50 protein-coding genes (2 of these 50 running past the window's edge) are annotated in these 57,671 nt (G+C 39.9%); 45 read left to right on the top strand and 5 right to left on the bottom strand.

Annotation, left to right across the window (positions count from 1 at the left end; all coding sequences use genetic code 11):
* Nucleotides 1-1,495 carry the 3' portion of an NAD(+) synthase gene (locus G586_RS0102025; protein ID WP_026526350.1) on the top strand. Its footprint begins 602 nt before the window's first position, so the window shows 1,495 of its 2,097 coding nt (coding positions 603-2,097); the start codon falls outside the window, past its left edge; the stop codon is at nt 1,493-1,495.
* Between the two features lie 97 nt (nt 1,496-1,592).
* Here G586_RS0102025 and dapF read toward each other — a convergent pair whose 3' ends face one another.
* Entirely contained in the window at nt 1,593-2,456 is an 864-nt protein-coding gene (gene dapF / locus G586_RS0102030; protein WP_026526351.1) for a diaminopimelate epimerase, read from the bottom strand.
* A gap of 196 nt (nt 2,457-2,652) precedes the next feature.
* On the opposite strand from dapF, the gene G586_RS0102035 reads away from it, so the two are divergent.
* The 3 genes from G586_RS0102035 to G586_RS0102045 all read left to right on the top strand — a co-directional run bounded on the left by G586_RS0102035 (nt 2,653) and on the right by G586_RS0102045 (nt 5,962).
* Nucleotides 2,653-3,105 carry an ACT domain-containing protein gene (locus G586_RS0102035; RefSeq protein ID WP_026526352.1) on the top strand — a complete coding sequence of 151 codons (453 nt, stop codon included), beginning with the start codon at nt 2,653-2,655 and terminating at the stop codon, nt 3,103-3,105.
* Between the two features lie 119 nt (nt 3,106-3,224).
* Nucleotides 3,225-4,430, top strand: coding sequence for a homoserine dehydrogenase (locus G586_RS0102040; protein ID WP_026526353.1), 1,206 nt, complete (start codon nt 3,225-3,227; stop codon nt 4,428-4,430).
* A gap of 212 nt (nt 4,431-4,642) precedes the next feature.
* On the top strand, nt 4,643-5,962 hold the full coding sequence (locus G586_RS0102045; protein ID WP_026526354.1) for an aspartate kinase: 1,320 nt from the start codon (nt 4,643-4,645) through the stop codon (nt 5,960-5,962).
* A gap of 36 nt (nt 5,963-5,998) precedes the next feature.
* Here the strand turns inward: G586_RS0102045 and G586_RS0102050 are convergent, their stop codons facing one another.
* Complete coding sequence (locus G586_RS0102050; RefSeq protein WP_026526355.1) at nt 5,999-6,733, bottom strand: hypothetical protein; 735 nt, start codon at nt 6,731-6,733, stop codon at nt 5,999-6,001.
* 124 nt (nt 6,734-6,857) lie between these two features.
* Here G586_RS0102050 and G586_RS0102055 point away from each other — a divergent pair, with 124 nt between their 5' ends.
* The 5 genes from G586_RS0102055 (at nt 6,858) to G586_RS0102075 (ending at nt 14,456) form a co-directional block, all read left to right on the top strand.
* The gene (locus G586_RS0102055) at nt 6,858-7,361 is read left to right on the top strand and encodes a DUF6106 family protein (protein WP_026526356.1); all 504 of its coding nucleotides are present in this window, start codon (nt 6,858-6,860) and stop codon (nt 7,359-7,361) included.
* 12 nt (nt 7,362-7,373) lie between these two features.
* Nucleotides 7,374-8,828: an IMP dehydrogenase gene (guaB, locus tag G586_RS0102060; RefSeq protein ID WP_026526357.1), complete on the top strand. Its 1,455-nt coding sequence runs from the start codon at nt 7,374-7,376 to the stop codon at nt 8,826-8,828.
* A gap of 248 nt (nt 8,829-9,076) precedes the next feature.
* Nucleotides 9,077-11,773: a putative bifunctional diguanylate cyclase/phosphodiesterase gene (locus tag G586_RS21440; RefSeq protein ID WP_051204408.1), complete on the top strand. Its 2,697-nt coding sequence runs from the start codon at nt 9,077-9,079 to the stop codon at nt 11,771-11,773.
* 117 nt (nt 11,774-11,890) lie between these two features.
* Complete coding sequence (locus G586_RS0102070) at nt 11,891-13,552, top strand: glutamine--tRNA ligase/YqeY domain fusion protein (RefSeq protein ID WP_026526358.1); 1,662 nt, start codon at nt 11,891-11,893, stop codon at nt 13,550-13,552.
* Between the two features lie 52 nt (nt 13,553-13,604).
* Nucleotides 13,605-14,456, top strand: coding sequence for a DUF2225 domain-containing protein (locus tag G586_RS0102075; protein WP_035772190.1), 852 nt, complete (start codon nt 13,605-13,607; stop codon nt 14,454-14,456).
* A 145-nt stretch (nt 14,457-14,601) separates the two neighbouring features.
* On the opposite strand, the gene G586_RS24510 is transcribed toward G586_RS0102075, so the two are convergent.
* Nucleotides 14,602-14,934 carry a hypothetical protein gene (locus G586_RS24510; protein ID WP_051204411.1) on the bottom strand — a complete coding sequence of 111 codons (333 nt, stop codon included), beginning with the start codon at nt 14,932-14,934 and terminating at the stop codon, nt 14,602-14,604.
* 156 nt (nt 14,935-15,090) lie between these two features.
* Between G586_RS24510 and G586_RS24515 the strand changes: the two genes are divergently transcribed.
* The 20 genes from G586_RS24515 to G586_RS0102180 all read left to right on the top strand — a co-directional run bounded on the left by G586_RS24515 (nt 15,091) and on the right by G586_RS0102180 (nt 39,134).
* Nucleotides 15,091-15,693 (top strand): TetR/AcrR family transcriptional regulator, encoded by a 603-nt coding sequence (locus G586_RS24515; protein ID WP_051204413.1) that lies wholly within the window; start codon nt 15,091-15,093, stop codon nt 15,691-15,693.
* A 19-nt stretch (nt 15,694-15,712) separates the two neighbouring features.
* Complete coding sequence (locus G586_RS0102090) at nt 15,713-16,639, top strand: carbohydrate kinase family protein (protein ID WP_026526360.1); 927 nt, start codon at nt 15,713-15,715, stop codon at nt 16,637-16,639.
* A 105-nt stretch (nt 16,640-16,744) separates the two neighbouring features.
* Nucleotides 16,745-18,277, top strand: coding sequence for a 4-alpha-glucanotransferase (malQ, locus tag G586_RS0102095; protein ID WP_026526361.1), 1,533 nt, complete (start codon nt 16,745-16,747; stop codon nt 18,275-18,277).
* A gap of 12 nt (nt 18,278-18,289) precedes the next feature.
* Nucleotides 18,290-19,870: an extracellular solute-binding protein gene (locus G586_RS0102100; protein WP_081674114.1), complete on the top strand. Its 1,581-nt coding sequence runs from the start codon at nt 18,290-18,292 to the stop codon at nt 19,868-19,870.
* A 57-nt stretch (nt 19,871-19,927) separates the two neighbouring features.
* Complete coding sequence (locus G586_RS0102105; protein ID WP_026526363.1) at nt 19,928-20,479, top strand: DJ-1 family glyoxalase III; 552 nt, start codon at nt 19,928-19,930, stop codon at nt 20,477-20,479.
* A 355-nt stretch (nt 20,480-20,834) separates the two neighbouring features.
* Nucleotides 20,835-21,434, top strand: a complete 600-nt coding sequence (locus G586_RS0102110) for a hypothetical protein (RefSeq protein WP_035772192.1) — start codon at nt 20,835-20,837, stop codon at nt 21,432-21,434.
* 279 nt (nt 21,435-21,713) lie between these two features.
* Nucleotides 21,714-23,162: a trigger factor gene (gene tig, locus G586_RS21455; protein WP_035772194.1), complete on the top strand. Its 1,449-nt coding sequence runs from the start codon at nt 21,714-21,716 to the stop codon at nt 23,160-23,162.
* 406 nt (nt 23,163-23,568) lie between these two features.
* Entirely contained in the window at nt 23,569-24,180 is a 612-nt protein-coding gene (clpP, locus tag G586_RS0102120; RefSeq protein ID WP_081674116.1) for an ATP-dependent Clp endopeptidase proteolytic subunit ClpP, read from the top strand.
* Between the two features lie 51 nt (nt 24,181-24,231).
* Nucleotides 24,232-25,506, top strand: coding sequence for an ATP-dependent Clp protease ATP-binding subunit ClpX (clpX, locus tag G586_RS0102125; RefSeq protein ID WP_026526366.1), 1,275 nt, complete (start codon nt 24,232-24,234; stop codon nt 25,504-25,506).
* A 124-nt stretch (nt 25,507-25,630) separates the two neighbouring features.
* Nucleotides 25,631-26,242, top strand: coding sequence for a ribosome biogenesis GTP-binding protein YihA/YsxC (yihA, locus tag G586_RS0102130; protein WP_026526367.1), 612 nt, complete (start codon nt 25,631-25,633; stop codon nt 26,240-26,242).
* A 160-nt stretch (nt 26,243-26,402) separates the two neighbouring features.
* Nucleotides 26,403-28,991, top strand: coding sequence for an ATP-dependent chaperone ClpB (gene clpB, locus G586_RS0102135; RefSeq protein ID WP_026526368.1), 2,589 nt, complete (start codon nt 26,403-26,405; stop codon nt 28,989-28,991).
* Complete coding sequence (locus tag G586_RS0102140; RefSeq protein WP_026526369.1) at nt 28,988-29,170, top strand: DUF4250 domain-containing protein; 183 nt, start codon at nt 28,988-28,990, stop codon at nt 29,168-29,170. The genes clpB and G586_RS0102140 overlap by 4 nt, the downstream gene beginning before the upstream one ends.
* A 241-nt stretch (nt 29,171-29,411) precedes the next feature.
* Entirely contained in the window at nt 29,412-33,290 is a 3,879-nt protein-coding gene (locus G586_RS0102145; protein ID WP_026526370.1) for an endo-1,4-beta-xylanase, read from the top strand.
* A gap of 172 nt (nt 33,291-33,462) precedes the next feature.
* Nucleotides 33,463-34,188 (top strand): CpsB/CapC family capsule biosynthesis tyrosine phosphatase, encoded by a 726-nt coding sequence (locus tag G586_RS0102150; protein ID WP_026526371.1) that lies wholly within the window; start codon nt 33,463-33,465, stop codon nt 34,186-34,188.
* Nucleotides 34,189-34,201: 13 nt separating this feature from the next.
* Nucleotides 34,202-34,924: a YveK family protein gene (locus G586_RS0102155; RefSeq protein ID WP_026526372.1), complete on the top strand. Its 723-nt coding sequence runs from the start codon at nt 34,202-34,204 to the stop codon at nt 34,922-34,924.
* Between the two features lie 29 nt (nt 34,925-34,953).
* Nucleotides 34,954-35,814 carry a polysaccharide biosynthesis tyrosine autokinase gene (locus tag G586_RS0102160; protein WP_026526373.1) on the top strand — a complete coding sequence of 287 codons (861 nt, stop codon included), beginning with the start codon at nt 34,954-34,956 and terminating at the stop codon, nt 35,812-35,814.
* A gap of 11 nt (nt 35,815-35,825) precedes the next feature.
* On the top strand, nt 35,826-36,386 hold the full coding sequence (locus G586_RS21460) for a hypothetical protein (RefSeq protein ID WP_035772196.1): 561 nt from the start codon (nt 35,826-35,828) through the stop codon (nt 36,384-36,386).
* A 62-nt stretch (nt 36,387-36,448) separates the two neighbouring features.
* Nucleotides 36,449-37,465 (top strand): LCP family protein, encoded by a 1,017-nt coding sequence (locus tag G586_RS0102170; RefSeq protein WP_242831952.1) that lies wholly within the window; start codon nt 36,449-36,451, stop codon nt 37,463-37,465.
* A gap of 13 nt (nt 37,466-37,478) precedes the next feature.
* Nucleotides 37,479-38,261: a class B sortase gene (locus G586_RS24520; protein WP_051204417.1), complete on the top strand. Its 783-nt coding sequence runs from the start codon at nt 37,479-37,481 to the stop codon at nt 38,259-38,261.
* Nucleotides 38,262-38,402: 141 nt separating this feature from the next.
* Nucleotides 38,403-39,134, top strand: coding sequence for a hypothetical protein (locus G586_RS0102180; RefSeq protein WP_026526375.1), 732 nt, complete (start codon nt 38,403-38,405; stop codon nt 39,132-39,134).
* An 84-nt stretch (nt 39,135-39,218) separates the two neighbouring features.
* Here G586_RS0102180 and G586_RS0102185 read toward each other — a convergent pair whose 3' ends face one another.
* Entirely contained in the window at nt 39,219-39,956 is a 738-nt protein-coding gene (locus G586_RS0102185) for a cache domain-containing protein (RefSeq protein WP_026526376.1), read from the bottom strand.
* A complete protein-coding gene (locus G586_RS0102190; protein ID WP_026526377.1) occupies nt 39,956-40,801 on the bottom strand; it encodes an Rpn family recombination-promoting nuclease/putative transposase in 846 nt (281 codons plus the stop codon). The genes G586_RS0102185 and G586_RS0102190 overlap by 1 nt, the downstream gene beginning before the upstream one ends.
* Nucleotides 40,802-41,163: 362 nt before the next feature.
* On the opposite strand from G586_RS0102190, the gene G586_RS0102195 reads away from it, so the two are divergent.
* The 16 genes from G586_RS0102195 to G586_RS0102275 form a co-directional block, all read left to right on the top strand.
* Nucleotides 41,164-42,192, top strand: coding sequence for a hypothetical protein (locus G586_RS0102195; protein WP_026526378.1), 1,029 nt, complete (start codon nt 41,164-41,166; stop codon nt 42,190-42,192).
* 47 nt (nt 42,193-42,239) lie between these two features.
* Nucleotides 42,240-43,229, top strand: coding sequence for an Rpn family recombination-promoting nuclease/putative transposase (locus G586_RS0102200; RefSeq protein ID WP_242831953.1), 990 nt, complete (start codon nt 42,240-42,242; stop codon nt 43,227-43,229).
* A 253-nt stretch (nt 43,230-43,482) separates the two neighbouring features.
* Complete coding sequence (locus G586_RS21470) at nt 43,483-44,856, top strand: sugar transferase (RefSeq protein WP_051204419.1); 1,374 nt, start codon at nt 43,483-43,485, stop codon at nt 44,854-44,856.
* A gap of 287 nt (nt 44,857-45,143) precedes the next feature.
* Complete coding sequence (locus G586_RS0102210; RefSeq protein ID WP_026526380.1) at nt 45,144-45,389, top strand: hypothetical protein; 246 nt, start codon at nt 45,144-45,146, stop codon at nt 45,387-45,389.
* A gap of 62 nt (nt 45,390-45,451) precedes the next feature.
* On the top strand, nt 45,452-45,685 hold the full coding sequence (locus G586_RS21475; RefSeq protein ID WP_051204420.1) for a hypothetical protein: 234 nt from the start codon (nt 45,452-45,454) through the stop codon (nt 45,683-45,685).
* 276 nt (nt 45,686-45,961) lie between these two features.
* A complete protein-coding gene (locus tag G586_RS0102220; protein ID WP_026526381.1) occupies nt 45,962-46,708 on the top strand; it encodes a glycosyltransferase family 2 protein in 747 nt (248 codons plus the stop codon).
* A gap of 234 nt (nt 46,709-46,942) precedes the next feature.
* Nucleotides 46,943-47,647, top strand: coding sequence for a glycosyltransferase (locus G586_RS0102225; RefSeq protein ID WP_035772199.1), 705 nt, complete (start codon nt 46,943-46,945; stop codon nt 47,645-47,647).
* A complete protein-coding gene (locus G586_RS21480) occupies nt 47,644-48,573 on the top strand; it encodes a glycosyltransferase (protein ID WP_051204421.1) in 930 nt (309 codons plus the stop codon). The genes G586_RS0102225 and G586_RS21480 overlap by 4 nt, the downstream gene beginning before the upstream one ends.
* Before the next feature lie 51 nt (nt 48,574-48,624).
* Nucleotides 48,625-49,860: a hypothetical protein gene (locus G586_RS0102235; protein WP_026526383.1), complete on the top strand. Its 1,236-nt coding sequence runs from the start codon at nt 48,625-48,627 to the stop codon at nt 49,858-49,860.
* Between the two features lie 9 nt (nt 49,861-49,869).
* Nucleotides 49,870-50,934 carry a polysaccharide pyruvyl transferase family protein gene (locus G586_RS0102240; protein WP_026526384.1) on the top strand — a complete coding sequence of 355 codons (1,065 nt, stop codon included), beginning with the start codon at nt 49,870-49,872 and terminating at the stop codon, nt 50,932-50,934.
* Between the two features lie 15 nt (nt 50,935-50,949).
* Nucleotides 50,950-52,263, top strand: a complete 1,314-nt coding sequence (locus G586_RS0102245) for a glycosyltransferase family 1 protein (protein WP_026526385.1) — start codon at nt 50,950-50,952, stop codon at nt 52,261-52,263.
* Nucleotides 52,260-53,078 carry a hypothetical protein gene (locus G586_RS0102250; RefSeq protein ID WP_026526386.1) on the top strand — a complete coding sequence of 273 codons (819 nt, stop codon included), beginning with the start codon at nt 52,260-52,262 and terminating at the stop codon, nt 53,076-53,078. Before G586_RS0102245 ends, G586_RS0102250 begins: the two co-directional genes overlap by 4 nt.
* On the top strand, nt 53,063-54,493 hold the full coding sequence (locus G586_RS0102255; RefSeq protein WP_081674120.1) for a lipopolysaccharide biosynthesis protein: 1,431 nt from the start codon (nt 53,063-53,065) through the stop codon (nt 54,491-54,493). Before G586_RS0102250 ends, G586_RS0102255 begins: the two co-directional genes overlap by 16 nt.
* Complete coding sequence (locus G586_RS0102260) at nt 54,490-55,347, top strand: FAD-binding protein (RefSeq protein ID WP_155834006.1); 858 nt, start codon at nt 54,490-54,492, stop codon at nt 55,345-55,347. Before G586_RS0102255 ends, G586_RS0102260 begins: the two co-directional genes overlap by 4 nt.
* Nucleotides 55,348-55,524: 177 nt before the next feature.
* Nucleotides 55,525-56,313 (top strand): Fic family protein, encoded by a 789-nt coding sequence (locus G586_RS0102265; RefSeq protein ID WP_196811531.1) that lies wholly within the window; start codon nt 55,525-55,527, stop codon nt 56,311-56,313.
* Between the two features lie 240 nt (nt 56,314-56,553).
* Nucleotides 56,554-57,671, top strand: the 5' portion of a protein-coding gene (locus G586_RS0102275; RefSeq protein WP_026526390.1) for a DUF7309 domain-containing protein. Its footprint extends 1,024 nt past the window's final position; only the first 1,118 of its 2,142 coding nucleotides appear in the window; the start codon lies at nt 56,554-56,556; the stop codon falls past the right edge of the window.

The following is a 57,671-nucleotide window of genomic DNA, read 5'->3' on the forward strand; positions in this document are numbered from 1 at the left end:
TCCAAGCACATCATATGCGTTGCAGGGAGCCACAATAATTGTAAATCTTTCAGCATCCAACGATCTTATTGGTAAGGAAAGTTATAGACGGAATCTGGTTCAGGCTACAAGCGGAAGACTTATAGCAGGATATATTTATGCCTCTGCAGGAGACGGTGAGTCCACACAGGACCTGGTCTTCGGAGGACACAATATTATAGCTGAAAACGGAACAATACTGGCGGAGCAGACGCTGTTTGAAAATGGTATTACTTATGCAGACATTGATGTAAACAGAATTCTTCATGAGAGACAAAAGACTACAACCTTTGTCACAAAGCATGGGGAGGATGATGTTTCTACAGTTGAATGTGAGATTAAAGTAACGGAAACAAAGCTTGAGAGAACATTCCCCAGAAAGCCCTTTGTGCCTTCATCTGAATTTGAGAGAGAAAGGCGCTGCGAGCAGATCCTTTCGATTCAGGCTATGGGACTTAAGAAGCGACTTGAGCATACGGGCTGCAAAACCGCAGTAATAGGAGTTTCAGGCGGACTTGATTCAACCCTGGCACTGCTTGTAACGGCAAGAGCATTCGATGCGCTTTCTCTTAAAAGAAGCGGTATCATAGCTGTGACAATGCCGTGCTTTGGAACAACAGACAGAACATATAACAACGCCTGCAGCCTCGCAGAGGCACTTGGCGCGACACTTAAGGAAGTGAATATCAAGAAGGCGGTAACACAGCATTTCAAGGATATTGGACAGAATCCTGACAAGCATGATGTCACCTATGAAAATAGTCAGGCCAGAGAGCGCACACAGGTGCTTATGGATATTGCGAATATGACAGGAGGTATGGTCATAGGAACAGGCGATCTTTCTGAGCTTGCACTTGGATGGGCAACCTACAACGGCGACCATATGTCTATGTATGGCGTTAATGCAGGTGTACCCAAAACCCTCGTAAGACATCTTGTCAAGTATTATGCTGACACATTTGCCGAAGCAGATGGTGAGGATGAAAAGAAAAAGCCCTCTAAAAAGACATCCTCAAAAAGTAAGAAGTCTGCGTCAGCTAAAGGGATGAATGTAAGGGACGTTCTTTTGGATGTCCTTGATACCCCTGTGAGTCCCGAGCTTCTTCCTCCTACAGACGGAAAGATTTCTCAGGAGACGGAGTCGATAGTAGGACCCTATGAGCTTCATGACTTTTTCCTGTACTACATGCTCAGATGGGGTTATTCAAAAGAGAAGATAAGACGAATCGCGTACCTTGCTTTTTCTGAGGATAAGAAGGCTGCTAAAAAGGGAAAGATATACGATCTCGAAAGTGATGAGGAAGTATATGATCATAAGACAATTGATAAGTGGCTTGATATTTTCTGCAAGCGTTTCTTCACGCAGCAGTTTAAGAGAAGCTGCCTGCCGGATGGACCAAAGGTAGGTTCTGTTGCGGTATCCCCGAGAGGCGATCTGAGAATGCCATCTGACGCAAGCTTTGCACTATGGATGTGAGAAAAATAGTCGTGGCCTAAGATTGGATTTGGAATATTTTAGTAATAAAAAAGACAGCTCTGCATAAGTAATACAGAGCTGTCTTTTGCTTTAATTGTTATACGTCGCCTTCAAAAACCGTAGTTGCAGGGCCTGTCATGTAGACTACGTTTTCTTCCCTGTCCCATCTGCAGTTTATGTCGCCGCCTCTTACATGCACAGTGATGTTGTCTGAGGTGTGGTCGTTCAGGACACATGCAACAACTGTTGCACAGCAGCCTGTACCGCAGGCGAGAGTTTCACCTGTTCCGCGTTCCCATACGCGCATATGGACGTTTTCCCTGTCGTCGATGGTAACAAATTCAGTATTGATTCCATTGGGGAAAAATGAGTGATGCTCAAATCTCGGTCCGATCTTTTCGAGGTCAAGTGAATCCAGATCTGTTCCCCTGTTTAAGAATACAACTGCATGAGGGTTACCCATTGAAACGCAGGTGACATTGTAATCGCGGTCAAGAACTCTGATGGGGTAGTTGATAACCTGCTTGCCTGCCATGACTTTTTCATCGGGAAAAGATACAGGAATCTCTGTGGGGGTTAAAATAGGAGCACCCATGTTGACCCTGACCTTGGTAACCATGCCGTCTTCAACCTTGAGGTCGAGATATTTTACCTTGCCGCCGCTCACAATACGGAGCTTTCTCTTGTCTGTAAGGCCTTTGTCATATACGAATTTTGCAACACATCTTATTCCGTTTCCACACATTTCGGAGTAAGAACCATCAGCGTTGTACATTTCCATTTCGAAGTCGGCGATGTCGCCTCCATCATTTATGAAAATGACACCGTCTCCGCCGATTCCAAAGTGTCTGTCACTTAGGAGCCTTATAAGTTCAGGCTTCTCTTCATCTGAAATATGTTCCTTGCTGCCATCGATATAAATATAATCGTTGCCGCAGCCGTGCATTTTAGTAAAGTGCATATACAAGTTCTCCAGTCAGTGTAATAATATAACTGATTATACGCGCATTTTTTTTTACATGTCAAAATGTGTTTACAAAAACTTTTTCGATTTAATCTGCGAAAGTGCTTGCTAATAAAAATCTTCTGTGATAATATCGTTCAAGGGCGCACAAATGTCCGCGCCACAAAAACACCATGAAGTAAGGAATTTTTTAATGAAAGAAGAAACAGGATACTACGTGCTTAAAAAGCAGGCTGTACCTGAGGTTCTGCTTAAGGTCTTAGAGGCTAAAAAGCTTATAGACACAGGTAAATGCAAGACTGTGAATGAGGCTGCAGAACGACTGGGAATCAGCCGTAGTTCTTTTTATAAATACAAAGATGATATCTATGAATTTCACGATAGTCTACAGGGTACCACTCTTACACTGAACCTGCAGGTGGATGATGAGCTCGGAGTTCTTTCCGATGTGCTTAAGATTATTTCTAAGTGCGGTGCGAACATCCTGACAATACATCAGGCGATACCTTATAACGGAGTCGCTGCATTGTCTGTAGGTATCCAGGTTTTACCAACCACAAGTGATATAGCGGCTATGCTTGCGAAGCTGGACCAGGCACCAAGAGTGCATAAGGTTCAGATTATCGGTAGAAGTACCGAAGTATAAAATATGATAACTTGGCGAGATAGTTTTGCATATAGTGTACTACTTTGTTCTGACGAAGGCTTAGGTCTTAGGAAGGACATCAACATGAGGATGAGAAAATTTATCGGGAGGAAGTCGAAATGGCAAAGATTGCAGTATTAGGTTATGGCACAGTTGGAAGTGGTGTCGCAGAGGTTTTGGATGTTAATACAGAATATGTAGAGGATAGTGCCGGCGAGAAAATTGAGATCAAATACATACTGGATCTTAGGGATTTTCCGGGAGATAAACACGAGAGCCAGGTTGTACATGATTTTGATGTAATACTCTCTGATCCCGAAATTGAGGTGATCTGTGAGACAATGGGAGGCATTGAGCCTGCTTTTACTTTTGAGAAGAAAGCACTTGAGAGTGGAAAGAGCGTCTGCACATCCAATAAGGAACTGGTTGCTGCACACGGACCTGAGCTTGTTGAACTTGCAAAAAAGAACAATGTGAGCTATCTCTTCGAGGCAAGCGTAGGTGGTGGAATTCCTGTTTTAAGATCCATGAATGACTCTATCAGACATGAGAGACTTGATTCGATTACAGGTATTCTTAATGGAACAACCAACTACATCCTGACCAAGATGGATCAGGAGGGTGCCGATTTTGATTCAGTACTCAAGGTTGCTCAGGACAAGGGTTATGCTGAGAGAAATCCCGTGGCAGATATCGAGGGACACGATGCCTGCAGAAAAACAGCTATCCTTGCGTCCATCATGAGCGGACAGTTCGTAAAATATGAAGATATCTATACCGAAGGAATCACAAAGATTACAGGTGAGGATTTTGAGTATGCAAGAGAGCTTGGCATGGCTATCAAGCTTCTTGGAAGCTGCAAGAGAGAGGATGGAAAGTTCTTCGCAATGGTTGCTCCGTTCCTTATTCCTTTTGATAATTCACTTTCAAGTGTTAACGGTGTATTCAATGCCATTGATGTTCACGGCAATATGCTTGGTGATGTTATGTACTATGGTAAGGGAGCAGGAAAAAAGGCTACTGCATCAGCAGTTGTGGCAGATGTGATAGATATCGTACGTCACAAGGGTAAGCACATTGACTGGAATCTTAGAAATGTTCCCGCAGAGGTTGCACCTATAAATGATGACATCAGAAACTTCTTCGTAAGATGCGATGAGGGCGGTGAGAGCAGTGCTAAGGAAATCTTCGGCGATGTTAAGGTAGTTAAGAGCAGCAAGGTAAGCGGAGAGTTCGCGTTTGTTACACCTGAGATTTCTGAGGGCGATTTTGCTGAAGGATTTAAGAAGCTTGAGGGTGCAAAGAGCTATTTGAGACTTTTATGATTTGTCCCCTCATCCGCCCTTCGGGCACCTTCCCCCCAAGGGGAAGGCAATAAAATAAGGCCTTCCCCCAAAAAAAGAGGAAGGCAATAAAATAAAGACTTCCCCCAAAAAAGAGGAAGGCCATAAAATAAAGCCTTCCCCCATTGGGGGAAGGTGTCAGCGAAGCTGACGGATGAGGGTCTTTTAATACAAGATGAGGAGATTTTGAAAAAATGAGCAAGGTTGTAAAATTCGGTGGCACTTCCTGTGCTGATGCAAAGCAGTTTCAGAAGGTTGCTGAGATAGTCAAAGCTGACAAGGAGCGCAGATATGTAGTTGTATCTGCACCCGGAAAAAGAACTAATCTTGATACAAAGGTTACTGATATGCTTTATCAGACCTATGAGCTTGCAGAAAAAGGTAAGGACTTTTCAAAAGAGCTTGAAGCTATCGAGGCCAGATTCAATGAGATCATCAAGGGTCTTAAGCTGAAGATGTCTTTGAAGGAAGAGTTTGCAGAGATTGAAAAGCAGTTCAAGAAGAAGGCTGGAAGCGATTATGCGGCTTCCAGAGGTGAGTTCTTAAATGGTAAGATCATGGCTCAGTACCTTGGGTTTGAGTATGTTGATCCTGCAGAGGTTGTTCTTTTTGATGAAGACGGTACCTTCGATGCGGAGATGACAAACAGACGCATGGCTAAGCGTCTTAAGGACGTTGAATATGCTGTTATCTCAGGTTTTTACGGAGCTTATGAGGATGGTAAGATCAAGACCTTCTCAAGAGGCGGATCAGATATTACAGGTTCAATCATAGCTAGAGCTATTCACGCTGATGTCTATGAAAACTGGACAGACGTTTCAGGATTCCTTGTAGCAGATCCCAGAATCATCGACAGACCTGCTCAGATTGAGACAATCACATACACAGAGCTTCGAGAGCTTGCATATATGGGTGCTTCGGTTCTTCATGAGGATGCAATTTTCCCTGTAAGAAAAGAAGGAATACCGATCAACATCAGAAATACAAACAGACCTGAGGATGCCGGAACATGGATCGTTGAATCTACAGCTAAGAAGTCAAGATTCACGATTACAGGTATTGCCGGAAAGAAAGGCTTCTGCTGCGTGAATATTTCAAAGGATATGATGAATGCAGAGGTTGGATTTGTAAGAAGAGTTCTTCAGGCATTCGAGGATCAGAATATTTCAATTGAGCATGTTCCTTCAGGAATTGATACCATGACAGTATTTGTTGCTCAGGATGAATTTGTTGATAAGGAGCAGGCAGTTGTATCTGAGATACACAGACTTGCTAAGCCTGATCTTCTTGAGATTGAATCAGATCTTGCTCTTATCGCGGTCGTTGGTCGAGGAATGAAGAGAACCCGTGGTACCGCTGCAAGAATCTTCTCTGCACTTGCTCACGTAAGTGTCAATGTTCGAATGATCGATCAGGGCTCATCCGAGCTTAACATCATCATCGGTGTTGAGAACAGAGATTTTGAAAAGGCTATCAAAGCAATCTACGATATATTTGTTGTAACACAGTTATAAAAAATAAGGCCACCGGTAAAACGCCGGTGGCTATAATTATTTTAGAAGGTAACGGATGAAATCAGCGCCTGTTTCGCTTCTTTCACTTGCAACGGCAAGGCCGATCACAGGTGTTGAGTACTGATAATATTCAAGAGCTTTAAGGTGCGGGTTATCACTTAAGATGATACCTACAGGAATCAGTTCGTGAGCTACATTTTCATCATCTTTATTGGTGTCGGAGGAATCCTGACCTTCAAGGTAGTCATCCCCGTTTCTGTAGTCAGCAGTATCAATATAGAAGATCCTGTCACCAAATGCATTCATTTCTTCGTCAGAGAAGTAATCTCTTAAATCCAAGAACATTTCATTTTTAGCATAGTTTTCAAAAACTTCCGTGTCTGCCATCATAACATCAAGGTCATGAGCGGCGATCATGCTGTAGATTCTTTCTGAATTGGCAATTGTGTAGCTGTCGGGATTCTGCAGATTGATCGATGATGTTGAGTCAATAGCTACGTTGTATTTTGTGGTGTCGATGCTTTCATATTCAGCAAATCCCGCCTCTAACGGAGAGGCATCGCTGATGCCGGCTGCATTTATTATGGTGATGTTGATTGCATCGGGCTTCTGCGTGAGTATATCCTTGGCCAGTGAAAAAATTCCAACAATAACAAGTATACCTACGATTACATGAACTTTATAGTAGTCCCAGAAATAATCCCAATGGGCTTTAAAGCCCATACCCTTTAAAGCCTGCCACTGGTTTCTTTTTTCTTCATTGATATTCATTTTTATTACTCCTATTAACATATACTCTCAAAATTTTTCAAATAAGTTTAATACAATTCTTGACGAGAGTTTACAGTTAATATATCATAACGTTTAAAAAATATGGAAGGAAAAGTGCAATAAAATGATGAACGACAACAGTTATGTAGAATGTTTGGTTGCCGGAAAAGCCAGACCATTAGTGGTTTTTCTTAAATATCTTATGATTCTTATGGCAGTTTTTTCTTTTATCCTGGGATTTCTTAGCGGAAATATCTTCTTCATGATTTTATTTGTTGCATGTGGCGTGGGCGTTTACTTCGCATCACTCAATGCTTCAATAGAGTATGAATATCAGTATTGCGAAAGAGAAGTTACAGTCGACAAAATTCTTAACAAGAGCAGAAGAAAAAAAGTAGCAACATTCGAAACAGGTAAGATCGAAGTATTTGCTCCGTCAAAGTCCTATCATCTGGACGAGTATCGTAATAAAGACAATTACAGAACCCTGGATTTTTCATCAGGTAATGAGGAGAATCCTACTTACACTATGTACTATGATGGCAGAGAAAAAGTTATTTTCGAGGCAAGCAAAGAGCTTGTTGATGCTATTAAAAATGTAGCACCCCGCAAAGTATTCATGGATTAAAAGGAGAGAAAAATGGGACAGATTATTGGTGAAGGCATTACATTTGATGACGTACTTTTGGTACCTGCTTATTCGCAGGTAGTACCTAACATGATTGATGTTAGTACAAACCTTACAAAGAAGCTCAGACTCAACATTCCTATGATGAGTGCAGGAATGGATACAGTAACAGAGCACCGCATGGCTATCGCGATGGCTCGTCAGGGTGGTATTGGTATCATCCACAAGAACATGTCAATCGAAGATCAGGCTGATGAGGTTGACAAGGTTAAGAGATCAGAGAACGGTGTCATCACAGATCCTTTTTCTCTTTCACCCGATCATACACTTGCTGATGCAGACGCACTTATGGCTAAGTTCCGCATTTCAGGTGTTCCGATCACAGAGGGCAGAAAGCTCGTTGGTATTATCACAAACCGTGACCTCAAGTTCGAGCAGAATTTCGATCAGAAGATTAGAGAGGTTATGACAAGTGAGAATCTTGTTACAGCTAAAGCAGGTATAACTCTTGAGGAGGCTAAGCAGATCCTTGCTAAATCCAAGAAGGAAAAGCTTCCTATCGTAGACGATGATTACAATCTCGTTGGACTTATCACTATTAAAGATATTGAAAAGACAATCAAATATCCTCTTGCTGCTAAGGATGATCAGGGCAGACTTCTTTGCGGAGCAGGTGTTGGTATCAGCGCTAATGTTCTTGACAGAGTAGGTGCACTTGTAGATGCGAAGGTTGACTGTGTAGTTCTTGATTCAGCACACGGACACTCTGAGAACGTTCTTAAGTGCCTTAGAATGATCAAGGAGAAATTTCCGGATCTTCAGGTTATTGCAGGTAACGTTGCAACAGCAGCAGCTACCAAGGCTCTTATCGAGTCAGGTGCAGATGCGGTTAAGGTTGGTATTGGACCCGGCTCTATCTGTACAACTCGTGTCGTAGCAGGTATCGGTGTACCTCAGGTATCAGCAATCATGGATTGCTATTCAGTTGCTAAGGATTATGGCATCCCGATCATTGCTGACGGTGGTATCAAGTACTCAGGAGATATCACAAAGGCAATCGCAGCAGGTGGTAGCATTGTAATGATGGGTTCAATGTTTGCAGGCTGTGATGAGGCTCCCGGTGAGTTCGAGCTTTTCCAGGGAAGAAAGTACAAGGTATACCGTGGCATGGGTTCAATCTCAGCTATGGAGAATGGTTCAAAGGATCGTTACTTCCAGGAAGGTGCTAAGAAGCTCGTTCCTGAAGGAGTTGAAGGTCGTGTAGCTTACAAGGGAACAGTTGAAGATACAGTATTCCAGCTTATCGGCGGTCTCAGAGCAGGTATGGGTTATTGCGGATGCGAGACCATTAAGGAGCTCAACGAGAACGGTAAATTCATCAAGATGACAAGCGCTGCACTTAAGGAGAGTCATCCTCATGATATTCATATCACTAAGGAAGCTCCTAACTACAGCGTAGATGAGTGAGCATTAAATTAGGAAAATCATTCTTATATATTCAAAGGACTTTTAAGTATAAAAGTATGTATTGCTCGATAAGCAGACTAATTTTATAAGCCTTCTCCCTTTGGGAGAAGGTGGCACGAAGTGCCGGATGAGGGCCCCTCATCTGTCAGCTTCGCTGACATCTTCCCCCGCAGGGGGAAGACTTTTTTTATTTTTGGAAATAGTGATATAATTACTTATCAGGGTAAGACAATTTAGAAGTCTTAGCTATGAATAATATTATTCTCAGGAGACAGCTTTTGGATAGCCAAAATCACAGAAATCCCGCTAATTTCATAAAGCTGAAGGAAAAGGAAATCCGCAAATGGCAGGATAGTTTTGCTGCTATGGCGGGTGTGTATTTGTGTTGCCTTGATCCTTCAGGGGAGAAAATTACCGAGTTTTCCGGTAGTCTCTTAGAGATTCCTACTATAAGAAAAGCTGTTGACGATATTCATATCCGGAATATTTTTCAGAGAGTCACAGAGGGTGACCTGGAGGATCAGGCTGTTGAGCGTACTTCCATACCAAATCTAAGGGTGGCAGCTGTCGCAGCAAAGCTTGATGGTAAGACACAGGCAGTATGGATTGTATGTGGCATACTCGAGGATGCTGAGTACGAGCCTGAGCTTTACACAGAGGAACCCATCACCGATTTTTCATATATAACAAATGAAAAGAAATTTTATAATTCCCTGGATTTTCTAAGGGTTACTTCGCTTGCGCTGGTGCGGGCACTTAAGTCTGAGAACCAGGCAGCGGCATCAACAGCGGAGAATTTTAAACGCTCAGAAGATTTCAAAGTCTCATTTCACAGAGCTGAACTCATGACTGAGATAGTATCACTTCTTGATAGTGATGATGAGATAGAGGATATCATGCTTCAGATTTTGCAGAAAATCTGTGAGTATCTTGATATCAGTAATTCACTTATCTGCCGCATGCATAACGATGACGATCTGATGGATGTGGTTGTCCAGTGGACCGGGCGTGATGTATTGAAATTATTTGAAGAGGAAAAAGATCTGGAGAGATGTTGGTTTATCGGACGTCCTCAGCTTATTGCGGTTTCTTCCAGCACTACCATGAATTCCGGCGAGAAGGAACAGCTGCAGGATCTTGGAATCAAAGCAGTGGTTTCAGTTCCGATAACGCTTATGGATCAGATTCCTTTTTACGTAATTTTTGCAGAGACCAGAGAGGATAATCGTGACAAGGACTGGCTTGTTGATGATATAAAGTTTATCAATGATTCGATTAAAATCTTACAAAATATCATCACTAAGAGAATACAAAGAAACTCTATCGCAAGCTCTTTTCAGTCTCTTGAAGCAGTGCTGGACAATGTGGGAAGTTCTATCTATGTCCGTTGTATGCAGACAGATGAACTGCTATTTGCCAACAGAAGTCTACGCAAGCACTTTGCAAGGGAGCTTCAGAAGAATGAGCTGAAGAACTTATTTGAGGGTAATATCCCTCCGCGCTCACACAGCGGAAATTACGAGATTTATTACGACGCAAAGGACAGATGGTATGACCTGTACTACACCAGGATCAAGTGGGTTGATGGCAGGCTTGTATCTCTTTGCGCAATTTATGAGATAACCGAGAAAAAGATATACCAAAAGAGAATCGAACAGCAGGCGTATACTGATTTCCTGACGGGACTCTACAACAGGCTTTGCTGTGAGAGAGACCTTGTCAAATATATTGAAGAAGCCAAAAAAGATAATTCAAAGGGTATGCTTATGTACCTTGATCTTGATGACTTCAAGAAGATCAATGATGGTCTTGGACATCAGTATGGTGATGTGCTTTTGCAGGATATTTCAACGGCGATAAAGAGCATCGAAGGTGTTCAGAATTCATGTTACCGAATGGGCGGAGATGAGTTTGTCATTATTGTTCCGCCTGAGAATTATAATAAACTGGAAGTTATTCTTGAGGAAATAAGAAGGGCATTTGCTACACCCTGGTATCTGAAGGACGGAGATTATTACTGCACCATGAGTATGGGTACCGTAGAGTTCCCCACGGAGGGAGATACGGTTGAAGAGCTCATAAGAAAATCCGATATCGCCATGTATGAGGCAAAGAAATCCGGTAAAAACAGGATTTCACAGTATTCGGAGAGTATAGATGCTTCAAGTATCAGACGTCTTGATATGGAAAAGGCTATGTACAAGGCTGTTGAGAATGGATGCAAAGAGTTTTCAATCCACTATCAGCCTATCATGGATATTCTGGAGGATGAGCCAAAGATTGTTGCGGCTGAAGCCTTTGTCAGATGGAACAGCACAATTCTGGGCCCTGTAAGTCCTGCTGAATTCATTTCGCTTGCAGAGTACCTTGGACTTATAAATCCTATCGGAGAATATGTATTCAGAGAGGCAGCTAAGTGCTGTGGTAAGTGGAGTAAGAAGCTCGGAAGAGATATAAACATTCATGTAAATATGTCAGTGGTACAGCTGATGCAGCCGGATATAGCCACTAAGCTAAAATCCGCCGTGAAGGCAGCGAAGATAAAGCCAAAGCAGCTTGTCCTTGATGTTACGGAAGCGCTGACTATGAATAATACAGAGCGTACAAAAGGCGCTATGGAAGCGATAAGTAAGATGGGAGTTCGCCTTTCACTGGATGATTTCGGAACGGGCTATAGCTCCATAAGCGGTCTTAGGGCTCATCCTTTTGCGTCGATTAAGGTAGACAGAACAATATCTGCGCAGCTTGAAAAGGCAGAATATGCAAGATCTCTTATTAAATCCGTTATGGATCTGTCAGGTGCGATCGGTGCGAGCGTCTGTGTAGAGGGAGTTGAGAAAAAAGCCCAGATCAAGATTTTAAAAGAAAGTGGCGTTCCACTTGCGCAGGGTGAGTATTTCGGAAGACCCATGGCCTCAGACGAGTTTGAGAAAAAATATATTTGATGGTAGAATATTGTTGCATGAGTCGCTTTAAGCTAAGTAACTCGTGCTATCAGTAAGGAGAAAACTTAGGGTTTTCTCTTAGTTACATACATAAATAGAAAGTTGGAAGAATTAAAAATGTCAGAAGAATCAAGGAATTTTATTGAGCAGGAGATCGACAAGGACCTGAAGGAGGGGGTATACGATCACGTAGTTACCAGATTTCCTCCGGAGCCAAACGGCTTTTTACATATAGGACACGCAAAGAGTATTCTCTTAAACTACGGACTTGCCAAGGAGTACAACGGTAAGTTCAATATGAGATTTGATGATACAAACCCCACCAAAGAGAAGTCAGAGTTCATGGACGCTATTATTGAGGATGTGAACTGGCTTGGTGCTGATTACGAGGACAGACTTTTTCATGCATCCGATTACTTTGATAAGATGTATGAGAATGCAGTAAAGCTTATTAAAAAGGGTAAGGCATATGTTTCTGAGCTCACTGCCGAGGAGATGCGTGAGTACAGAGGTACACTTACTGAACCCGGTAAAAATGATCCTAACAGGGACAGAAGTGTTGAAGAGAATTTAAGACTTTTTGAAGAGATGAAGAGCGGAAGCGTAGCTGATGGTGCGATGACTCTGAGAGCCAAGATTGATATGGCATCACCTAATATAAACATGCGTGATCCGATCATTTACAGAGTTGCACATATGACTCATGCCCGTACAGGTGATAAGTGGTGCATTTACCCGATGTATGACTTTGCTCATCCTATTGAGGATGCAGAGGAGGGAATTACACATTCTATCTGTACTCTTGAGTTCGAGGATCACAGACCGCTTTATGACTGGGTTAAAATCGAATGCGAATACGAGAATCCGCCGAGACAGATTGAGTTTGCAAAGCTCTATCTGCAGAATGTGGTAACCGGTAAGAGATATATCAAAAAGCTTGTTGAAGATGGCATAGTTGATGGATGGGATGATCCCAGACTTGTTTCAATAGCAGCACTTAGACGTCGTGGCTTTACACCTGAGTCTATTCAGAAATTTGTAGAGCTCTGCGGTATCAGTAAGGCTAATTCAACAGCTGATTATGCAATGCTTGAGTATTGCATCCGTGAAGATCTTAAGCCCAAGGCTAAGAGAATGATGGCGATACTTGATCCGGTTAAGCTTGTAATTGACAATTATCCGGAGGGTCAGGTTGAGATGCTTCCTATCGAGAATAACAAGGAGGCACCTGAGCTCGGAAACAGAGAGATTCCTTTTGGCAGAGAGCTTTGGATTGAGAGAGAGGACTTTATGGAGGAGCCTCCGAAGAAATACTTCAGACTTTTCCCCGGAAATGAAGTTCGTCTCATGAACGCATATTTCGTAACCTGCACAGGCTGTGTTAAGGATGAAAACGGTGTGGTTACTGAAATCCATTGTACATACGATCCTGAGACAAAGGGCGGAGACAGCCCGGATGGTAGAAAGGTCAAGGGAACGATCCATTGGGTATCCGCTGATAAGTGCGGAGAGGCAGAGGTTCGTCTCTATGAAAACATCATTGATGAGGAAAAGGGTGTATACAACGAGGACGGTTCACTGAACCTCAATCCCAATTCTATCACCGTGATTAAGAATGCGAAGTTTGAGCCTGAGCTCATGGAGTCTAAGGCTTATGATAAATTCCAATTTGTGAGAAATGGATTCTTCTGTGTTGACAGCAAGGACTCCAAGTATGGAGCACCTGTATTTAACAGAATAGTTTCTCTGAAGAGTTCTTTTGTACTGCCGAAAGCATAACACTGTAACTGTTGTTAGCAACATGATTTTATGACATATGAGGGGTATTATCATGGGATTTCTGGATGGTTTAAAGAAATTTGGACTTGGCGCATTAGAAGATGAAGAGCTTTATGAGGATCCTAAAAAGAAGGAAGTCAAGAAACAAGAAGAAAAAAAGCCTCCTGTAGTATTTAATGAGGAGACACTTCTTTTTGACAAGAAATATACCTGTCCTATCTGTGAGGCTGAGTTTAATGTGAAAACATTAAGATCAGGTAAGGTCAGAATGAAGAGTCAGGATGTTGATCTTAGACCGGTATATGCTGAGATGGATCCCAGTAAATATGAGGTTGTTACCTGCCCTGAATGTGGTTATTCAGTACTTGCTAAGTACTTCGGAAATCTTACCAAATTCCAGATTGATGAGGTTAAGAACAAGATAAGTGCTAACTACAAAAAGCAGGAATTTGGGGATAAGACCTATAGCTATGCGGAAGCCCGGATGCGCTATGAGCTTGCTATAGCTACCGCTATGGTCAAGAAATCCAAGAACTCAGAGAAGGCTTACATCTGTCTTAAGATGGCATGGCTTATAAGGGGAGAGACTGAGCATCTTGATCCGTCTGCTCCGGATTATGCCGAGAAGAAAAAGGCCAATGAGGCTGAGGAGAAGGAACTTTTACAGAAGGCTCTCGATGGATTTGTTATTGCCAGACAGAGTGAAACCCAGATTGCAGGAATGGATCAGACAACAACAGATTACCTCATGGCTGCTATCGGAATGGAAGTTGGAGACTACGATTTGGCTAATAGGATGATTTCTAATATCATCGGTTCCAGAGTTGCCAATTCCAGGATCAAGGATAAAGCAAAGGAATTGAAGGATATGGTTGCGGAAGCCAAGAAGAAGGCAGAAGCCTGAAGCACTTAGCGAGGTTTTAACGAGCTTAGTGCTTCAGAGTGTTCCGGCGAGCATAGCGAGAGCGGAACGTCCTTTAAAGTTAATAAAATAAAAAAGTGCCGAAGAAAAATCCGGCACTTTTGTTATTTTAGAAAACTTTAATAAATTAAAGAGCTCCATCAATTTTCTTGAGGTCGCCAATATCATCATCTTCGTCATCGTCAAAGAATTCCTCGGTTTTATCGGGAACGCTCTCATTTTCTTCTGTAGAAGCGGTGGTTTCAGACTCCTCTTCTGATCCGCTAAGGTTCACATAGCGGCGTTTAAAAGGACTTCCTGTGTCATCGTCCTCGAAATCGTCAAGTTCATCAAAATCGTCATAATCATCAAAATCATCAGCAAGAGCTGTGTCCTTCTGAGTAAGATAATAATAGACTCCGGCTGCAGCAGCACCGACAGCAGCTGCAAACAAAATAATTCTTCCAAAATGTTTAGACATTTTACCCTCCTCGCAAGAGAATTTCATATTGCAAAATTTATTTTAATACAAATCGTCTGATAAGAAAAGCATTTGACTGTAAAATGTTGTAAAAATAAGCCCAAAATGCTATATTTAAGTGGACTAGTCTGGTCAATTTTAGGAGACGCGTTTTTAATGAACGAGAAATTTTTTGACCTTAAGAAAGAAAAACAGGATCGTATTATCAACGCTGCGCTGAGAAGCTTTGCTCTCGGCGGTTATATCCATGCCAGTACGGATGATATTGTCAAATTGGCGGGTATAAGCAAGGGACTGATTTTTCATTACTTTGAAACTAAACTGGGGCTCTATCAGTTTGTCTATGACTACAGTATTCGTGTTATCAATTTGGAAATACGTGCTGCCATATCCGGTGACATCACCGATTTTTTCACCATAAGAGAGGAAATTGAAAAGGTATTATCAATCTGCATGCAGCAGTATCCCTACATTAAGCTGTTTTTATATAAGGCTCAGGCTGAGGATACGCCGGAAGCCGCTTCTGCTATTCTGCAGACCCGCGAAGGTTATGAAGCTATGATGCACAGCATTCTGGAAAGGGGAGATATCACCAGGTTTAAACCTGAAGCCAACTACCAGATTGTGGGTGACATGATAGAAATGATAAGCAAAGAAATATTGGAAAAAATGTTCCGGGAAGGGATTTTTCAACCGGAGGACTACTTTGAAGAGGTAATGAAGCATATGAATATGCTCCGCGCTGTGACTTATGATTGATTAAAATAAGGAGGCACACATGGGAAAATTCGTAGTAGCAGGTATCACACAGGTTGAGACAATTGTAAGAGTCAACAAGGTTCCGATTGAGTATGCACCGCTTACGACAGAGGTCAATTCAATTTATACGGGACTTGGAGGCGATGCTTACAATGAATCGCTTGCGCTCAGATGGCTTGGCGATGAGGTGGAATTCATGTCGATCATCGGAAGGGATAAGTCAGTTAGTGACCTGAACCCTCCGGGAACAAAGATAGAGCTTTCTACCAAGTATGTTGTCCAGATGATGGAAGAAACACCTAATTGTGTGATTCTCTATGACAAGGAGCGAAGGAGACAGATTTTTGAGGATATCAAGGACCTTCGAGATAAGGTCTATGATATGTCCATGTTTGCTCCTCTTGCCGGCTGGGCTGACATGGTGGTCCTTGCTAATGCTAATTTCTGCAGACCATTTGCGATAGCAGCTGCAGAGCATGGGAAAAAGGTTGCGGTTAACATCCGTAATTTCTGCAGGGAAAAGGAAAAGTATAACAGAGATTTCCTTGATGCGGCTTCAATTCTGTATTTCTCGGACGATCAGCTTGAAGAGGATCCCTATGACTTTATCAGAGGTATAAGTAAGACCTATGGCACGGAAATTATAATAATGGGCCGTGGCTCCAAGGGTGTTATTCTCTTTGATAAAAAGGGAGAGTTTATTGCTGATTACAAGACTGTAAAGACAAATGAAATTGTTAATACAGTCGGTGCAGGTAATGCGCTGTTTGCATGCTTCCTTCATTACTATCAGGAGACTGAGGATTCAGTTAATTCAATAAAAAATGCATTGCTGTTCTCATCCTACAAGATTGGCTATATGGGAACTTCAAACGGCTTCATGACCACAGAACAGGTTGCTCAGTGGCGTAATCTCATCTGGGGTATCCGAGATAACGGACTATGATAATTACTCAATTAGAGTATTGCTTTCGCCCGGAAAAATGTGCATAATCATATACTGTACACAGTGAAAACGTTTTCTACAAAAAATAGAAAAGGATATTTAAAGATGGCTAAGAAAGAACAGAGTAAAAGAAGATGTGGCGTGCTGATGCCTATATTCAGCTTACCGTCCAAGTATGGTATTGGTGCTTTTTCAAAGGAGGCCTACGAGTTTGTGGATTTTCTTGAAAAATCCGGTCAGAGCTACTGGCAGATACTGCCACTTGGCCCGACAAGCTATGGAGATTCGCCTTACCAGTCATTCTCTACTTATGCGGGAAATCCGTACTTTATAGATCTTGAGAAGCTTATAGAAATGGGCTTTTTGAAGAAGGAAGATGTTGATAAGGTAAACTTTGGTACTGATGAGGAGTACATCAACTATGAGCGACTTTTTAAGGCGCGTGATCTTGTGCTCTACACCGCATATGTAAACAGCGGACTTTCTGAGAACAGTAAGAAGAAGCCAAAGCCTGAGCTTAAGAAGGAGTTCGATGCTTTTGTTAAGAAACATTCAGACTGGCTTCCGGATTATGCTCTTTACATGGCACTTAAGAAGCGCTACGACGGACTTAGCTGGGTTGAGTGGCCGGAGGATATAAGACTTAGGAAAAAGGATGCCATGGAGGCTGCCAGAACAAAGCATGCTGACAGAATCGGGCTTTATGAGTTTGAACAGTTTATCTTCATGAAGCAGTGGTTTGAGCTTAAGGCTTATGCCAACAGCAAAAAGATAGATATTATCGGTGATATTCCGATATATGTTGCCTTTGACTCAGCTGACACCTGGGCAAATCCCAAGCTTTTCCAGCTGGATAAGAAGAACCTTCCGATAGCAGTTGCAGGTTGTCCTCCGGATTCCTTTGCAAGAACAGGACAGCTATGGGGCAATCCGCTTTATAAATGGGATTATCATGAAAAGACAGGCTTTAAATGGTGGATAAACCGAATAAAGAGCTGCTACGAGCTTTACGATGTTATAAGAATTGACCATTTCCGCGGTTTTGATGAATACTATTCAATACCTTTCGGTGAACCTACTGCGGAGAACGGACAGTGGGTAAAGGGCCCGGGATACAAGCTTTTTGATACAATGAAAAAAGAGCTTGGAACGTTGAGAGTTATCGCTGAGGATTTGGGATATCTCACACCTTCGGTTATAGCACTTGTAAAGAGAACCGGATTCCCGGGAATGAAAATTTTACAGTTTGCGTTTGATGCAAGGGAGGAGAGCGACTATCTGCCTCACAATTACGTGAAGAACAGTATAGTTTACACGGGGACGCATGACAATGACACTACTTTGGGATGGTTTAACACAATCCCGAGGGAGGATAAGCGTTTTGCGAAAAAGTACCTTAATATCAAGTCCAACAAAGGAATAGTATGGGAGTTTATCCGCGCTACAATGGCGAGTGTTTCGGATACTGCGATAATTCCTATTCAGGATTACCTTGAGCTTGGTAAAGAAGCGAGAATAAATATCCCTTCAACACTTGGAAAGAACTGGACCTGGAGAATGAAGAGCGGCGTGCTTACCGATGAACTGGCAGAAAGAATGCATGATATGGCGAAGACCTACGGTAGATGCGCTGACTGACGAGGATCTATTATGAGTAAATTATCCCGGGCTTTAAGCGTATTGTTAACAGCATCATTTTTGACGACATGTATAGGGTGTTCTGCTTTTGAGGATCAGAATGCCGGTGTAAATTCGTCGTCTTTAGATGACCTCAACAGCATTACATGTATGGTGTGGGATCGTGGCAGTTTGCCTGAAGGATATACCGCTGATGACAATACGCTTGCGAACTGGATAAGAGGAAAAGTAAAGGAAGAGTGCGGGATAGACGTACATTTCGTTTCAGTCAGCAGATCAACTTCCGATGAGACCATAAAGAAGATGGTTGATGAGGGAATCGCTCCTGATATAATTTTTTCCTATTCTTCATCTGTGTTTGGCTATATGACTAAGCAGGGTAAGGTTGCTGACCTGACTGAGTCCCTGGAAAAATATGGGGATAATATTAAAGAATATACCGGTAGTATTCAGTACATGGGAAGCTACAACGACCTGCAGGTCGCTGTTATGAAAAGAAGAGGCTTTAAGGGACCGCGCCATGCAGCTTATATAAGAAAAGACTGGTGTGATGACTTAGGGCTTAGTGTCCCTAAGAATAAAGACGAGCTTATTGAGTTTCTCTATGCAGTCAAGGAAAAGAATCCCGGTAATGTTAATGGTGTAATTCCTTGGGGAATGGGCGGAGATGTTCATTCAGAGAGATTTTATCAGGGCTTTGTAAATTCCTATGTTGAGAATCTCTCCGAAAGGGATGCATATATTTACTCCGAAAGATATATGGTTGTTGCTGATGGAGCAGTGGAAGGTCTGAGAGAGCTGAACAGGCTATATAATGACGGAATCATTTCGCTTGATTTCACGGCGGATTCGGATAATTCAAAATATGTTGAAGATGTTGAGTCCGGGAAAGTAGGATTTATTGTGGACGAGGCTACTTCACCATTCACATATGTTTCGATGCTTAAAGAAAAAGATCCTACAATTGAGCTTGATCCTCTGATTTGTTTTGATCTCGAGGATGGCAGCTATAGGAATGTTGCGGAACCTGATTATGGAATGTATGTTATGGTTCCTGCAACCAGTAAGGGTAAAACAGATGCAGCAATTAAATATCTCAATTGGCTTGCGGATCCTAATAATGCAGAAATGGTAAATTTCACGCCTGATCATGATGAAACTGAATCGGGTGCAGCTATGACAATGTCAAAGGAGCAGCTTTTTGCCCTTGGATATCCCGGAAATCCGACAGATTATTGCATAGTAAACGAGCACTTTGATTTTGTTGATAAAAAAGAAGCGCTGGTATCTTTGTGGACAGAGAATTGTCCATGGGAAGAGCCTTCATGGTTTGAAGGATTCTATGATGTCTGTGTGACGGATCAGTTTGATTTTCCTACATCCAGTACAGTACTTGAGTCTGAGGTGAAATACTCCGTAGATCTGGATGTTGCACTGGTTGAGTATGCATATAATCTTATTTGCTGTCCCAGAGATGGCTTTGATAAATTGCAGAAGACCGAGTATAAGAGGTTGATTGATATGGGACTTCAGGAAGTGCTGGATGAAAGAGCAGAAGCATACGACAGCGGAAAGCTTAAGTTTGGCAATTGATTTTATGGTAAATGGCATTACCTGAGGAAAAAATGTTTTTATGAAAAGGAGTTTGAAATGGCAAATATAGCGATTTTTCTTGCAGATGGTTTCGAAGAGATCGAGGCACTTACTGTTGTTGATCTGTGCCGAAGAGCATCTCTTAACATAGATATGGTATCTGTTATGGGGAACCTTAGCGTTACAGGATCCCATGGCATTGAAGTGAAAGCAGATAAGCTTTTGGAAGATGTAAACTTTGATGAGATGGATATGCTGGTACTTCCGGGAGGAATGCCCGGAACCACTAATCTTGAGAAGACCGAAAAGCTGATGGAGCAGGTTCGTGCTTTTGATGCTGCAGGTAAGTTTATCAGTGCTATTTGCGCTGCTCCCGGAGTGTTTGGCAGAGCCGGACTTCTTCAGGGTAAAAAGGCTTGTGTTTTCCCGGGGCTTGAGGGTGAGCTTAAAGGCGCTGATGTTCAGATGTCAGAGACCACAATTGATGGACACATCCTCACAAGCCGTGGAATGGGTACAGCTATTCCTTTCGGTCTTGCAATCGTTGCCCGCTTCTGCGGGGAGGATGCTGCCACAGAACTTGGCAAGAAAATTGTCTTCCGGGTATAAGAATTACAGGTCCCTCACTTTGGTTGTATATAATAATTCGATCCATATTGCGTCTGACAGGTCTATATATGCAATATTTGCTCGCGTTGAACCGTACACTTCAATGAGCCCAAATCATCAATCCCTGCGTGCAAGGGCACTTGGGATTGATTGGTCTCATTTCCGTGGTTCATAGCTCGCAAAGTATTTCATATATAGTCCTGACATCCGCAATACGGATTCGAATATTACTTCTTCAGCCAAAGCGAGGGACTTACAATTTGTGATACACGTGATAGAATATGTTACTTGCAGCAATTGCGTGAATGGTACACATTGGTCGTTGCGGAATCTTCAGATAGGGAATGAGGTTTGTATGGGTTTAGAGATAGAGAGAAAGTTTACGGTTAAGAGGTTGCCGGAGAATTTGGAAGGTTATCCGGTACATATTATAGAGCAGGGATATCTTAACGTGGTGCCGGCAATAAGGGTGCGAAGAGAAGATGAGAAGTATTATATGACATATAAGAGCTTTAAAGATTTTGGCGCAGGATGTGAGGGAGATGGTCATGAAGGAAGCGGCGCAGACGGCGAGTTGTCAGATAATAGGGGGTCATCCGATATCGGTAAGATAGAATATAATCTTCCCCTTGATAAGGATTCCTATGAGCATCTTGTTGAGAAGGCAGATGGGAATGTGATACGAAAAAAGAGGTATCTGATTCCGTTAAATACAGATGCGTTTGATGAGGTATTTTTAAATGAGAATAATAAGCTTAAAGGTGCTGTTGATGATGGAGAGATTAAGATAGAGCTTGATGTTTTTGATGCGCCTTTTGAAGGAAGGGTATTGGCTGAGGTAGAGTTCCCTGATGAGGAGTCTGCGGCAGTATATAAGCCTGCAGAATGGTTTGATCAGGATGTTACCGGAGATACCAGGTGGAGTAATGCTCACATGAGCACTGAAGAGCTTTGATGATGACATGTAATAGCATTCGAAAGCTGAGAAAATAACTGCATAAAATTAATGTGGAAATAAATTATGACCTATGCTATAATCTTTAGGCGACTGTGCCGAGGTATATTAGCATGGGTCGTTTATTTTGCAGAGACACGCATATCGAGATTACTCAGTGCGAATGCGTGCCCGGTATCGAGCAGGTCATTCAGGTTTTTCCTGCGCGATCAGATAACAGCACAGAATAAATAATGTGTAACAGTTTACTTATAAGTAGTAATAGGAGGAAACATTTTAATGAGCGTATCAGTAGAAAAGCTCGAGAAGAGCATGGCTAAGCTTACAATCGAAGTTGCAGCTGAGAACTTTGATAAGGCTATCGACAAGGTTTACAACAAGCAGAAGGGTAAGATTCAGATTCCCGGATTCCGTAAGGGTAAGGCTCCCCGTCACATGATCGAGCGCATGTACGGCAAGGAAGTATTCTTCGAGGATGCAGCTAACGAAGTTATCAACGAGGAGTATCCTAAGGCTGTTGAAGAGTGCGGCGAGGACGTTGTTTCCAATCCCGATATCGATGTAACACAGCTTGAGGCAGGTAAGCCTTTCATCTTTACAGCTACTGTCGCTCTTAAGCCCGAGGTTAAACTTGGCAAATATAAGGGCGTTGAGGTTGAGAAGATGGACCTTGATGTAACAGATGAAGAAATCGATGCTGAGATCGATCAGGAGCGTAACAGAAACGCAAGAACAATCGAGGTTACAGATCGTGCAGTAGAGAAGGACGATATCGTAACTCTTGACTTCGAGGGATTCGTTGATGGTGTTGCTTTCGAAGGTGGTAAGGGTACAGATTATCCTCTTACAATCGGTTCAGGTTCATTCATTCCCGGATTTGAAGATCAGCTCATCGGATTTGAGATCGGCAAAGAAGGCGAAGTTAACGTAACATTCCCTGAGGATTATCACTCAGAGGATCTTGCAGGTAAGGCTGCAACATTCAAGTGCACAGTTAAGGCTATCAAGACTAAGGAGCTTCCTGAGCTTAATGATGAGTTCGCAAGTGATGTTTCTGAGTTCGAGACAGTTGCTGAGTACAAGGAAAATGTAAAGAATAAGATCGCTGAGCGCAAAGAGGCAGATGCTAAGGCTAAGCGTGAGGATGCAGCAGTTAAGGCTGTTATCGAGGATTCAGAGATGGAGCTTCCTGAGAAGATGATCGAGACTCAGCAGAAGCAGATCGTTAATGATTTCGCTCAGAGACTTCAGTATCAGGGCATGAACATGCAGCAGTATATGCAGTACACAGGCAACACTGTTGATCAGCTCCTTGAGCAGGTTAAGCCCCAGGCTATCGAGCGTATTCAGTCAAGACTTGTTCTTGAGGCAGTTGCTGCAGCTGAGAAGTTCGAGATTTCTGAGGATGAGATTCAGGAAGAGCTTGAGAAGATGGCTAAGCAGTATGGCATGGAAGCTGATAAGGTTAAGGAGCTCATGGGTAACCGTGAGATCAAGAGCCTTAAGGAAGATCTTCTTGTTCAGAAGGCAGCTAATTTCCTTGTAGAGAACGCTAAGGAAGTAGGTGCTAAGAAGACAACAAAGAAGGCAGCAGCTAAGAAGTCTGACGATGCAGCAGAGGAGAAGCCGAAGCGCACACGCAAGACTGTAGCTAAGAAGTCTGATGATGCAGCAGAGGAGAAGCCGAAGCGCACACGTAAGACAGCAGCTAAGAAGGACGAAGAGTAATTTTGAATTACACCTCCCTGAACTTATTTGTTCAGGGAGTTTTTTGTTTGATAAAATATTCCTTGAGCAGGATGAAAAATTTTTTGAAGATTTATGGATAACCTAAGTCCTTCTCGTTTAATAAGACATTCCTTGATTAAGCATGAATTCACTTTTTCAGCCTCATGGATAATTTATGTCTTTCTCGTTTAAAAAGATATTCCTTGATTAAGCATGAATTCCTTCTTTCAGCCTTATAGATAACTTAAGCCCGCAAATAAACAGAGCGATTAAATCGATTATGCGTAAGCAACGAGAGTTAATCGCACTGTTTATTAAAGGGCGCATTTTCCAAAGGTTGCGCAAAATGAATAAAATGCGGTATAATGATTTGGTATTATATACTAAATATAACAGAGAGGAAGCGATGAATATGAGTTTGATACCTTATGTAATAGAGCAGACAAGTCGCGGTGAGCGTTCATACGATATTTATTCCAGACTTTTGAAGGAGCGTATAGTATTCCTTGGTGAGGAGGTTAACTCCGTATCAGCCAGTGTTGTTGTTGCACAGCTCCTTTTCCTTGAAGCAGAGGATCCCAGTAAGGATATTCATATGTATATTAACAGCCCCGGTGGTGAGATCACATCCGGTATGGCTATCTACGATACAATGCATTATATCAAGTGTGATGTAAGCACAATCTGTATCGGTATGGCAGCAAGTATGGGTGCATTCCTTCTTGCAGGCGGTGCTAAGGGTAAGCGTATGGCTCTTCCCAATGCAGAGATCATGATCCACCAGCCCCTTGGAGGAACTCAGGGACAGGCTACTGAGATCGAGATTGCTGCTAAGCATATCATTCGTACAAAAGAAAAACTGAATACTCTTTTATCAGAGAATACAGGCAAGCCTTATGAGCAGATTGCGGCTGATACAGAGAGAGATAACTGGATGACAGCTAAGGAGGCTATGGAGTACGGACTTATCGATTCAGTAATTGAGTCAAGACCCAAGGAAGATAAGGACAATAAGTAATATAAATTAGCTCTTAGAGCTGATATTTAAATTTAAAAGGAATAATAAATTATGGCAGGAAAAAACAACGGCGAGATTCGTTGCTCATTTTGTAACAAGACACAGAACCAGGTAAAGAAGCTGATCGCAGGACCTGCAGGTGTATATATCTGTGATGAGTGCGTTGATATCTGTGCAGACATTATTGAGGAAGAATTTGAAGACGAGCCTGTGCAGCACGATGACAGAGATATCAATCTGCTCAAGCCTGTTGAGATCAAGAGCTTTCTTGATGATTATGTAATTGGTCAGGATGAGGCAAAAAAGGTTCTTTCGGTTGCGGTTTACAATCATTATAAGCGCGTTATGGCTCCTAAGGCTCATGGCGTAGATGATGAAGTTGAGCTTCAGAAGAGCAACATCATCATGGTTGGACCCACCGGTTCAGGTAAGACTTACCTTGCACAGACTCTTGCGAAGATTATTAACGTTCCTTTCGCAATCGCAGATGCCACAACTCTTACAGAGGCAGGCTATGTTGGTGAGGACGTTGAGAATATTCTTCTTAAGCTCATTCAGGCAGCTGATTATGATGTCGAGAGAGCACAGTACGGTATTGTTTACATTGATGAGATTGATAAGATAACCAAGAAGAGTGAGAACGTCTCTATCACACGTGATGTATCAGGTGAAGGCGTTCAGCAGGCACTTCTTAAGATAATCGAGGGTACAACAGCAAGTGTTCCTCCGCAGGGTGGACGTAAGCATCCTCATCAGGAGCTTATTCAGATTGATACATCGAACATTCTGTTTATCTGCGGCGGTGCTTTTGATGGCCTTGATAAGATCGTAGAGGCAAGACTTGATCGTAACTCAATCGGATTTAATGCAGAGATTGCTGATAAGAGCGAGAGAGAAATTGGTGAGGTATTAAAAGAGGTTACACCTCAGGATCTTACCAAGTTTGGACTTATCCCTGAATTTGTAGGTCGTGTTCCGATCTGCGTAACTCTTGAGGGACTTAACAAGGAAGCTCTTGTACGTATACTTACAGAGCCCAAGAATGCTCTTGTTAAGCAGTATCAGAAGCTCTTCGATTTTGATGATGTTAAGCTTTCCTTCGAGGATGATGCTGTTGATAAGATAGCAGAGCTTGCTCATGAGAGGAAGACAGGAGCCAGAGGCCTAAGATCCATTATGGAAAAGGCTATGATGGATGTTATGTACGAGATTCCTTCAGATGACAACATTTCAGAATGTGTTGTTACTGAGGAAGCTGTAAGCGGTACATCCAGTCCGCTTATCGTGTACAAGGATGAGGCTAAGAGACTTAAGCCTGCGAAGTAAATAATGGCATGAGCTGAAATTTAAGGCAGAGATGGATTTCATCCCTGCCTTTTAATAATTAAAATGCCTGGAAGAATCTGATTCGAAGGCGTGTATAAGATGGTATTAACTCGGTGAGGAATATATGGTAATTAAGAAGGTAAATTTAGAGACAGTAATCGGAATCACAAGTAAGCTTCCACAGAATGATAAGCCGGAGTTTGCTTTTGCGGGAAAGAGTAATGTGGGAAAGTCATCACTGATAAACGGACTAATGAACCGCAAGCATTTAGCAAGAGTCAGTCAGGAACCCGGTAAGACTCAGACTATCAATTACTACAACATAAACGATGAATTTTATCTTGTGGATCTTCCCGGATATGGTTTTGCAAAGGTTCCTGAATCTGTAAAAAAGCAGTGGGGTAAGATGATCGAGAATTATCTGAATAAATCCCGCATGCTTAAACAGGTTTTTCTGCTTATTGATATAAGACATGAGCCTTCTGCTAACGATAAGCTAATGTATGAATGGATCGTGGCTAATGGCGCTGATCCGATAATTATCGCAACCAAGTCTGACAAGATTAAACCCAGTCAGCATGAGAAACACATCAAAATGATAAAAGATACTCTTGGAATGCCTGAAGATGGCATCGTACTTCCTTTCTCTGCCCAGAGCAAAGCCGGAAGAGAAGAAATCTACGAGGTTATGGATCAAATTTTGGAGGCCTGCAAACCTGAGGAATCTGAGGAGTAGTGTAATTCCTGCGCTATTTACGGTATGTAGATAGAGCAGGAATTTTTATGGAAAAAAGAAATTAGCACTCTCTATTGACGAGTGCTAATAATCGTGTTATAACAGTTGTAGAACAGAAATTTGTTGAAGCGTTTCGCGGCTTTGTTGTGAGGTAATTGTTATGAAGATTGATAGATTTACACAGAAATCAATTGAGGCTGTCCAGAACATGGAGAAGGTAGCGGTTGACTATGGCAATCAGGAAATTGAACAGGAGCACCTTTTGTACAGCTTGTTGACGATACAGGATAGCATTATTCCTAAACTCATTGAGAAGATGGGAATTGAGATCAAGGTATTTCTTGCTAGAGTTGATGAAGCTCTTAATAAGCGCACCAAGGTACAAGGAGGAAGCCCCTATGTGGGAGCTGATCTTAATAAGGTGCTTTTAAAGAGCGAGGACGAGATGAGAGCAATGGGCGATGAGTATGTGTCTGTAGAGCACATATTCCTGGCGATGCTTCGTTTCCCTAACCGTGAGATCAAGAACATATTCCAGTATTTCAGAATAGACAGGAACAGATTCCTTCAGGCTCTTTCCGAAGTAAGAGGCAATCAGAAGGTTGTATCGGATAATCCTGAGGCAACATATGATACTCTTGAAAAGTATGGAACTGAACTGGTTGCTAAGGCAAAAGCTCAAAAGCTTGAACCTGTTATCGGAAGAGATGCAGAGATCAGAAATGTAATAAGAATACTATCCAGGAAGACCAAGAACAATCCTGTACTTATAGGTGAACCCGGCGTAGGTAAGACAGCAGTGGTTGAGGCTCTTGCCCAGAGAATTGCAGAGGGTGATGTGCCCCAGGGACTTGCTGATAAGAAGATATTTTCACTGGATATGGGTTCTCTGGTTGCAGGTGCTAAGTACAGAGGTGAGTTTGAGGAACGTCTGAAGGCTGTTTTACAGGACGTTAAGGAGTCTGATGGTGAGATCATTCTTTTCATAGATGAGCTACACACTATAGTGGGGGCAGGTAAAACTGATGGAGCACTGGATGCAGGTAATATGTTAAAACCCATGCTTGCAAGAGGCGAGCTTCATTGCATAGGTGCCACCACACTTAATGAGTACAGGCAGTATATTGAGAAGGATGCAGCGCTCGAGAGACGTTTTCAGCCCGTTATGGTTTCTGAACCCACAGTTGAGGATACTATCAGTATTCTTAGAGGACTTAAGGAGCGCTATGAGGTTTATCATGGTGTGAAGATCATGGACTCTGCGCTTGTAAGTGCCGCGATTTTGAGTAACAGATATATATCTGACAGATTCCTCCCGGATAAGGCTATTGATCTTGTGGATGAAGCATGCGCTCTTATTAAGACAGAGATGGATTCGATGCCTACAGAGTTGGATGAAATGAATCGTAAAATTATGCAGATGCAGATAGAAGAGGCTGCTCTGGTGAATGAGGACGATTCGTTAAGTAAGGAGAGGCTTGAAAATCTTCGTAAGGAGCTTGCTGACCTTAAGGACAAATTTGATACTCAGAAGGCACAGTGGACCAATGAGAAAGAGGCTGTAAACAGGCTTGCGATCCTTCGAGAGGAAATCGAGAAGGCGAATAATGAGTTCTCGATAGCTCAGAGAAGGGGCGATTTTGAGAAGGCCAGTGAGTTGCAGTACGGCAAAATTCCTGAACTGAAAAAGCAGCTTGAAATTGAGGAGCAGAAGGTTACTTCCAAGGATATCTCCCTTGTTCATGAGAAGGTATCGGATGAGGAGATTGCCAGAATTATTTCCAGATGGACAGGTATTCCTGTTGCAAAGCTCACAGAGAGTGAGAGAAATAAAACTCTTCACCTTGAGGACGAGCTCCACAAGAGAGTTATTGGGCAGAATGAAGCTGTGACCAAGGTTTCCGAGGCTATCATGAGATCCAAGGCAGGCATTAAGGATCCGGGAAAACCAATCGGTTCATTTATGTTCCTTGGCCCTACAGGTGTAGGTAAGACTGAGCTTGCCAAGAGCCTTGCTGCAGCACTTTTTGATGATGAAAATAACATTGTCAGAATCGATATGAGTGAGTATATGGAGAAGTTCAGTGTATCAAGATTGATCGGAGCGCCGCCCGGATATGTAGGCTATGAAGAGGGTGGTCAGCTTACTGAGGCTGTCCGCAGAAAGCCCTATGCGGTAGTGCTTTTTGATGAGGTGGAAAAGGCTCATCCCGACGTGTTCAATGTGCTTCTTCAGATTCTTGACGATGGTCGTGTGACGGATTCGCAGGGAAGGACTGTGGACTTTAAGAATACAATCCTCATTATGACTTCTAATATTGGTGCGCCATATCTTCTTGATGGAATTCAGGAGGACGGAAGTATCAGCAAGCAGGCTGAAGATATGGTCATGAACGAGCTCCATAGGTGTTTTAGACCTGAGTTCCTCAACAGACTTGATGAGATGATTCTCTTTAAACCGCTGACCAAAGATAATATTAGTGGCATTGTTAAGCTTATTGTTGATGATCTTAATAAGAGACTTGAGGACAGAGAGATCAGTATTCGCCTTACAGCTTCTGCAGAGCAGTTTGTGGCCGATAATGCCTATGATGCCAACTATGGTGCCAGACCTGTTAAGAGGTTTGTGCAGAAACATGTTGAGACCTTGTCAGCCAAGCTTATTCTTGAGGATAAGGTTATGCCACATGATGTGATAGAAATCGATGTTGACGGAGATAAACTTACAGCAAAGGCGGTGAGAGAATGATACCTAAGGATCCGGTAATGTTACTCAGTTATATAAATACTCAGCTTAGGGATAATTATGGGAGTCTTGAAGCTTTGGCTGAGGGGCTTGATTTAGGAAAAGATGAGCTGAATGAAATAGTCAAAAAGCTTGAGGGAATCGGTTATACATATAACGCGGATGCAAATAAGTTTGCATGAATTCCTGAAAATACAAGCGGAAGTATAGGCTGAAAATTAAATAATTATCTAAGAAAAAGAGGATGTCAGATATTGCCATCCTCTTTTCATTTGTTGCTAAGATGGTGGCAAAAACTGATAGTTTTAATAGCATTTACTGATAAGCTATTCGTCAATATATACATATATAATTAATCAACTTGTTGTGCAATATGGGGGATTGCACAAGTGACCGATTATTTAAAAGGAGGATGTATACGGTATGCACAAAAACTATTGGAGAGTGTCTTCTCTTCTGATGGCAGGTGCTATCACCATCTCGTCTGCCAATGCTGGCGCGTTAAATGTTAATGCGGCAACAGAGGAGGCAGTAGGTGATGCAGTTGTTCTGACAGAGGATGAAGCAAGTGATGTAGCTGCCCCTGAGGTAGCAGATGAAGCAGCTTCCAAGGAGGAAAGCGCTGAAGCTGTAGAAGAGAAGACAGCTGTAGGGGAAACAGCTGTAGAGAAGACAGCAGTAGCTGAGGAGGCTGCAGAAGAGACACCTTCTGAGCCAGCTCCTGAGACAACTCCTGAAACGGAAACACCTGAAGTTTCAGAGGAAGAAGACGAAGTAGATGAAAATGCTCCTGAATTCAGAGGTAGATGGAATCAGAGTGACGTTGCTAAGGGCAAGCTTACATTTGCTAAAATTTACGACGAGTATGTTTATGATCTTGGAGAGGCTGTGCCTGTAGATCAGATAAACAGTATTTCCGTAAAGGTTAAGAATCAGGGCGGAAACCTTTGCATCAAGTTTTATGAGTCACTTGAGCAGGATGGAGAGAAATTCCATGAGTACAATTGTAACGGTAAGGATGAATATAAATTCACACCTGATTATGAAGGCAGCGTAAGATATGTTGCAGTTATGGCAAACGATAACGATGAGTCACTTTATCCTTTAGGCGTTACAGTAACTGACGTTGTTGTAGACAAAGAGCAGGCTGAAAACAAGAACGAAAAGACACTTGTATTTGAGGGTGAGAACCTTAAGTTCAGCGAGCGACATGGTGGTGCTGAAGTAGAGGGACAGACACTTAAGTATGAGAAGGAGTGGGAAGAGTACTGGATGTCATTTGGAGAGACATTCCCTATTGATGATATCAAGTCAATCAAGATCACAACCTCTGAGGCAACAAAGACACTGTGCTTCAAGCTCTATGATGAAGCAAATACAGAGGTAACTCAGATCTATGGTCAGAGCGGCTCAAGCGAATATGTTTATCGTCCTTCTTCAACAGGTGAAGCATGCAGACTTGCAATTATGGCTATGAATGGTCAGGATGAGGCATTCCCGTTTGAAGTAACTGTTAAGAAGATAGAGGTAACTGTTGATGTTACTCCTGAGAGCGAGAGACCTAAGAAGGAAGTTGAGCAAGATATAGTTGATCTTCGTGATCCCGTTGCAGCTATCATGGGTGAGGACTTCATAATCGGAACAGCTGCAAGCTATGATGAATTCCGTGATCCGCTTGATATGGAACTTGCTACAAAGCACTTTAACGGTGTGACACTTGGTAATGAGCTTAAGCCTGAGACAATGCTCAAGGAAAGCGCTGAGATTAAGAAGCAGGAACTCAACGGTGAAGAGGTTGATTTCCCTGAGCTTGATTTCTCAATGCCTGATAGCAGACTTGATTACTTTGTTGATTGGAACAACGCACATCCTGAGAAGCAGATCAAGATCAGAGGTCATGTTCTTGTATGGCACTCACAGACTCCTGATTTCTTCTTCCATGAGGATTATGATACATCAAAGCCTTATGCAACACCTGAGGTTATGAATAAGCGTCTTGAGATTTATGTAAGAGAGGTTGCTAAGCACTATACAGCTGAAGGCAGCAAGTATGCCGGAATGTTCTATGGCTGGGATGTAGTTAACGAGGCAATAAGCGATTCAACAGGAACATATAGAACTGATAAGGATGGCCCCAGCTCAACATGGTGGAAGATTTATCAGTCACCTGAATTCATCAACAATGCATTCGTATATGCTAACAAGTATATGCCTGCAGAAATAGCTCTTTTCTACAATGACTACAATGATACAGTAACAAGCAAGGTTAAAGGTATCTGTCAGCTCATTGAGAATGTTAAGGCAACACCCGGAGCAAGAATTGATGGTATGGGTATGCAGGGTCACTATCAGGTTGCAGCCAATGATCCTTCTATGGAGCAGTTCAAGGCAGCAGCTCGCCAGTACGCTGCACTTGTTGACCAGGTTCAGATTACAGAGCTTGACTTCAAGGGAAGTGCAAGTGCAACAGATGAGAGACTTGCTCAGAGATATAAGGCAGTTTACGACACAATCAGAAGACTTAGAAATGAAGGCGTTAACTTCACAGGTATGACAATCTGGGGAATCACAGATAAGCATTCATGGCTTCAGACATCTAATAGCGTCGGTGGTTCAGCAGATGGTAGAACAAAGCAGTATCCTCTTCTCTTTGATGATTACTATCATGCAAAGAATGCATTCTATGCAATAGCTGAGGCTGGTGATCTTGAGCCTGAGATCAAGACAGTAACAATCGTGCAGAACGTAAATGACGACTACACAGTTGGAAATGCTTATGTTCTTGGCGAAGGAGAGTCAAAGGCTACATTTGTTCCTGTATGGAATGAGGATGGAATTTCTCTTAAGGTATCAGTAGATGATGCTACAGTAAATGATGCTGACAGCTTCACAATTTACACAGATGATGGTACAGGAATCAAGGCTACAACAGTAGCAAGAGCAGATGCAATTGCTACAGAGACAGGTTATGAGAAAATCGTAAAGATTGTTCTTGATAGCGAAGCTCTTACAACAAACAAGGTTAAGCTTGATGTAACTCTTACAGATAATGACAAGACATTTGCATTTGGTGATACAACACTTAAGCAGGCTGAGAGCAGCAAGTATTTCGCTGAGACAGTAATTAAGCCTCTTCTTGCAGTAAACAAGGGAACAGCTACTGTTGATGGAACAGCTGAAGAAGCATGGAATGATGCAGCTGAGGTTACACTTTCAATAAACGGTGGTGCTAAGGCAACTGCAAAGGCAAAGATTCTTTGGGATGAAGAGAAGCTCTATGTCCTTGCAAATGTTAAGGATGAAATCCTGAATAAGGATTCATCAGATGACTATCAGCAGGATTCACTTGAAGTATTCATCGATGAGAACAATGCTAAGACAAGCTCATATCAGGATGATGATAAGCAGTACAGAATCAACTATGAGAATAAGCAGAGCTTCAATGGTACCAAGTGTACAGCTGAAAACGTTGAATCCGCAGCAGTTGTTACAGATGATGGCTACGTGATCGAGGCAGCATTCAAGTGGACAGATATTGAAGCTAAGAGCAGCACACAGGTTGGTTTTGATCTCCAGATCAATGATGCTGATGATTCAGGTAAGAGACTTGGTACAATCAACTGGGCTGACAATACAGGTAACGGATGGACATCAACAGAGGGTCTTGGAACAATCGTACTTGTAGACCAGAATGAAACACCTGCAGAGACACCTACAGAAACACCTACAGACACGCCTGCAGAAACACCTACAGATACACCTTCTCAGAATCCTTCAGAGACAGTAGAAACTGCTAAAACAGTTGCTGCTCCTACAGGACTTACACTTAAGTACAATGGACAGGAACAGGTTGGTGTGGCTGAGGCTGAAGGCTTTACACTTACAGGCAACAAGGCAACAGATGCAGGCACTTACACAGCTGTAGCTAAGCTTAATAGCGGATACACATGGACTGATGGATCAGCTGCTGATAAGAACATTGAATGGAAGATCGAAAAAGCAGACAATACACTTAGTGTAAAGACTAAGAAGATTAGCGTTAGTGCTTCCAAGCTTGTTAAGAAATCAGCTAAGTTTGACGCTAAAAAGGCTGTTAAGGTAACTGATGCAAAGGGTGATGTAACTTACAAGAAGGTAAGCGGAAACAAGAAGATCAAGATCAGCAAGACCGGTAAGATCACTCTTAAGAAGGGCCTTAAGAAGGGTACATATAAGGTAAAGGTTGAGGTTACGGCAGCAGGCGATAAGAACTTTGCTGCAGCTACTAAGCCGCTTACTATCAAGATTAAAGTAAAGAAATAATAAGCATATAACCGTTTCGGAAGTATGTGACGAAAAAACGTATACCCCCGTTTGGATGAAAATCCAGACGGGGGTTTTACTATTCTGGCGAAGCTTGTTGATATACAAAACAACATGAAGTATAATATAAGTTGTATAAGTACAAGTTGTTGTAGGTGGGGAGCGCTTTTTCGTGGTACCTTCAATCGATATTCATTGTCATATATTACCGGGCGTTGATGACGGTTCTCCGAACATGGAAACAAGCCTTAAGATGCTGAAAACAGCGCTGTCTGAGGGCACTAAGGGCATGATACTTACGCCGCATCACAAGCCTATGCATCACAATGTGAGTCCGGAGCATTTGCCACTATATACGGCAGAGTTAATGGAACGGGCCCACGAGGCAGGTATAAAGGTACAACTTTTTCCGGGTAATGAGATATATTACAGTGATGCAACTGTAAGAGAGCTTGAAAAAGGGAAAGCGTCGACCCTGGCTGATTCAAACTATGTACTTATAGAGTTTCACCCGACTGACATGTATAAAACGATACACAATGCTCTGTATGCCGTTCAGTCTTCCGGTTACATGCCGATTCTTGCGCATGTTGAACGGTACGCAGATATGGTGAAGCATGTTAAGTACGTGGATGAACTTCTTGATATGGGAATTTATATACAGGTTAATGCTAATAGCGTCATGGGTAAATATGGTCTTGGAATAAGGCATTTTACCAGAGAATTATTAAAACGTCAGATGGTTCATTTTGTGGCAACCGATGCGCATGACAATGGCTCCAGAGCTCCACATCTACTTGATTGCAGGGACTATGTGGAAGAGAAGCTGGGAGAACAATATGCGCTGGAGATATTTCATGATAACGCAATGAAGATACTTCGCAATGAAGTGATTTGACGATGAGGGGTGTATGGGAAAAGACGATGTAATTGAAATTAATCTGGGGGAATTATTCGCAGTTCTTTTAGGAAGAGCATGGCTCATCTTAAGTGCAGGAGTGTTCTTTGCGCTTCTGTGTCTATTTATCAGTAGATTTGTAATGACTCCATTGTATTCCTCAACTACTAAAATTTATATTTTGAATAAGGAAGAGGGTGCGACCGTAACCTATTCGGATGTGCAGATATCTACGCAGCTGACTCAGGACTACGCGCAGCTTATTAAGAGCCGCTATGTGCTAGAGGAGGTAATTCAGACCTTAAGGCTCGACATTGACTATGATGAACTGAACAGTCTGGTATCAATAAGCACACCGGATGATACCCGTATTGTTGCGATAACTGTAAGGGATTCAGATCCCATGATGGCCATGAAAGAGGCCAACTGTGTTCGTGAGGTTGCATCCAAGCATATCCAGAATGTTATGGATATCGATGCCATCAATATTGCAGAGCTTGCAAATATGCCTACTGAAAAGTACAGCCCGAGCACCAAGAGGTGGACTATGATAGGCGGTATAGCTGCAGTTGTCATTGTTTCTGCTGTGATCATACTTAATTACCTTATGGATGATACGATTAAGAACAGTGATGATGTTGAGGCATATCTTGGGCTTAGCACGCTTGCCATGATACCGGCAATCACCGATGAACAGACGGCGAAGAAGAAAAGAAAGAAGTCAAAGAATAAGTAGTGATATGATTTTTAGCAAATGAGGGGCCTATGCAACAAACTACATTACATTTCAGCGATTCGGAAAACAACTACCAGATTAAGGAAGCCTACAAAACTCTCCGTAGTAACGTAGAGTTCAGTGGACAGGATGTGCGCGCTGTCTCTGTCACGAGCTGCACACCCGGCGAGGGAAAATCAAGTGTGTCCATGGCTTTGGCGAGAGCCTTTGCTGAAGCCGGAAAAAAGACTGTCCTTGTTGATGCGGATATGAGAAAATCCGTAATGGTTGGTCGTTATAAGACCGGCTCGGTTCGGCTTGGCCTCACACACTGCCTGGTAGGAAGAGAAAAGCTCTCAAATGTTATCTGTGAGACAGATACGCCTAATCTTTATGTCATTTTTTCGGGACCCATACCACCTAATCCCAGTGAGCTTCTTGGTGGTCAGATTTTCAGCAAAATACTTGATAATATGAAAAATGTCTTTGACTATATCATCGTTGATACACCTCCGCTTGGAAGTGTTATTGATGCTGCGGTTATAGCAAAGCAATGCGATGGCACAATAATGGTAATAGAAGATAATGCAATAAGTTATCGATTTGCACAGAAGGTAAAAGGGCAGCTTGACAAGGCCGGTGCAAAGATAATAGGTGCTGTTTTAAATAAGGTTGATATGAGTGGTGGTGTTTACGGTCATTACGGTAAGTACTACGGAAGATATTATGGAAAATACTACGGCAGATACTACGGAAGAGATGATTCCTATGGGGATAACAGCATGACAGGAGGAAGCCCGAAAAGAGTCCTGCAGCCGCAAAGTAAGAATGAAAGACCTGCCCCTGCAAGTTCATCAAAGGGGAACTTAGATGAGCTTGATTACATAGAGGGTGTTGTCAGAAAGGATTGAGGGAACCATAAGTGAAAAGTAATATTTTGGCATTCTTTTTTACAATCGGAAGTATTGTGATGGCTGTTTTCATAGTGTGGTTTTATAACATGTCTGACAGGGTAGAACCGGAGATGAGATTCTCATCATATGATCTCACATACAATGGTGATACCAGGGATATAGATCTTCTTAACGGTGTCGCTGCATATGATGCTGTTGATGGCGATATTACTGATCGCATAGTGGTTGAGAAAACTATTTTGAATGAAGAGCAGTCCTCGGCAGTAGTTTATTATGCGGTAAGCGATAGATCCGGAAATGTTACGAAGCAGTCCAGGGTTTTTCCTGCTGATATAGCAAGTATAAGAAGCAGTGATAATGTACTGTTTTCAACAAATCAAAGTATTGGAGAGTTTTCAGAAGATTTAGTAACTGACGGTAGTGAAAGTGGTTTTAGCACAGAGGGATTTGAAGTTACTAATGAGCTTCCGGATGATAATTCAGGAACGGAGAGCAGCTTAAATATCGGTAATGAGGGTGAAGACAATACTACATCCGGAGCACAGGAGAGCGAATCCACAGGTAATTGATTATGAGGAATCACAGAAGCCATAGAAATCGTACAAACAAAATTCTGATCATATGGTGTATAGTGGCAACATTTTTACTAATTGCCCTTGGGATTTTTGAGGCTACAAGGGTGATTGGTAAGTCTACTCTTTTTGCGAAAAATGCTGTATCTGCTCCTGTAACTAAGAGCACAGAGGTGCTGACCAAGACAGAGAGTGCTATGAAGTGGGAGGATGACTGGGTAAAGCATAATGGTGAAATATATGATTATAACGATGATATTATGACTTTCCTTATAATGGGCATAGATAAGTCGGATGAGGAAGTGTCTCCGGTGTACGGCGAGATAAACGGTGGGCAGGCGGATGCACTTTTTCTCATTGTTTTCAATCCGCACAATAAGACTACGAAGGTCATAGGCATTAATCGAAACACTATGACTGACATTGAACTGTACGATGAATATGGCAATTATGTGAATACTATAAAGGCCCAGATCACGCTGCAGCACGGATTTGGTGACGGGATGGAAAAATCCTGTGAACTACAGAAGAGAGCTGTCAGTGATCTGTTTTACAAGCTACCGATTCATGGGTACGCGGCCATAAATATGAGTGCTATTACGGCAATAAATGATGCTGTTGGAGGAGTTGATGTCACTCCTGCTTCTGACTTTGAGAGTGGTGATTATTATTTTAAGGCAGGAGAAACTGTTCATCTTGACGGAAAAGCTGCATATGCATTTTTGCGAAGCAGAGATATGACACAGTTTGGATCAGCCGACGATAGACTTGGCAGACAAAAGGTGTATATGACGGCTTTTATAAAGCAGGTTATTGAAAGAGCAGAGAGTCAGCCTACACTAGCGGTTGATATTTACAATACAATAAGTAAGCAGATGGTAACTGATGTTTCCGTAAATCAGCTCTCATACATAGCAACCACGGTTTCAGGATATGATTTTGGTCCTGACAGCTTATATCTCTTAGAAGGAAAGACTGTACTCGGGGAAGAGTTTGAGGAATTCTATCCTGACGAGGATGCAAAATATGAAATGTTTCTTGATATTTTTTATGAAAAACTTGATGTCAAGGGGTAAAGGAATATAAACAATGAGCCGATATAAAGAATGGACAGCTTTTACGAAGTTGAAAGCAGGGGGACTGTTTCTGATTGGTATGAGCGTGGCGGCATTTCTTGCGGCATGCCAAAATCAGGTGAATGATACAAAGGATAAAGCAGAGGAATTTCAGGAACTTGTGGATGAGAATCCTGATATTTTCGGATGGCTTGTTATTCCGGATACAAATGTGGAATATCCTATTGCTCAGAATATTGATGGTGATGATACATATTATCAGACTCATGATATTACCGGAAAAAAGAAGAGTGATAAGGGTGGAATTTATATTGAGTCCTGTAACATGAATGACATGTGCGATTTCAATACCGTTATCTATGGCTCTACCAATAAGGATGGTGATATGTTTTCTGAGCTGTGGAATTTTGCGGATGAGGACTATTTTAATGAGCACGAGAAGTTCATGATCGCTATTTCGGACAACATACTTACTTATGAAATCTGGACTGCTTATGCCAGGGATAATAACGATGTAATGAGGCAGTACGATTTCACTGAGGAGGAAGGTTGTCAGCAGTATCTTGATGATATGAAGAGGGACTGGACGACAGCTACCAATATCAGAAAGGATTGGGAAAGGGGAGCAACACCGGAGAATTTCCTGGTAAGCCTTGTGACAGTTGACCCAGAACATCCTGATAAGCAATGGGTGGTTGTAGGTTGTCTTGTGGATGATCAGAATGGAACCATAGATAGGGTGGATTTTGGGGCTGATAGTGATAATCAGCAAATACCAGATCTTCCTTCGGATTAATCGTAATTAAGTAAAAATAAAGCCAGTGTTCATGCAGAGTTTATAGTTTTTTAAGTAGTATATTATTCGTATTTTTGATAATATAAAATTAAGTTATCTTATGAGTATTATGTGCCAAACGGTGCAGAAAGGGGAATTGTTATGAAGAAGATAATAGCTTTATTGTTGGCGGGAGCACTTGTTATGTCAACCCCGATAATGGCAGGGGCTACAGTAATCAGATCGCCTAGAGCTGAAGAAGCTTATCAGCGCGGTAAAGCTGAAGGAGCTTATCAGGAAGCTCAGAAGACTAACGAATATCTTAAAAGCGAGATCACTGATCTTAAGTCTCAGATAAAGGATCTTTATCAAAAGATTTATGAGCTTCAGAATAAAAAGGTCGATGTCAATGTAACCGTCAAGGTGAAGGGGAATGGCAAGAAAAAGACTACGGTTAAGAAAACTGTAACTACAAATCAGGGCTATTCACCTGCATCAGAGCCTTTCATAAACACGGTTCTCAAGGCTCCCGGCCTTGATAATGTAATTCCGGTAGGACAGGGTGGAAAGCTTGTTATAGGCGGCACTAAGACAAGAGCAACCTTCGTTATGAGAGAGACCACATCAGGAAAGGTTGATTCAGCTAAGATTCTTGGAGCACAGATTGGCGGTTCTGTTAAGAACGTAGTTGAAACCTATGCACCAGGTGTTCGTTTCAGTACAGCACAGGTTGATTTCAAGGTTTATGGTGCTCATAACGGAGATATTTACAGAGTATTCCAGATGGTTTCAAAAGGAAACTGGCAGGAAGTACAGGTAGATGAAGTTAGAGAGGGACATGTTATCTGTACAGTAAATAAGGCAGGAACATTTGCTTTCTTTAAAATGAACTAATCTTCAGAATCAGGGATGAGGATAATAGGTAATAAGAGCCCCGGTGTTGGAATATACCGGGGCCCTTTATTGTTCAAGGTGCGCTTATTTGATTGTCTCTGAACGTATAATATCAAGATTATTATTGTTCAAAGTAGAGATATATAGAACTTTAAAACGACCTTCCGCGGAGAGCGGAAGGTCGTTTATATTATAGGTAGTTCCGGTTACCAGATATGATACTACGTAGTAGTTATCAGAACCTGCTTTTATATCTTCAACAAGGTTTTCTTCACGTGCTGCTTCAGCTGCAGCGAATTTTCCTATTTCTGATAACAGAGGATTATTAAGGTCCGCAATGTTCTGACCACAAACACTTTTATCATCTCTGTATGTAAGTACAAGTCCCTCTTCTGTTATCATCATGGCGCCGCCTGTTTCGTACAGCTCAACCCCGTTTAGTGCCTCCTGCGCCGTTGCAAGCATCAAGTCTGCTGCAAAGCATCCTTCGCGGCCATCTTTTAAATGAATATGTCTGATAACTGTTGCGCAAAGATCGCCGGTTACCTCATCAAAATATGGTTGATCGTAATAATAGAACCAGCTGTTGTCATAACTAAGAGCTTCCTTATACCAGGCTTTTTCGGTAATTCCTTCCAATTGGAAATCAGGCTGGCTCGGGAAAAGGAAGGACTCATCGTTAAGTGCCAGATAAGCTCCTGTAGGTATCATGGGATATCGTCCGACAGTTCCAGTCATATATTCCATGATTTCATCATTATTCTCATATGTGCCTTGTTCAACAGCATCTGCTACACCATTTAAATAGTAGAAGGTTGACATCAGTGCTTGATTCCGTTTTCATCAAGGAGTTTGCTAAGGCGGGTGACTTCATCTGACAGAGACTGGATTTTCTCATTCTGCTCAGCAAGTTTCCTTTGCTGAAATCGCTCATGTGCAATTGCATCCTCTCTTGCACGACACTTTTCCTGGATGATAAAGTCGGCATTTGACATATAAATAGATTCAGCTGTTGAATTCATTGAAGGGTTTTCATCTACGATCATCTTAATCTCCTCCCATGTTCTTGCTTTGAACAATTTTGCCCAACTATCAATGCCAAGTCGCTTATCATAGGCGGTTGCTTTATCTATGTTATTTAATTCTACCACATAGAGATTAAACTTGTCAGTATAGAGGAAACCATCCTCGGCGTTTCTTACCTGATATTTAGCAAAGAAATCAGGGTGTTCTTCAAATAGTGTATAGTCAAGAAATCCGATGTGGTACACGGGCTTTACTGATGAATATTCCTGACCGCGTGCTACATTGTCGAAACGTCTGCAAAGATAGGAAAGTGAACGCTCAGGCCAGTTTTCATAATTGACCACCTGCATTTCCAAATTGATGAAGGTGTTATTATTTAGCAGGACCAATATGTCAAGTTGATATTCCTTGTCATCAATAGAATCTCCGGGTTCAATTGGGTTCTGAATTTGTACATCCTTAATTATTTCTACCGGAATATCGAGCACCGAGCTTATCAGATTGATGAGTGTGTTCTTGTCCTTTTGCAGGACAATGCGAAACATGTAGTCATTTGTCATATTGTATTTGATCTTGCCGGTAGCATTGAGATACTCATAATGAACCTCCGGCGCGTTATTTATTTCTTCTTTAATTGGCATAAAACTCCTCCGAATTAAACATAAAAAGTGTTTCATAGTTGCATATGTTGTATTACTCAGGCCAAAGCAATAATAAATGGAAAATCCGAATGAATGAAATTCATATCGGCGCATCTGAAATGATGCTCGAATAAAATATCACATATGGAAATATAATGCAAGTACTATTTAATTTCTTAAGAAATTCTTATGAAATTGCCTGATTCTTAAGATTTCTTTAAAGGGCTTGTCATTCTTTTTGGGGAGTGATATTTTCTTTAATACGTCATTTCTTGGCGTGACCCGCTGTTATACAAACGGCAGGTGATATCCCGGGATAATTAAGAAAATAAAATATGTTATTAGACAGGAGGAATTTTTATATGAAAATTGAAAAAGCGGCCGGGGTGATAAAACGCTTGGCTGTATCTGTTGCTCTTTCAGGGGCAGTTTTTTTGTGGCTGCCGGTGACGCCGGCTTCCACTGTGCATGCAAAAAATTGCGAACACAAAGTATATGAATGGGTGGACATGATTAAGCCAACATGCAGTAAAGAGGGCAAAAGAGTCAGGATATGCCAGGACTGCGAAAAAATACTGGAGACAGAGAGCATAGAAAAAACAGAGCATAAAGGAAAGTGGGAAAAAACACTGGATCCTACTTGTGCTTTAGAAGGAGTCAAGTCTTATATATGTAAGAACTGTGGAGCAGTAATTGATACTGAAGAAATACCTAGGAAAAATCATACCTTTGTCTGGACCATTACTAAAAATGCTGCATGTAATGAAGAAGGAATAAAGCAGCAGCTGTGTAAAAATTGCGGCGCAGAAGGAGAGACAAAACCAATCCCTGCAAAGGAGCATAAAATGGTCAAGGTGAAAACTACGGCAGCAACATGCAAGTCACCAAAGACGATACAAAAGGAGTGTAGGCTTTGCGGAATGACAACCACGGAGCAGGAAGGAAGTAAGATTGATCACCGCTACAAATGGGCGACCACAAGGACGGCAACCTGTGCAGATGAGGGAATAAAGACAGGAACCTGCACAATGTGCAGTGCCACAAAAACGGAAGCTATCTCGCCTACGGGTAAGCACAAATATGGCAATTGGGCTATCAAATCAGCCTTCGCTAAGGGCAAAGTCATAAAGTTTAGCCAGATACGCACGTGCACGGTATGCAAAAAACATCAGCAGATTGCAACAGGAAAAACAGCAGCCTTTTCACAAAAGCATGATAGAAGGAAATACTACTACAAATTCACTCAGAAAACAGGAAAAGTAGTAATTATCTGCTCTGAATGCCATCAGTCAGTGACTGGCAAAATAGTCGGCGGGGCACTGAAATTCACCAAGCCCAAGAAGGATAACACAAAGATAACAGCGAAGGGTTGGAAGGTGCTGAATAGATAAAGGGATGAAATAGAATGAATAACAATAGCTTAAGGAGTTATTTTCCCATGATCAAAACAAAGACAAAGATTATGGATGAAATCAATAATGCTCCGCAATTACTCAGCCTTTTTAATTCGTGGGATGAGGACCAGAGAGAGTCCTTCCTGGATATTTGTACCGGTAACAAAGGCGTTAAGATGCTCTATGACAGCTATTTTAAGGAAATTCTTAATCCTGAATATACTCCGGATAGACTGTCTTATCTCCTTTCTGTTTTATTGAAAAGAAAAGCTACCGTAAAGCAGGTTCTTTCTAATGATAGTACCAGACTTGGAGATGAAATATCGCTTGTAATAACAGATATTGTTGTTGAATTGGAGGATAAATCAATAGCAAACATCGAGGTTCAGAGAGTTGGATTTGCATTTACAGGAGAAAGATCCTCATGCTACTCGGCAGATCTTCTGCTTCGCCAATATAAACGTCTCCGTGATAAGCACAAAAAGAAATTTACATACAAAGATGTATGTCCAGTTTACACCATTGTTTTCCTCGAAAAGAGTACGTATGCCTTTAAAGAATTTGATGATATTTATATCCATAATTTCACGACAGTATCAGATACTGGTTTAGAGCTAAATATGCTACAAAATTTTATATTTATTCCAGTTGATATTTTCCTGAAGCATCTCCATAATGAAGGTATAAAAGGTGAGCTAGAAGCATGGCTGACATTTCTTGGTTGCGATGAGACTGAATATATAGTTAAGCTGATTAGGCAGTATCCTTATTTCAAGCAATTGTATCAGGATCTGTATGAAATGTGCTCTAATATTGAGAGGATGATGAATATGTTTTCAAAAGAACTGCAGATTCTCGACCGTAATACCATAAAATATATGATAGATGAACTTCAAGAACAACTTGATGCTGCTAATGATGCTATTTCTGATAAGGACAAAACTATTGAGGATAAAGATAAAACAATCAGGGATAAAGACAAAACGATTGCAGACTTGAAAGCAGAGATAGATAAGTTAAAGAATAATAAATAATAGCTATAATGTAGAATGCCCGGCACGTACGACGTGCCGGGCATTCTAATAGTTTGAAGTCCATGAAAAGAAAAAATCATAAAATGCTTAATATTTTGAATCTTTTATCCGATATAAAAAATAAGCATCGAAAAAACGATAAATAATCTATACAATCTTCGGTTTATGGTACAATAAAAGAGACAATATTTTTTTATGAGTGGTAACTTGTATAGGGAAAATATTACAGTGTTACCAAAGCAGGGGGATAAAATTGAAGAGTAAGAGAGTCACACACACTGCCAAGGCATTAGTGATGCTTTGGAATATTGGCTTATTTTCAATTGTTTGGTGCGGGTATTATAACCTTCATGCATTTCAGACCTACTATGTGCTGGGTGGAATCATGTCTGTGATTATATTCGTATTTATTTATAATGGACTATGCAATTTATATAATGCGTTCAGAATAGCATCTTCGTCTATAGCTGAGATTGTTCTGTCTCAGGGAATTTCCTTTGGGCTGGCTGATTTAATACTTTACATAGAATGTAATCTGATTCGCAATAGGTATACCAGTTTCATCCCTGGACTTGCTATTTTTGTGTTGCAGGTACTTGGTACGATTTTGATTATCACCTTCTCTAAGAAATATTTTATGACATGTGTTCAACCGGCTAAGACACTACTTCTTCTGGGAAAATGGGTTTCTCCTGAGGAGTCTGAAAAATTCCGGGAGAGGATATTGAAAAAGTATAGTCATCTATTCGATTTTAAATATATTGAATATGAGACAATCAGTAATAAAACATTTGAGGAAAAGGTTGCAAATTGCTGCACGGTAATAATGTATGGGTTGTCAGTAGAACAGAGAAGAGTTTTCATGCAGCATTGTATTGATGAGCATAAAACCTTTTATTTCACGCCAAGAATAGAGGATATTATCCTTCAGGGATGCTCAACAAGGCATCTTCTGGATACACCTCTGATGAAGTATGATTATGTATACAAAGATCCCAAAAAACTTCATAGCAAAAGAATATTTGATCTTTGCTTTGGAGTGATCTTTGCAATAGCTTTTTCGCCTATTATGGTTATTATTGCTATAGCTATAAAAATTGAAGATCATGGACCGATATTTTTTAGGCAGAAAAGATGCACTCTTGACGGCGAAGTATTTAATATATTAAAGTTCCGCAGTATGGTTGTGGATGCAGAGGAAAAAGGACTTCAGCCTACAGTGAATTTTGATCCCAGAATTACAAAGGTTGGAAAAATAATAAGGAAATACAGATTGGATGAATTGCCACAGGTATTCAATATCTTATATGGAGATATGAGCTTTGTGGGACCAAGACCTGAAAGAGTTGAGCATGTTGAATTATATTTAAAGGAGCTTCCTGAGTTTAAATATCGCATGAAAGTCAAAGCCGGGCTTACCGGATATGCTCAGATCTTTGGGAAGTATAATACGTCAGCTTTCGATAAACTAAGACTTGATTTGATTTATATAGAGAATCAGTCATTTAGCCTGGATCTTCGACTGATAATGCTTACTGTAAAAGTGATGTTCCAGGGTGAGAGCACAGAGGGCTTCGAAAAAGAGATGGTAAGACTTATGAATAGAAAGGCCAGAAGAGCAGGCTGATAAAGTACTAAATGAGTTATGAAACTCCTTTGCTATAGCAGAGGAGTTTCGTTCTATATACTGAGATAAAGAGTATCACGGGTGCATACAGCTATGACTATCCATATATTTTGTTAGACAAGATTGGAAGCATATGATACTATTAACACCGTTGTTTGATTTGTATATTTCTAAATACACTTCTTTGAAGTGTTCTTTACAGGTTTTTCTGTGATGATTTCTCCCGAATTTACTAATTGACTTGAAAACGAATATTTGCAGATTTTATAATTATAGGAGAATTGCCAATGAAAAACTATGAAGAGTTGTGTTTTGCAGATGACTTTATGTTCTGCAAGATTTTGCAGGAAAATGAAGATCTTTGCAAAGAATTGACTGAGTTGATATTGAATCGTAAGGTAGGTAGTTTTGTTAAATCAGAGAAACAGAAGACGATTCAGATATCACCTAATAATCACGGTGTCAGATTTGATGTATATTTTGAAGATGATAAAAATAATGTTTATGATATCGAAATGCAGAAAGCAGTATAACAACAAGGATTGAGGAAAAGGTTCAGGAAGCGATTGAGCTTGGAAAGTGGAGGAAAGAATATATGACACTCCAGGAAATGATGCAGGAAGAGTTTAAACAAGGATTAGAGCAAGGAGAAGATAGGAAGCTTGTAAAACAGATATGCAAGAAATTGACAAAAGGTAAAGATGTCAAAACAATTGCAGATGAACTGGATGAAGATATAGAGCTAGTCAGTGGAATATGTGATGTTGCCAAGGACTATGCTCCGGAATATGATGCGGACAAGGTTTATGATGCCTGGAAGTCGAAGTGAAATGCTGCAGTCTGCTAAATACATGCCACCGCATATTAGCTCATTTTCAATGACAAATGCCCATATTTAGCGTATAATATCCCTATAGAGCTTGAATTACTCTATGGGGATTTTTCTTATGTGTAGCACCTGAATGAGGCGGGTGCATAAACTTTATGAAAAGAGTTTATAGTGGGGGCATTAATAACGATTTATTTGGCAGCAGCGCGTTGTGATGCTTCACGACGTGTATGCTGCTTTTTGTTTTTCTGGTGACATTGGGGAGTACCGGTAAATATGATGCATAGTGATGAATTATTGGTATCAATTATTACAGTTGTTTATAACGGCGAAAAAACTATTGCAAGAACTATAGAATCCGTCTTGAACCAGACATACGGAAATATTGAATATATTGTAGTTGATGGAGTAAGTAGTGACAAAACTCTAGATGTTATAAAACGATATAAAGACAGATTTCATGATGGAAAAAGAATAACTATCATTTCTGAATCAGATGATGGTATGTATGAAGCTCTTAATAAAGGTATACGCTTGGCACATGGATTTCTGATTGGCAATATAAACGCTGATGACTGGTATGAACCAGCTGCAGTTGAGGAGATGGTTCGTTTGTACAAATATGATGAATATGATATTGCATGGGCTGATTTGAGACTGTATAAGGATAATCGATTTTTTGTGAAAAAAGCGAAGGTTGGGCGTTTATTGACCACAGCACACTTTTGTCATCCATCGATGTTTGCGAAAAAAGAAGTACTCCTAAAATATCCATACCTAGAAAAGAATATGGATGATGATTTTGATATGGTTCTTCGAGCTAACAAAGGTGGTGCGAAAATTCTTACTCTAAACAAAGTAATAGCTAATTATTCCCTAGGTGGAATGAGCACACAGAAAAGTTTATCTAATATGTGTAAACGCATAAAAATGAAATATATAACTTATGTAAGAAATGGATATAGTTGCTTTTATTTGCTCTATTGTGTTGCAGTAGAAGGTGCAAAGTTTTTAGTTGGATAATATTTCTGTAAAAAATATTGTTACAGTTGAATTTGGATTTATTGTCACCTATCTTGCAGAGGACCTGATTAATATAGGATGCCAAGTGTACAATTTTGACACTTATCCACCTGAATCGAACAAATAGTGTATTTGCCATATAGAAATTATCGTTCTGATTTTTGAATATAAGGAGGTTAAATAGGCGATTACTATACAATATAATCGTAAATCTTAACAATGATATCGGTTTGCATGGCAACTTACAATGGAAGTATGTTTATAAAAGATCAGATAAATAGTATTTTAAATCAGTTATCTATGGAAGATGAGATAATCATTTCCGATGATAATTCATCAGATGACACAGTTAGTATAATAAAGGGAATCAATGATCCTAGGTTGAAATTATTAAGCCATAATCCGACAGGGTATTATACGTCAAATTTTGAGAATGCATTAAAATACGCAAGTGGAGAAATCATTTTTTTATCTGATCAGGATGATATATGGTGTGAGAACAAAGTCATGAAATGTGTGGAATATTTGAAGTCTTATGACTTTGTTATGACAAATGCTTATGTTGTTGATAATGATTTAAGAGTAAAGATAGAGTCAAGAAATCAATATTACAATGTAAGAACAGGGTTTATGCGTAATTTTATCAAGTCACGGTATTTGGGATGTTGTTTTGCTTTTAAAAGAAGTGTTTTAGAATATGCACTACCGTTCCCAAGAAATCATGACTTAGCTCATCATGATTCATGGATTTCGCTAGTAGCTGAAATGAATTTTAAATGTGTTGTACTAGATGAGAGACTTGTGATGTACAGAAGGCATAATGAGAATACTTCAACAGGAGGAGCTACATCAAGCAAACTGTCAAAAACTATTTTAATAAGGCTGTATCTTATTATGAATCTCCTAAGTAGAAAATTTGAGAGGTCATTACGGATATGAATATTGACAATGATATCAGAACAGTATGTGTGATGTTGTCTGCATTTAATGGTGAAGAATATATAGAACAGCAGATAGAAAGTATAGAGAATCAGCAGAACGTTAGAATAGTGTTGGTTATTAGAGATGATGGATCAGAAGATAAAACGGTTCAATTAGTGAGCAAAATGAAAAAAAAATACCAAAATATTGAATTGTTGACTGGCAGTAATTTAGGAGTTATCGGGAGCTTTATTAAGCTAGCTATATATGCTCAAAATATTGAAGCTGATTACTTTGCATTTTCTGATCAAGATGATATATGGTCAAATGAAAAATTATATTCTGCAACCAAGTGGCTGGAGATTGAGAATAATATTAGGCCTAATATATATTTTTGTAATCTCCTTCAAATCGATTCTGAAATGAATCCGTTGGGTAAAGTTTATAAATCCGACATTGTTATTTCAAAAAAAGGCGCATTAGTAAGAAACTACGCATTTGGCTGTACTATGGTCTTTAATCCTATAGCATTAGAACTGTTTATAAAAAAACCAAATGCTCGAATGTGGATGCATGATTATTGGCTATACTTAATAGGAGTGTTCGTGGGAAATATTAAATATGACCCAGTTGCACATATTATGTATAGGCAGCATGAAAGCAATACTATAGGTACCAAACATGGAATCAAGAAAACTTTAGAAATCAAGCTGAAAGCTGTAAGAAATATAGGTAATCATCAAAGAGAATTTATGGCGAAGGATTTTTTGGATACGTATGCTGATTTGCTGAGCGATGGAGATAAAGAGATAATTAACAAATTTTCTAATTATAGGAAAAATTTTTTTTGTCGCATTTCTTGTGCATTGGACAAAGACTATAGAGTTTATAGCGGATATCAATCTTTCTTTTTGATTCTAAGGTTTTTAATTGGAAATGTTTAAGGAGATATATTTAATTCGTGGGAAGAGTAATAAAGCAATTAGGAAATAATTATGTTTATGTATAAGGAAATGACATTAAAACTAAATATTTATGAAAGAATGATTTCCTATTGCTATTTCATAGCATTTTTCTTTGCAATTTATGCCCCTGCCACTATGGGATCAACGCTAGGTACTGAAAACTTTAGAATAATAGTGAGAGGTTTATTCTTTTTATTAGGCGGCATTGTTGCGATTTTTTGTGGTTATTATGGGAAATTAAAGCTTTCTATTAGTAAGTTGATTATCTGCTTATGGCCGTTTGTTTATTTAATATATGTTAGGACGTGGACTTACAACGGAGCTATTATTGGAGGTACCTCTTTTGCAATACTAGCTTCTCTTTTTGCTATACAAAATGACAATATTTGTACAAAGGTATTTATACTGAGCAAATATTTGATGATAGTAATATCGATAGTGGGGATTGTCTGCTTTGTCATGTATTTCGTTGGAATCGGAAAAGGTTTTTCGAAAGTGCATTACTACGCTGCTTATGATAACATGTACTATATTAATTACAAAATATCTTTTCTGGTGAAAAATCCATTATATACTAGGCTATGTGGACTGTTTAATGAACCAGGATGGATGGGAACATTTCTAGCTTTTTATTTATGTGCTGATGATTTAAATCTAAAGAAAAAGACGAACTGGTTATTCACTATAGCAGGCATTCTGACTTTTTCATTGGCGTTTGTATTTATAATAGCAATTTATTATTTAGGAAGATATGTTAAGACATATAAACAAAAGACTATATTTGTTGTAGTAGCCTTACTGTATTTTTTTGTACTACCCCAAGCTCATACAGGAATCAGATCAGTTGATTATATATTGTCAAGAATGGTTTTTTCGGAAGGGCGTTTGATTGGAGACAATAGGACAACTGCTCAATTTGATGCTGTTTTTAAGTCGTTCTTACAATCAGAAAATTTGCTCTTTGGAATGGGGGGTGGTTATTCGGACAGGATAAAAGGTGTTTTATCTATAAAAGATAATATTTTGGATTATGGTGTCATGGGTGTTTGCTTTTTATACGTACCATTATTTGGGGCGATTTGGCATAGAATTAGATTAAATTATAGAGCTAAATTATATTTGATTTGTATTATGGTCAGCATGTATCAGCGCCCAATGATATACGAGTTATCGAATTTCGTAATCATGCTGGCAGGAATAAGTTATATTGTAAATTTTAATAAAGAACTTGGAAAAACAAATGAAATGAGTAATAAGGAAAGCTGACAATTAGCTATGAAAATAGGAATCATGACGTTTTATTTTGCACATAATTATGGAGCAATGCTTCAGGCAATGGCACTACAAGAGTATTTAAAGAACGAAGGATTGAATGCTACAATAGTTCCGTATTATCCAGAGAAATTTAGAATACAATATAGTATAAACCCATTTACTCCTGGAATGAGGTTTAAAAGAAGAATTATTAATCTTTTACATTTTTTTCCAAAATACCAGCAGTATAGAGCCTTCGAAGAGTTTAAGTTAAAAACGATGATTTCAGAAAAAACAGCTGAGGTTAGAGAGAAAAAAAGATTTATAGACTTGATTGATAGTTTTGACATTGTTCTATATGGAAGTGATCAGATCTGGAACGTGGATCTGACTTATAAGGATTTTTTCTATTTTGGCGAGAGTACAAATGCTATAAAGATTTCTTTTGCTGCAAGCCTAGGGAGAAGCACAATCTCAACAGAGGATATCGATAAAATGGGAAAATGCTTAAGAGAATTTGCAGCGCTCTCAGTAAGGGAGCAAAGCAGTAGAGAGATTATTTCTGAAGTAACTCATAAAAGTGTTTTTGTTTCTTGTGATCCAGTATTTCTTAATGATGTAAACTGGTGGAAGAAATTTGAATGCTCGGTTCCTGGGATTAATCGATTTGTGTTGCTATACCTTCTTGAGTATGATGATAAGCTTATAGAATTGGCAAAAAAGTATTCGGGTAATGAGGCTATAAAGCTTGTATGTATACATCCGACTCTAGATATAAAGATTCCAGGCGTTGAATTACTTATTGGAATTGGACCTAAAGAATTCTTATATTTGATAGATAATGCTGAATGTGTATTCACGAATTCTTTTCATGCTGTATCTTTTTGCTCAATATTTAGGAAAAAAATGGTTCATAAACCCAATAATAAATCACCAGAGAGAACAATTGACTTACTATCAAGATGGAATCTTACTGATAATAGTGGAATATATGATGTGGATTTTTCTGAGCTCGATTATCGAATGGTTGATGCATTTGTTGAGGAATCCAAACGATTTTTGCTAAAAAATATAAGTTGCCAATAATTAGGGGGGTGCATTATGAATAATAATTCAAAAAGGCATTTTATTATCATGGTGCATTTTAGAAATCCTTATATAGAAGTGGCAGGAAGCGAAAGAGTAATTATATCGCAGGAAAGAAATATGCGTGCCAAAGGAGTAGAAACGATAATACTTTTTCCTATACAGAAGCAGATTTTGGAATGTCAGATTTATGGATGGGGAATAATTCATAATGCTAAACTTGTTTCAGTGACGACTGTTCGCGGTGTTATTAGGTATTTAAATAATATCAATGACGGAAATATATGTGATGGTTTGATAATTCATAATTTCCATGGAATCAATTTAGAGGATCTTGAAATGATTCTCAATGGGTTCAGCAGAATTATTATATTCGTTAATGATTTTTCATCTTGCTGTACTCAATTTAATCTTTGTTTTAATGATGATTATTATTGCGGAAATGCAGCAATTTATCAGGAAAAATGTAATGAATGTGTATATTATGATTCTGGAAAGCAATTGCAAAAAAAAGTTAAAAAGATGCTTTCAAATAATAAACAATTTATGGTCGTTGCACCGTCTGAAAGTGCCGCAAATATTTGGCATACAGCATATACATCGTTTGATATAAGAAGTATTAAAGTAGTACCTCTGCAGAAAGTCAACGAAAAAAAAAGATTAGTTGCTGGTGACGGAGCGTATTTGGATACAATACGAGTTGCGTACGTAGGAAATCCTCAAAAAATCAAAGGATGGAATGAGTGGATAAAACTGGTTGATTCGCTTCACGATATGGGTAAAGATTCAAATTATGAATTTTATCACCTTGGCAACTGCAATGTTGAGAGGAAATATATAAAACATATTCCGGTATCAATTAAGCGTGATGGTAATGAAGCAATGATAAAAGCTCTCAAAGAAAATAAAATAAACGTTGCATTGCTATTTTCGGGGTGGCCAGAAACATACAGCTATGTTTATTATGAGTGTTTGGCTGCAGATGTCTTTGTTGTGACAAGCAGTATAAGTGGGAATATTTGTAATCAAGTTTTGACAAATCGAAACGGAATAGTTTTGAATCCTGATTATAAAAGTCTATATTACTTCTTTAGTGATTACCCAAAAGTTGCAGATAGTCTAAAGAAATATTATATGTCTCAACGAGAAATACCGATGCTTTATGCTGATAATGATGAATATTTGGAATTGTTATCGGAATCCCCCTTTAATTCAACGTTCTCACGAGAGGACAGTATGGCAGAAATACTATCCTCTAAGCTGGCAAAATATCTATATTTTGCTAAACACTTTAGTGATTTGGCAAAGAAAAAGAGGGAGGACAAATGAAAAAGTATAAATTGGGGATTACATATAATGTCTTTAATGGAGAAGAGTTATTGAGGCAGTCAATACTAAGTATAAAGGACTGCGTAGATTATATCACTGTTGTTTGGCAGAGATTTTCATGGACAGGAAATCCAACTTCTTCTGATTTAGAAATAATACTTAGAGAACTTGTTCAGGATAAAATTATCGATAATTTAATTGAATTTAAGTTTGATGTTCTAGACGCGCCAAAGAATATTAGAAAATTACATCGCGATAAGGTAAACCTTGGAATCAAGGACTTGATTAAAGCTAATTGTACTCATTTTATGCTTATGGATTCAGATGAGTTCTATCGCAAAGATGAGTTTATTGCTGCTAAAGAATTCATCTATAAAAATAAGATTACTCATAGTGTCTGCTCTATTTATGATTATAGGGTGTCTCCAATATACAGAGAAATTGATGCGAGAGATTATTGTGTAGGTTTTATCTTTAGACTCCATTTTTTCACTCGTGTTATAGCCATTGGTAGGGTGAATAATATGCCTGTAAAGGTTGATCCATTTAGGGTTGTTCCATTTGTCCCCCTAATACATAAGTTCTATTATATGAATATGGTAAGTATGAGACACATGACAGGTATACGCAAAGATTATAGTAATAAACTAAAAAACTCCGAATCGAACTATAGTGAAAACGGTAGAATAGCGATAAAGAAATACGGATTGTTACAAAAAAAATTGGAGGGGCTAAATGAGGAAGACTTGCTAGAGCAAGGATATATAAAAGTAAAAGATGAATTTGGCCTAATAAAGGATTGGAACTTAAAGTGAGGATTATAAAAGCATATAAAAATAGCCCAACTCCTATTAAAGCAACATTTTGGTTTACGTTATGTGCATTTTTACAGAAAGCTTTTTCGATGGTTACTGTTCCAATATTTACCAGACTGATGACGACGGAACAGTATGGAGAGTTCTCTGTTTTTAATTCCGTCTTTGGAGTACTTGTTATAATTGCAACGATGAAAGTAGATGCAGTTCTTGCAACGAGAGGGCTTAGCAAATTCAAGGAAAGGCAGAATCTGTATATTTCAAACATACAGTGTATAAGCACTGTATGTGCTTTTTTTACGCTTGGAATTTATATAATTTTTAGGAAGAGCATAAATGCTGCTGTTGAGCTTAACACTATGGAGATGCTTGGCATGATGGGGCTCATTTTTGTGACTCCAGCATTTGACATTTGGTCGGCTAAAAAAAGATACGAGTATTCATACAAAAGTATAGCGTTATTAACAATAGTTTATTTATTAGTAAATACTATTGTAAGCATAATAGCTGTGGTTACTGCAACGAATAAAGGCGAAGCTAGAATAATGGCGCATTGTTTAGTTTCTTTCGTAATTTATGGCTTTTTATTTTTCAAAAATATGAGATTCTTTAGATATGATAGTCCTATGGTTAAGTATGCAGTAATGTTCAATTTACCATTGATACCGCAGGGATTAGCAAATCATATTTTAAATAAAAGTGATGTATTTATGATCCAGCACTATTTGGGACAATCTCAAGCAGGTGTTTATAGTTTGGGGTATAGTATTGCTATGATAGTGGTAATACTTACTACTAGCGTAAATAATGCATTTGTCCCATGGTTATATAAAAAATTGGATAATATGGAGTTGAAAAGAACAAAAGAAGTGTTTAATTGCATGGTTATGATTGTTTATAGCGGCGTAATTGGTGTGATGCTGATTGCCCCTGAAGTGGTAAAACTATTTGCACCGCCCAGTTATAGTGATGCAGTGTATATTGTTGCACCTGCGGTAGCAGGAATTGCATTCATGTTTATATATACATTTTTTGTTCAAATAGAAATGTATTATGAAAAGACAGTGGCAATAATGCTGGGTTCTTTTTGTGTGGCATTTTTAAATATTCTTCTTAATGCATTATTTATCCCTAAATATGGTTCTGTCGCAGCGGCTTATACAACGTTAGTATCATATGGATGTTATGCAGTAGTACATTTCTTTTTGGCATATAAACTTTGTAAGGAAAGAGTGAGAATTACAGAAATATATGATATTAAGAGGTTGATTGAATTATCAGTTATTCTTATTTTTATGGTAATTGTATCTCCTGCAATTTACCCGATTCTATTGATAAGAGTATTTCTTTTAGCAATGATAATTGTTTTTGGGGGAGTGATGATAAAACAATATATTGGTATTATAAAAACTTGAAAGGCTTAAGAATGAAGGTTCTAAATGATGTATTACTAAGCATGTATACTACCATCAAAATAGGTGGGAGAGTTAACGAAATGTATTTTCCTGAAAATGTTGAAGAGCTAATACAACTAATTAAAGAAGGAAAAGCAAAATATTGTATTGGCGGTGGATCCAATATTCTGGCATCTGATAGAACATTTGAAACGGTTATATCATTAAGTGAATTCAATAAAAAAATCGAGGATTTAGGTGCGGGGTGCTATAAAGTCGGCGCTTCGGTTAGGCTTCAAGAATTGATTAGGACGATCAATAAAGCAGGATATGGTGGAATAGAATATCTTATTTCTGTTCCGGGATTCGTTGGGGGAGCGACTGTAATGAATGCAGGAGGCAGTGCAGAGGAAGGAAACTCGATAAGTGATTTTATCCTATCTGTTGAGTGCATAAGAGATGGGGTGCTTAAAGATTTATCTAAAGAAGATTGTGACTTCTCTCATAGAAATTCAGTTTTTAAGAACAAAAAGAATTACATAGTAACTGCTGTTACATTTCATTTTAGAAAGCAAATGGAAAATCAGTCGTTGATGCTGCGAGAAAAAAGATTAGAATATTGCCGCCTGTATCAAGATAATTCAGCTGCTAATTTTGGAAGTGTGTTTAGCTGTTGCAATATGAGAATTATGAAAATAATAAAGGTTTTGCAGCTTGTAAAAAAAAGAGTCCATTTTTCATATAAGACCGAAAATTGGCTATGTAATGAAGGCGGAGGAACATTTAAAGAGGCAGAAAAGCTAATAAGGAGAGCTAGACTTTTACATAGGGCATTATTAAAACCTTGTTGTTTGGAGGTTATTATTTGGAAGTAACACATATAAAAAGTATCCCACAGATATGGCAGAGGGAAAAGATTTGAGGTCAGATAACATGCGCGATACAATCCAATCTAGTCAATGCCATTTAGTAAAAATTTAGTATCAGGGACTGTGAGTTAAGATTAGTGATAAAATGGTCAGTGAAATATGAAAATAACCGCATTCCATTACATGAGGACTTCAAAAACTATGCATTTCACCTATAACGACATCCTTACAAGATGGAAAGAAAAGAAAATAGATTCTACCGCTGACCTTGATGTAATGCTTGGCAATTTCAGGGTTTTATTTGCTTACAATTCTAATAGGATTGAGGGTTCGGAGCTGACTATCCATCAAACAAGAGAGATATTTGAGAATGGTAAAGTAATCGGTTATACCGGTGATCTTCGGGCGCTGTTTGAGGCTGAGAATCAAAGAGTTTGTTATGAGTATTTGAAGGACAAGATTGTTTCGAAAGAGATAATTTCAGAAAAACTGATACTGAGTATTCAAGAGAAACTCTGTCATGGTTGCTATGACGAAAGCAGATGGCAAAAGGGTGAAAGACCCGGGACCTACAAGAAGAATTATTATGGAGTTGGATTATCTGTGGGAGTTTTGCCTGAGGATGTTCCAGAAGAAGTGCGTTATATATGCGATGAGTTTAATGATCAGAAGCTTGATAATCCTGAGAAAATTCTGAAGGCAGCTGCGTGGTTTCATTGTAGTTTTGAGAGGATACATGCTTTTGCTGATGGAAACGGACGAGTTGGAAGGACTCTTCTTAACTACATCCTTATGATTAATAATCTTCCGCCTGTAATTATATTTGATGAAGATAAGGAAACATATTATATGGCATTGGAGGTTTTTGATCATACAGATAAAATTGATGGATTTGTGCAGTTTTTAAAGGAACAGTCTGTGAAGACCTGGACGAGGAGAAATCTAAGAGGGGAGGAATTTATCTGCATTTAGAAACGTGTAATGTTTCCCGTTTTGAAACAGTTAAACTCAAATAAATCGAGTGTGATTACATATGAAAATTCAGGATCTAAGAAGAAAATTAAGTGATGCCAGCAGAGAGGATTTGGAGAAAATAGCAGCAGAATTATATAAGCAGATTCTTAAGAAAAAGGGGTAGAATATAGTCCCAAGGAATTCTTTAAAGGAAACATATGAGGAGTTAAAAAATAATTTGGGAGAGAGAAAAAACTAATGAAATTTATTTTTGAAATAGATCTCATCGGGGGAGCTTACTTTGTTGATGGGGTAAAGAGAACAATTGAAATTGGCGGATCTTCAACACTTGATGACCTCTGCATAGCGATACTTAATTCTATTAATTTTGACGATGATCACCTCTATGATTTTGATATAAATGGTGTGATATATGAAAAAATGAAGTCGGAGTTTGGGAGTGGAAAGAAAACAAATGTGAAGATTTATTCAACAGGAATAAAGAAGGGATCTGTTTTCAGGCTTAATTATGACTATGGTGATGACTGGATTTTTCGTATAAAGGTAAAGGATGAAATTGATGAAAAAGGGTTTATTCCTGCAAAAGTCATAGACAGTAAAGGGGAAGTAGAGCAGTACCCTGATGAAGACTGGTATGAAGAGGATTATGAAGAGGATTATGCAGAGGGTAGTTTTTATGATGAATACTATAGAATAATCGATTGTGATGAAAATGGGGATTATCCTGCGGGGGAAAGAGAAGAGGCTACCTTAGAGGAATGGAAGCAGTTATATGAACTGGCTGCAGAATTTAAAAAGAAAAAGCCATGGACATATCTTATGAACTCGGATGTTGTCGAGGTTCGATTCGATGAGGAAGTTTTCGGAGATTTCATCATTCTTGGTAATGGCGGGATGGAGTATGGTTTTTCGCTATATCTTGGAGATGAAGGTTATAAGCAGATGCGAAAAATGGTTCTGACGGATCACTATAAGCTGGATGATTCTCATTTGATGCTGGATCAAAACAGCATAAATATGTGGCTCGACAATAAAGATGAAGTGCCGCCGGAACAGGAAGAGTTAATAAAGAACCTGGGGCTTAAGTTTAGAGGGAAGAATTCCTATATCTATTTTGAAAAGTATTCAGCAGGTTTTGCACCATATATCCTTGATGGAAAAGAAGTCAGAATCTGTACGGAGTTTTTGAGACTTTTATTGGAAACACTTGATAAGTGTAAGGAAAACATAAACGAAATCAGGGATAATTTTACTATTTTTTCATATGAGCTTAAGGGTGCGGAGTTTGAATTCGGAGTAAAGAAGTTGCCTGAAAAGGAACAACTTTTTAGTACGCCGCTTTTGGTGTTGGATAA

The sequence above is a fragment of the Butyrivibrio sp. VCD2006 genome, assembly GCF_000423925.1.
Lineage (GTDB): Bacteria > Bacillota > Clostridia > Lachnospirales > Lachnospiraceae > Butyrivibrio.

Excerpts from the sequence above, each read along its gene's own strand:
- dapF (WP_026526351.1), bottom strand. The coding sequence starts at position 2,456 with ATGCACTTTACTAAAATGCACGGCTGCGGCAACGATTATATTTATATC.
- G586_RS0102105 (WP_026526363.1), top strand. The coding sequence starts at position 19,928 with ATGGCAAATATAGCGATTTTTCTTGCAGATGGTTTCGAAGAGATCGAG.
- G586_RS0102050 (WP_026526355.1), bottom strand. The coding sequence starts at position 6,733 with ATGAATATCAATGAAGAAAAAAGAAACCAGTGGCAGGCTTTAAAGGGT.
- G586_RS0102245 (WP_026526385.1), top strand. The coding sequence starts at position 50,950 with ATGAATAATAATTCAAAAAGGCATTTTATTATCATGGTGCATTTTAGA.
- G586_RS0102195 (WP_026526378.1), top strand. The coding sequence starts at position 41,164 with ATGAAAATTGAAAAAGCGGCCGGGGTGATAAAACGCTTGGCTGTATCT.
- G586_RS0102185 (WP_026526376.1), bottom strand. The coding sequence starts at position 39,956 with ATGTCAACCTTCTACTATTTAAATGGTGTAGCAGATGCTGTTGAACAA.
- clpB (WP_026526368.1), top strand. The coding sequence starts at position 26,403 with ATGAAGATTGATAGATTTACACAGAAATCAATTGAGGCTGTCCAGAAC.
- G586_RS0102220 (WP_026526381.1), top strand. The coding sequence starts at position 45,962 with ATGATGCATAGTGATGAATTATTGGTATCAATTATTACAGTTGTTTAT.
- G586_RS24520 (WP_051204417.1), top strand. The coding sequence starts at position 37,479 with ATGAGCCGATATAAAGAATGGACAGCTTTTACGAAGTTGAAAGCAGGG.
- G586_RS0102145 (WP_026526370.1), top strand. The coding sequence starts at position 29,412 with ATGCACAAAAACTATTGGAGAGTGTCTTCTCTTCTGATGGCAGGTGCT.
- G586_RS21440 (WP_051204408.1), top strand. The coding sequence starts at position 9,077 with ATGAATAATATTATTCTCAGGAGACAGCTTTTGGATAGCCAAAATCAC.
- G586_RS0102090 (WP_026526360.1), top strand. The coding sequence starts at position 15,713 with ATGGGAAAATTCGTAGTAGCAGGTATCACACAGGTTGAGACAATTGTA.
- G586_RS0102100 (WP_081674114.1), top strand. The coding sequence starts at position 18,290 with ATGAGTAAATTATCCCGGGCTTTAAGCGTATTGTTAACAGCATCATTT.
- G586_RS24510 (WP_051204411.1), bottom strand. The coding sequence starts at position 14,934 with ATGTCTAAACATTTTGGAAGAATTATTTTGTTTGCAGCTGCTGTCGGT.
- G586_RS21480 (WP_051204421.1), top strand. The coding sequence starts at position 47,644 with ATGAATATTGACAATGATATCAGAACAGTATGTGTGATGTTGTCTGCA.
- G586_RS0102045 (WP_026526354.1), top strand. The coding sequence starts at position 4,643 with ATGAGCAAGGTTGTAAAATTCGGTGGCACTTCCTGTGCTGATGCAAAG.
- G586_RS0102190 (WP_026526377.1), bottom strand. The coding sequence starts at position 40,801 with ATGCCAATTAAAGAAGAAATAAATAACGCGCCGGAGGTTCATTATGAG.
- G586_RS0102070 (WP_026526358.1), top strand. The coding sequence starts at position 11,891 with ATGTCAGAAGAATCAAGGAATTTTATTGAGCAGGAGATCGACAAGGAC.
- malQ (WP_026526361.1), top strand. The coding sequence starts at position 16,745 with ATGGCTAAGAAAGAACAGAGTAAAAGAAGATGTGGCGTGCTGATGCCT.
- clpP (WP_081674116.1), top strand. The coding sequence starts at position 23,569 with ATGAATATGAGTTTGATACCTTATGTAATAGAGCAGACAAGTCGCGGT.
- G586_RS0102035 (WP_026526352.1), top strand. The coding sequence starts at position 2,653 with ATGAAAGAAGAAACAGGATACTACGTGCTTAAAAAGCAGGCTGTACCT.
- G586_RS0102140 (WP_026526369.1), top strand. The coding sequence starts at position 28,988 with ATGATACCTAAGGATCCGGTAATGTTACTCAGTTATATAAATACTCAG.
- guaB (WP_026526357.1), top strand. The coding sequence starts at position 7,374 with ATGGGACAGATTATTGGTGAAGGCATTACATTTGATGACGTACTTTTG.
- clpX (WP_026526366.1), top strand. The coding sequence starts at position 24,232 with ATGGCAGGAAAAAACAACGGCGAGATTCGTTGCTCATTTTGTAACAAG.
- G586_RS0102225 (WP_035772199.1), top strand. The coding sequence starts at position 46,943 with ATGGCAACTTACAATGGAAGTATGTTTATAAAAGATCAGATAAATAGT.
- G586_RS0102110 (WP_035772192.1), top strand. The coding sequence starts at position 20,835 with ATGGGTTTAGAGATAGAGAGAAAGTTTACGGTTAAGAGGTTGCCGGAG.
- G586_RS0102265 (WP_196811531.1), top strand. The coding sequence starts at position 55,525 with ATGAGGACTTCAAAAACTATGCATTTCACCTATAACGACATCCTTACA.
- G586_RS0102155 (WP_026526372.1), top strand. The coding sequence starts at position 34,202 with ATGGGAAAAGACGATGTAATTGAAATTAATCTGGGGGAATTATTCGCA.
- G586_RS0102040 (WP_026526353.1), top strand. The coding sequence starts at position 3,225 with ATGGCAAAGATTGCAGTATTAGGTTATGGCACAGTTGGAAGTGGTGTC.
- G586_RS21475 (WP_051204420.1), top strand. The coding sequence starts at position 45,452 with ATGACACTCCAGGAAATGATGCAGGAAGAGTTTAAACAAGGATTAGAG.
- G586_RS0102180 (WP_026526375.1), top strand. The coding sequence starts at position 38,403 with ATGAAGAAGATAATAGCTTTATTGTTGGCGGGAGCACTTGTTATGTCA.
- G586_RS0102210 (WP_026526380.1), top strand. The coding sequence starts at position 45,144 with ATGAAAAACTATGAAGAGTTGTGTTTTGCAGATGACTTTATGTTCTGC.
- G586_RS0102250 (WP_026526386.1), top strand. The coding sequence starts at position 52,260 with ATGAAAAAGTATAAATTGGGGATTACATATAATGTCTTTAATGGAGAA.
- G586_RS24515 (WP_051204413.1), top strand. The coding sequence starts at position 15,091 with ATGAACGAGAAATTTTTTGACCTTAAGAAAGAAAAACAGGATCGTATT.
- G586_RS0102075 (WP_035772190.1), top strand. The coding sequence starts at position 13,605 with ATGGGATTTCTGGATGGTTTAAAGAAATTTGGACTTGGCGCATTAGAA.
- yihA (WP_026526367.1), top strand. The coding sequence starts at position 25,631 with ATGGTAATTAAGAAGGTAAATTTAGAGACAGTAATCGGAATCACAAGT.
- tig (WP_035772194.1), top strand. The coding sequence starts at position 21,714 with ATGAGCGTATCAGTAGAAAAGCTCGAGAAGAGCATGGCTAAGCTTACA.
- G586_RS0102200 (WP_242831953.1), top strand. The coding sequence starts at position 42,240 with ATGATCAAAACAAAGACAAAGATTATGGATGAAATCAATAATGCTCCG.
- G586_RS0102160 (WP_026526373.1), top strand. The coding sequence starts at position 34,954 with ATGCAACAAACTACATTACATTTCAGCGATTCGGAAAACAACTACCAG.
- G586_RS0102240 (WP_026526384.1), top strand. The coding sequence starts at position 49,870 with ATGAAAATAGGAATCATGACGTTTTATTTTGCACATAATTATGGAGCA.
- G586_RS0102055 (WP_026526356.1), top strand. The coding sequence starts at position 6,858 with ATGATGAACGACAACAGTTATGTAGAATGTTTGGTTGCCGGAAAAGCC.
- G586_RS0102235 (WP_026526383.1), top strand. The coding sequence starts at position 48,625 with ATGTTTATGTATAAGGAAATGACATTAAAACTAAATATTTATGAAAGA.